The organism is Actimicrobium antarcticum, assembly GCF_039536745.1.
Taxonomy (GTDB): domain Bacteria; phylum Pseudomonadota; class Gammaproteobacteria; order Burkholderiales; family Burkholderiaceae_D; genus Actimicrobium; species Actimicrobium antarcticum.
Window position 1 is genome coordinate 56,151 of the sequence record NZ_BAAAZE010000014.1, and the last position, 57,671, is coordinate 113,821.

The following is a 57,671-nucleotide window of genomic DNA, read 5'->3' on the forward strand; positions in this document are numbered from 1 at the left end:
GACACCCGGCAGTGCCGCCAGCGCCGACCCGAGCAGGTGGCGTTGCGCGCGTAACGCCGCGGCCTGTTCGGCCAGCACGTCGGCATGTTCCAGTACAAATTCGGCGGCGGCCTGGGTCAGCACATTGATGTTGTAGGGTGGTCGTACCTTGTCGAATTCCGCCAGCAAGGCGGCACTGGCCGACATGTAGCCGAGGCGAATGCCGGCCAGTCCCAGCTTGGAGACGGTGCGCATGACCAGCAGATTGTCGAACTCGGCCAGCCGTGACATGAAGCTCGCTGGCGCAAACGGCTGGTAGGCTTCATCGACGATGACGATGCCGCTGTCACCGACAGCCCGGATGATCTCGACCATGTCGTCGGCGTCGAACAGCGTGCCGGTCGGATTGTTCGGATAGGCCAGATAAGTGATCGCCGGACGGTGTTCGGCAATCGCCGCCAGCATCGCGGCCTTGTCCAGCGTCAGGTCGGCCTGCAGGGGTACACCGATGAATTCGAGGCCGGCAAAACGCGCCGACATCGCATACATGACGAAGCCCGGCAACGGCGCGAGCACCTTTGCACCGGGACGCGCGCAGGCTACCGAGACCATCGCGATCAGTTCATCCGAGCCATTGCCCAGCACGACATCGAACCCCGCCGGCACGCCGAAGTGGGCGCACAGGCTGGCCTTCAGGCTGGCGTAGGTCGGCACCGGATAGCGGTTCATCGCGACCTCGGCCAAACGTGCGCCGAGTTGCATGCGCAGTTTGGGTGACAGCTGGTACGGATTTTCCATGGCGTCGAGTTTCACGAAACCATCGGCGTCCTGCACGTGATACGCCGACAGGGCCCGGATCTCTGGGCGAATGATGTTTTCAATCAGTGACATGGTGTGGTTTCCGGTTATGCAATTTAAACATCAGGCTGGTGCTGGAGCCGGGACCGGGTCATCCGACATGTGTGCGACAACGCCCTGCTGCGCCAGTCGCTGCGCAATCATCGCGCAGTAATCCGGATTCAGCTCGAACCCGACAAACTGGCGGCCGCAACGTTTTGCCGCCACTGCCGTGGTGCCGCTACCCATGAAAGGATCGAGCACCACGCCACCGGGCGGACAGGACGCCTTGACCATGCGCTCGATGATTTCGAGCGGCTTTTGCGTCGGATGATCGGCCCGTTCGCGATGCTCGCGATGCAGGCGCGAAACGCTCCAGACATCCTTCGGGTTGTAACCCAGTTCCAGCCATTTGGCGCCAACGAAAATCGACCGCGAGCGCGCCTTCTTGGTCACCGCGTCGTACGGCACGCGGATGGCATCGAGGTCGAAGTGGTAATCCCTGGCCATCACGAAAAAACCGATCGTGTCATGCACTGACGAGTACTTGCGCACCGACCCGCCCATCGACGGCACGCGGCGATCCCAGACGATTTCGTTGACCATCGTCATGCGCTGTTTCAGCATCACGAAGACTTCCGGCGAATAGCGCCAGGTCAGGAAAATGTACAGACTGCCGTTGGCCTTGAGCTTGGGTAGCGCCGCATCGATCCAGCGTTCCATCCACTGCAGATAGTCGGCGGTGGCCAGCTTGTCCGAGTCGTTGCCGTAATCCTTGCCCAGGCCATACGGCGGATCAGCCAGGATCAGGTCGATCGCGCCATCGGGAATCCGCGCCAGCCCTGCCAGCGCATCTTCGCAAAAGACCTGGTTCAGCCAGTCAGCCACGGCCGGATCCCGGCTTCACCGGAAACGCATTTCCGCCGAACGGGCATGGGCCTGCAAGCCTTCGCCATAGGCCAGTTCGGCAGCGATCTTGCCCAGCGTGTGCGCACCGGCGGCGCTGACATGGATGATCGACGAGCGCTTCTGGAAATCGTAGACGCCCAGCGGCGACGAAAAACGCGCCGTGCGCGAGGTCGGCAACACATGGTTCGGACCGGCGCAATAGTCGCCCAGCGCTTCGGATGAAAACCGTCCGAGGAACATGGCGCCAGCGTGGCGGATCCGGTCGGCCCAGCGCTGCGGGTCTTGCGCAGAAATTTCCAGATGCTCGGCGGCGATCCGGTTGGCGATCGCGCAGGCTTCTTCCATGTCGCGCACCTTGACCAGCGCACCGCGATTGGTCAGCGAGGTGGCGATCACGTCCTTGCGTGGCATGTCGGCGAGCAGGCGGTTGATGCTGGCTTCGACCGCGACCAGATACGCCGCGTCAGGGCACAGCAGGATCGATTGCGCCAGCTCGTCATGTTCGGCCTGCGAAAACAGGTCCATCGCGATCCAGTCCGGATCGGTGCTGCCGTCACAGATCACCAGAATCTCGGAAGGCCCGGCAATCATGTCGATACCGACGGTGCCGAACACGCGACGCTTGGCAGCGGCCACGTAGGCATTGCCGGGCCCGACGATCTTGTCGACTTGCGGAATGGTCGCAGTCCCGTAGGCCAGCGCACCGACAGCTTGCGCACCACCGATCGTGAACACGCGATCGACGCCGGCAATCGCGGCTGCGGCCAGTACCAGCTGGTTTTTGACGCCGGCAGGGGTTGGCACCACCATGATGATTTCAGAGACGCCCGCCACCCTGGCCGGAATCGCGTTCATCAGCACCGACGACGGATAGGCCGCCTTGCCGCCCGGGACATAGATACCGACGCGGTCCAGCGGCGTGACTTTCTGGCCCAGCACGGACCCGTCGGCTTCGGTGTAGGTGAAGCCGGCCGAACCGCATTCCTGCTTTTGCCGCTCGTGATAACTGCGCACGCGATCCGCGGCCTGCTGCAACGCATCGCGGCGGACCGGCGAGAGGTTCTCCAGCGCGGCATGCAATTCGGCCTGCGCGATTTCGAGCGTGCTGACGCGGTCGGCTGCGAGGCGGTCGAACTGATTGGTGAACTCCAGCACGGCGTCGTCGCCACGCCGCTTCACTTCCGCCAGGATATGCGCGGCAGCCTGGTCGATGGCCGCGTCTTCCACGGTGTCGAAGGCCAGCACGGCATCGAGCTGCGCCAGGAAATCGGGTTCGGTCGAATCAAGTTTGCGGATCGGGAGTGTCATCGCGAGGTTGCTTTCTGTATCTACGTTGATTGTGCGATCCGGGTGGCTCTTTCGAACGCTTCCAGAATCGGCTGCAGGCGCTCACGCTTGAGTTTCAGGGCGGCCTGATTCACCACCAGCCGCGCCGAAATTTCCATGATGTGCTCGACTTCGACGAGGTTGTTGGCGCGCAGCGTATTGCCGGTGCTGACCATGTCGACAATCGCATCCGACAACCCGACCAGCGGCGCCAGCTCCATCGACCCGTACAGCTTGATCAGGTCGACGTGCACCCCTTTCGAGGCAAAGTGTTCGCGGGCGGTTTGCACATACTTGGTCGCCACGCGCAGTCGCGCGCCATGCCGTACCGCCGTTGCGTAATCAAACCCGGCCTGCACCGCCACCGACATGCGGCAATTGGCGATATTCAGGTCGATCGGCTGGTACAGGCCTTCGCCACCATGTTCTTTCAGGACATCCTTGCCGGCGACACCGAAGTCAGCCGCGCCGTACTGCACGTAGGTCGGCACATCCGAGGCGCGCACGATGATCACGCGGACATACGGGTCATTGGTCGGCAGGATCAGTTTGCGCGAGGTTTCCGGATCTTCGGTGACCATGATGCCGGCAGCTTCGAGCAACGGGATGGTTTCTTCGAAGATGCGGCCCTTCGACAGGGCCAGGGTGAGTTGCTGTTCCATGGGGATGGTTGTTGGTCCTGATGTGGGCATGTGCATTATTTGACCCGCTCGATCTGGGCGCCGACGGCCGACAGTTTGACTTCCATCCGGTCATAGCCGCGATCCAGGTGGTAAATCCGTTCGATCAGGGTCTGGCCTTGCGCGGCCAGACCGGCAATCACCAGAGACGCCGAGGCGCGCAGATCGGTCGCCATGACCGGTGCGCCGACGAACTTGTCGACACCCTTGATGATCGCAATATTGCCTTCGATATCAATCGCCGCGCCGAGGCGGTTCATTTCCTGAACGTGCATGAAGCGGTTCTCGAAAATCGTTTCGGTGACGTGGCTGGTGCCGTCGGCGATACAGTTGACCGCCATGAACTGGGCCTGCATGTCGGTCGGGAAGCCCGGATATTCGGTGGTGCGGAAGCTGATTGCTTTCGGACGCGCGGCCATCTGGACGCGAATCCAGTCCGGCCCGGCAGTCAGGATCACGCCGGCTTCGCGCAGCTTGTCGAGCGCCACGTCGAGGATGTCGCTGCGGGTGTTTTTCAGGATCACGTCACCACCGGCGGCAGCGACAGCGCACAGGAAGGTGCCGGTCTCGATACGGTCGGCAATCACCGTGTGTTCGGCGCCGTGCAGTGCTGCCACGCCCTGGATCACCAGCCGGTCGGTGCCGATGCCGTCGATCTTTGCGCCCATCTTCACGAGCAAATTGGCGAGGTCGGCCACTTCGGGCTCACGGGCGGCATTTTCCAGTACGGTTTCGCCGTCGGCCAAAGTCGCGGCCATCAGCAGATTTTCGGTGCCGGTGACGGTGATCATGTCGGTGACGATGCGGGTGCCGCGCAGCTTCTTGGCACGCGCCAGTATGTAGCCGGCCTCGATGCTGATCTCGGCACCCATCGCCTGCAAACCCTTGATGTGCTGGTCGACCGGACGCGAACCGATCGCGCAGCCACCCGGCAGCGATACCTTGGCCTCGCCGAAACGTGCCAGCAGCGGACCGAGCACCAGGATCGAGGCACGCATGGTCTTGACCATTTCGTACGGCGCTTCAAGGCTGTCGATGGCGGCACCATTGAGCATGACCCGGTTGCCTTCCTGCTCGGCGCGCAAACCTAGCTGGCGCAGCAGTTTGAGCATCGTGGCGACATCCTGCAATTGCGGCACGTTCGACAGTTGCACGCTCTCGGCGGTCAGCAGACCGGCGCACAGGATCGGCAGCGCGGCGTTCTTCGCGCCGGAAATGAGGATCTCACCGGACAGGCGGTTGCCGCCGGTAATCAGCAGTTTATCCATTATTGGGCGAATTCTTCGGGTGTCAGGGTCTTCATGGAGAGCGCGTGGATTTCTTCGCGCATGCGGTCGCCCAGCGCGGCGTAGACAATCTGATGGCGCTGGATCAGGCGCTTGCCGGCGAAGGCTTCCGAGACGATGACCGCCTTGAAATGCTGGCCATCGCCTTCGACGTCGACGTGGGTGCAGTCGAGACCGGCTGCGATGTAATTCTTGACGAGTTCTGGCGTAGGAAACATGGTGTTGTATCTTTAAAATGGGTCGCTAAAAAAAGGCGCCAGGCGGCACCCTCAGTAACGAAGTTTGTAGCCGCTCTTGAGCATGCCTATGGCAATGGCACCAAGCAGCACGGAAAACCCCGCAACGATCGACAGACTCAGCAGCGGGTCGACATCGGACTGGCCGAAAAAGCCATACCGGAAGCCGTCAATCATGTAGAAAAACGGGTTGAAATGCGACACCGTCTGCCACACCGGCGGCAACGACTTGATCGAATAAAACACGCCGGACAGGAACGTCGCCGGCATGATGAAGAAGTTCTGGAACGCCGCCAGCTGGTCGAATTTCTCGGCCCAGATTCCTGCGATCAGCCCCATCGTACCAAGCATCGCCGCACCCAGCACCGCAAAAATGGCGATCCACCATGGCGCAACGAACGACAGGTGCGCGAACCAGGCGGTGATCACGAAGACGCCGGCGCCGACCGCCACACCGCGCACGATCGCCGCCAGCACGTAGGCGCCAAACAGCTCCCAGTGCGACAGCGGTGGCAGCAACACAAACACCAGGTTGCCGGTAATCTTGGACTGGATCAGCGATGACGACGAATTGGCAAACGCATTTTGCAGTACGCTCATCATCACCAGGCCGGGAATCAGAAACGCCGTGTAGCCCACCCCCGGATACACCTGCACATGGGCTTCCAGCACATGGCCAAAAATCAGCAGGTACAACATGGCAGTGACGATGGGCGCGGTCAGGGTCTGGGTCGCGACTTTCCAGAAACGCAGGACTTCCTTGTAAAACAACGTCTGGAAACCGATCATTTTTCACCATCCATAATTTGCAGGAAGACATCTTCCAGATCGGCTTGCTGGAGCTGCATGTCTTCAATCACCGCACCGCCTTCACGTAATCGTGCCAGGATCGGCTCGACATCGTTGTAGTCGGCCACGCGCAGCGTGAATTGGGTCCCGCCCAGTAGCTGATCCGGAATCGCCACCAGCGGCTTGAGACTGTCGGGCAACTGACCACTGGCCAGCCGCACCACCAGTTGCGAACCCGAAATTCGCTGAATCAGCTTGGCAGTGGTGTCGAGCGCGACCACCCGGCCGGCCTTGAGCATCGCCACTCGGTTACACAGTGCCTGCGCTTCTTCCAGATAGTGGGTCGTCAGCACCACAGTGTGTCCTTCGCGGTTCAGGCGCGCGACGAATTTCCAGAGCGTCTGGCGCAGTTCGACATCGACCCCGGCGGTCGGCTCGTCGAGCACGATCACCGGTGGCTTGTGCACCAGCGCCTGGGCGACCAGCACGCGACGCTTCATGCCGCCCGACAGCGAGCGCATGTTGGCATCAGCCTTGTTGGTCAGATCCAGGTGATGCATGATTTCGTCGATCCACTTGTCATTGTTCTTCAGGCCGAAATAACCGGACTGCATGCGCAAGGTTTCGCGCACCGAGAAAAACGGATCGAACACCAGCTCCTGCGGCACCACACCGAGGCGCGAACGCGCTGCGCGGTAATCGGTGACGACATCATGGCCCTCGATCGTCACGGTGCCGGCGTCGGCCCGGTTCAATCCGGCGATGATCGAGATAAGCGTGGTTTTGCCGGCACCGTTCGGTCCGAGCAAGCCAAAAAATTCGCCCTGTTCGATCGACAGCGATACCCGGTCCAGTGCCCGCAGGGACTGGTAATTTTTTTCAACGTTGGTGATCTGGATGGCGGCCATGGCGGCGAATGTGCAATTCTTGAAGTGAACCGAAAACGGTAACCCTAAAGGCGGTTCGTCATCTGGCGAAAGCCTTGGATTATAGGGGATTTCTGATGGCGACTGCCCGACTGTGCGTCGGAATCAGTGATGCGGCAGATCGGTTCGACCGCTACCGGCAGCATCGAACCCGAGCAGATCGGCGACGCCGTAGAGTGTCGCCAGGCTCACCAGACTGGCTGAGGCGTTGACGAATGTCAGCGATGCTGGTGCTGGTGCGGCCAGCGCGGCGCGTTGCCACGCCAGCAGGACCGCGATGGCGCTGGAATCAACTTGCGCGACCTTGCCAAGATCAATGACCTGCCGTCCCGTTGCGATCGCCTTCAAGCCCTCTGCCAGTGCAGACGTGGCATGCGCGAAGGTGAGGGGCAGCGACAAGGACAAGACGGACTCGATCATGGCAGGGATCAGGATGCTGCTTTGGCTTTGGCGGTGGAATCAGCCAGCTTGCGGTTTTTATCGGACAGCGCCTTGATCAGACCGTCGACACCACCACGACCGATTTCGGCAGCGAAGGTGCTCTTGTAGGTTTCGACCAGCCAGGCGCCGAGCACGTTGACGTCATAGATTCTCCAGCCGGCGCCAGTTTTTTCGAGGCGGTAATTGATCTGGATCGGCTCGCCACGGGACTGCAGTACCTGCGAGCGCACTTCGACATCGGTGTCTGCAGGATCGGAACGCATCGGCCGGAATTCGACCTTCTGGTCGCGCACTTGTGAAATGGCGCCCGAGTAGGTGTAGACCAGCAGGCTGCGGAATTCGGTGGTCAGCTTTTTTTGCTGTTCCGGTGTCGCAGTGCGCCAGAAGCGGCCGGCTGCCAGCGCGGTCATTTTCTGGAAGTCAACGAACGGCAGGATTTTTTCCTCGACGACTTGCAGAACACGGGTCTGGTTACCACCCTGAATATCCTTGTCACCCTTGGCGATGTCCAGGACTTCCTGGCTGATGCGCTTGACCAGCGCATCCGGCGCTTCCAGGTCAGCGGCATAGACCGGAGTGATCGTTGTGGTGAGCGCCATTGCACCAAGAGTGACGACTGCAGCAAATAACTTTTTAAATTTTTCCATGATTTTCCGTTTGGATGGTTGGGCGGTTTGGCTCAATCCGCCTGGACCAATAACTGTTTAGCGGGTGTGTCGGATGACAGCGTCGATGACAATGCGTCCGAAAGCAGCGTTTGCGTGGCGATCTCCGCCGGACCGGCGTCATTGCCGATAGCGGCCTGCGCTGCTGGCGTCGTGACGATCAATGCCTCCGACTTAGCTGCGGGCAACATCGGCGCATTCAAGTCCTCGCTGACTTCCATGCCCACTTTGCGTGCGCGGCCATGCGGAATATCGCCATCATAAATCCGGCTCTGACGCCGCTGGAGATAGGCATCGCGGATGAATTCGTAGCGGTCCAGCGCGGCATCTTCGATCAGGCTGGACGCATCCAGCACGCTGGCGCGCAGGTCGACGACACGGGTGACCGTACCGGCGTAACGTGCGCTACGCGGGTCCTTGTAACTCCACGGGTCACCCGCGAAATCGACTGGCGTGGCAATCGTATCGCGCAAGGTTGACGATCCCAGCAGCGGCAGCACCACATACGGACCGGATTTGACACCCCAGACACCCAACGTCTGGCCAAAGTCTTCGCGATGCTTCTGCAAACCGGCTTCCGAACCGATGTCGAGCAAGCCGCCAAGGCCGAGCGTGCTGTTGACCGCCACACGCATGAAGTCATTCAGGCCGTCTTCCACTTTGCCCTGCAGCAGATTGTTGACCGCTGTCCAGACGTCGCCGAGATTACCAAAAAAGTTGCCCACGCCAGTCTGCACGAATTGCGGCAGCACATCGCGGTACACGGTCGCAGCCGGCTTCAAGGCAACCCGGTCGACGCCGTCATTGAACTTGAACATGGCGCGGTTGTAGCCTTCGAACGGATCTTGCGGATTGCGGGTGCTGGCGCAGCCGGTAATGGCCACGGCCAGTACAAGAATGGCGATACGTTTCAGAGCGGGGTTCATTTTGGTGGTTCCTTTCCTTCGGCTGCCTTGCTGAACAAGAACTGACTGATCAGGTTCTCAAGCACGATGGCCGATTGCGTCATTTTTATTTTGTCCCCGGCGGCCAACAAGTTGGTATCTCCACCAGGCTCAAGGCCGATGTATTGCTCGCCCAGCAAACCGGACGTCAGAATTTTTGCCGAACTGTCTTTCGGAAACTTGTATTTGCTTTCCATGTCCAGCGTCACCACTGCCTGGAAGCGTCCGTCATCGAACGAGATGTCCGACACCCGACCGACCACGACACCGGCACTTTTGACTGGTGCACGTGGTTTCAGACCACCGATGTTGTCAAAGAGGGTCTTGACCTGGTACGTTTTTGCGAAGGACAGCGAGCTCATGTTACCTGCCTTCATGGCCAGGAAAAATAGCGCCGCAGCACCGAGCAGCACGAACAGGCCAACCCACAGATCCAATGATTTTCGTTGCATGAACCGATACCTCAACTCAGGGTGAACCCTGTTAGTAAACCACTATTATTGTCAGTGCAGGGCAAGCAACCGATCAAGCGATCGGCCATGCCCTGCGCTTGCTGCGCTGCAGGTCAATTGAACATCAACGCCGTCATCAGAAAGTCCAGCCACAACACCGTCAGCGAGGCAATCACCACAGTCCGGGTGGTTGCCCGCGCCACGCCCTCTGGCGTCGGCTGCGCTTCATACCCCTGATACAACGCAATGAACGTCACTGCCACACCGAACACGACACTTTTCAGCACACCATTCGCGATGTCCTGCCAGATATCGACGCCACCCTGCATCTGCGACCAGAATGCGCCCTCATCGACACCGATCATTTTCACGCCGACCACATAGCCACCCATGATGCCGACCGCACTGAAAATCGCTGCCAGTACCGGCATCGCAATCACCCCCGCCCAGAAACGCGGCGCCAGCACGCGCTGGACCGGATCGACTGCCATCATTTCCATGGCCGACAGTTGCTCGCCAGCTTTCATCAATCCGATCTCGGCCGTCAGCGAGGTTCCAGCCCGTCCGGCAAATAGCAGTGCCGTAATTACCGGCCCCAGTTCACGCGTCAGCGACAGCGCCACCAGCAAACCCAGCGCCTGTTCGGAGCCGTATCGGCTCAACGTGTAATAGCCCTGCAAGCCCAGCACGAAACCGACAAACAGACCAGACACCGAAATGATGACCAGAGAATAGTTACCGACAAAATGAATCTGGTCACTGATTAACCGGGGCCGGCGCAACAGGCTGCCCGAAGCGCGCAGAATGGCCAGGAATGCACGCGTCGCGTAACCGGCATTTTCGGCGAACTCGCGCAGTGAGCGGCCCAGTGCGGTGATCCAGAGCACCATCATGACTGCCGCTCCAGGCCAAGATCAATCGCCAGCGATTTACCAGGATAATGAAACGGCACCGGCCCGTCCGCCTCGGCATGGACGAATTGTTTGACATACGGATCAGCCGACACACGCATTTCGGCGGGCGTACCCTCGGCCACGATTTTTCCGCTTGACAGGAAATAGACGTAATCGGCGATCAAAAAAGATTCATTCACGTCATGCGACACCAGAATCGAGGTCGATCCGAGCACATCATTGAGCTGGCGAATCAGGTTCGCTGTCACGCCCATCGAAATCGGATCCAGGCCGGCGAATGGTTCGTCGTACATGATCAGCTGCGGGTCCAGTGCGATCGCCCGTGCCACGGCAACCCGTCTTGCCATTCCGCCCGACACTTCCGCCGGCTTTAATTGCGCCGCATTGCGCAGACCCACCGCCTCCAGTTTCAGTAATACCAGATCACGCAACAGGTCTTCCGGCAAATCGGTATGTTCGCGTAGCGGAAATGCCACGTTTTCAAACACGGTCAGGTCGGTAAACAACGCGCCATGCTGAAACAACATGCCCATTTTGCGGCGCATCGCAAACAACCCTTGTTGCGACAACTCATGCACTACCGCACCGTCGACCGTAACCGCGCCCGATTGCGGGGTTAGCTGACCTCCGACGAGCCTGAGTACCGTGGTCTTGCCGGAACCCGAGCCACCCATGACTGCAATGACCTTCCCGCGTGGAAAATCCATACGGACACCCGACAGGATCGGACGTTCTCCATAAGCAAAATGCAGATCGCGGATTTCGACGAGATTGGACACAAGGGAATTGGGCTGTTGCAAAACCGTGATTGTAGAACAGATCGGAGGAACGCTCAGTGCAATGCACAATAAGACGTGCGCGACCCCACATAGGGGGCCGCGCAGGCGGGACGAACAGGCTTTAGTGCAGAATTATCGTGGCAAAACCGACTCACCCATCAGGAATTCATCGACAGCGCGCGCGCACTGACGACCTTCGCGTATCGCCCAGACCACCAGCGACTGGCCGCGACGCATGTCACCTGCCGCAAAGACCTTGTCGACCGAAGTCTGATAGCAACCTGCGCCATCGGTGGTGGCCTTGGCATTGCCGCGGCTGTCTTTCTCGACACCGAAGGCTTCCAGCACCTGCGACACCGGCGACACGAAGCCCATGGCCAGCAGGACCAGGTCAGCTTTCATTTCGAATTCGGAATCCGGCACTTCCTGCATGCGGCCATCTTTCCACTCGACCCGGGCAGCGATGAGCTTGTCGACCTTGCCGTTCTTTCCTTCCAGGCGTTTGGTAGCAACGGCCCAGTCGCGCTCACAACCTTCTTCGTGCGAGGACGAGGTGCGCAATTTGGTCGGCCAGTAAGGCCAGACCAGCGGGCCGTTTTCCTGCTCCGGCGGTTGCGGCATCAGTTCGAACTGGACCACCGATTGCGCGCCCTGCCGATTCGAGGTGCCGACACAGTCCGAACCGGTGTCACCACCGCCAATGACGACCACGTGCTTGGCCGTGGCCATGATCTGGTCCCTGACCTTGTCACCGGCATCGACCTTGTTTTGGAACGGCAGGAAGTCCATCGCGAAGTGAACACCCTTGAGTTCGCGGCCCGGCACCGGCAGGTCACGCGGATACTCCGCACCACCGGCGATGATGACTGCGTCGAAGTCCTTTTCGAGCTGCTCCGGGAAAATGGTTTCCTTGGCCCAGTTATTCACGTTCAACGGAAAGTCCTTGCCGATCAGCACGCCGGTGCGGAAGGTCACGCCTTCGGCCTCAAGCTGCTCGACACGGCGGTCGATATGGGTTTTTTCCATCTTGAAGTCAGGAATGCCGTAGCGCAGCAGGCCGCCGACGCGATCGCTCTTCTCGAACACGGTGACATCGTGACCGACGCGGGCCAGCTGCTGGGCAGCGGCCATGCCGGCAGGACCGGAACCGACGATGGCGATTTTTTTACCGGTGCGGGTGGCCGATGGTTGCGGCACGACCCAGCCGTTTTCCCAGCCCTTGTCGATGATGAAATGTTCGATCGACTTGATGCCGACGGCGTCGCTGTTGATGCCCAGCGTACAGGCGCTTTCGCACGGTGCCGGACAGATCCGTCCGGTAAATTCCGGAAAGTTGTTGGTCGAATGCAGGGTTTCCAGCGCTTCGCGATAGCTGCCGCGATACACCATGTCATTCCAGTCCGGAATGATGTTGTTGACCGGGCAACCGGTATTGCAGAACGGAATACCGCAATCCATGCAGCGCGAAGCCTGCACCTTGGCTTCACTGTCGGCCAGGTGGAGCGTGAATTCCTTGTAATGCTTGGTGCGCAACTTCGGGTCTTGGCTTGCCTCTTTCAGGCGCTGAAATTCCATGAAGCCGGTAATTTTTCCCATGATCGATCCAGGTTGTACGACGTATTATTCTAAGAAACTCGGGCAATAACGCGATCCCGGCGGGCGGCGCTTGCGCAGCCGCCCTGCCGCTTCGCGCCGTTATGCCGGAACTTTTTCCTTGGCGGCCTTGGCGTTGCGCGCCGCATCCATTTCGCCCAGCGCCCGCTTGTACTCGGTCGGGAACACCTTGACGAACTTACTGCGCGACACGGTCCAGTCATCCAGCAAATTACGCGCACGCGTGCTGCCGGTGTACTTGAAGTGACGCTCGATCAAGGCTTTCAGGATCGCTTCGTCGGTCTGACCGGCACCACCGCGCAACAGGCTGTGCCAGCCGGCACGGTCGCCGATGGCTTCCTGCTCGGCGTGCGGTGCCACCACATCGAGTACCACCATGGCCATGTTGCAGCGTGATTCGAAGTCACCGTCAGGATCGTAGACGTAGGCGATCCCGCCCGACATGCCGGCAGCAAAATTACGCCCGGTCTCGCCCAGCACGACCACGGTACCGCCGGTCATGTATTCGCAACCATGGTCGCCGGTGCCCTCGACGACGGCCGTGGCGCCCGAATTACGCACCGCGAAGCGTTCACCGACGACGCCGTTGAGGAAAGCTTCACCCGAAATCGCGCCGTACAGGACGGTATTGCCGGCAATGATGTTGTCGACCGCGCGGCCACGGAACTCGGTATTGGGACGAACGATGATGCGCCCGCCCGAGAGGCCCTTGCCGACGTAGTCGTTACCTTCGCCGACCAGATCGATCGTGATGCCGTGCGCCAGGAACGCCGCAGCCGATTGGCCTGCCGTGCCTTGCAACTGGATATGAATGGTGTCGTCCGGCAAACCTTCATGGCCGTATTTCTTGGCCACTTCGCCCGACAGCATCGTGCCGACCGTACGGTTGACGTTGCGCACTGGCGAAATGAACGAGACTTTCTCGCCTTTTTCGAGTGCAGCCCGGGCTTGCGTGATCAGCTTGTGATCCAGCGCCTTGGCCAGTCCGTGATCCTGCTCTTCGACCTGGTAACGTGGTTCGTCGGCAGGCATCTCCGGCAGATGGAAAATCCGGCTGAAGTCGAGGCCCTTGGCTTTCCAGTGGGTGACCGCTTTCGACTTGTCGAGCAGGTCGGCGCGGCCAATAAGTTCATTGAACGTGGCGATACCGAGCTGGGCCATGATCTGGCGCGCTTCTTCGGCGACAAAGAAGAAGAAGTTCACGACATGTTCCGGCTTGCCCGAAAATTTTTCGCGCAGGACCGGGTCTTGCGTAGCGACGCCGACCGGGCAAGTATTCAGATGGCACTTGCGCATCATGATGCAGCCTTCGACCACCAGCGGTGCCGTCGCAAAACCGACTTCGTCTGCGCCCAGCAAGGCCGCAATCACAACGTCGCGACCGGTCTTGATCTGGCCATCGGCCTGCACGCGGATACGGCTGCGCAGGCGGTTCAGCACCAGGGTCTGCTGGGTTTCGGCCAGACCGAGTTCCCATGGCGAGCCGGCATGCTTGATCGACGACAACGGTGAGGCACCGGTGCCGCCATCATGGCCGGCGATCACGACGTGATCCGACTTCGCTTTGGCGACACCGGCAGCAATCGTGCCGACACCGACTTCGGAGACCAGCTTGACCGAGATCGAGGCTTTCGGATTGACGTTTTTCAGGTCATGGATCAGCTGCGCCAGATCTTCGATCGAATAAATATCGTGATGCGGCGGCGGTGAAATCAGGCCCACACCCGGCACCGAGAAGCGCAGCTTGGCGATGTATTCCGAGACCTTGTGGCCCGGCAGTTGTCCGCCTTCGCCCGGCTTGGCGCCCTGCGCCATCTTGATCTGGATCTGGTCGGCCGAAACCAGATATTCGGTGGTGACACCGAAACGTCCGGACGCCACCTGCTTGATCTTCGAGCGCAGCGAATCGCCTGCCAGCAGCGGGATATCGACCACGACGTTTTCGGCGCCGATGATCGACGCCATCGAATCGCCCTGCTTGATCGGAATGCCTTTCAGCTCCTGCTGGTAGCGATGGGCGTCTTCGCCGCCTTCGCCGGTATTGGATTTGCCGCCGATACGGTTCATGGCGATGGCCAGCGTGGCGTGTGCTTCGGTCGAAATCGACCCGAGTGACATCGCGCCGGTGGCAAAGCGCTTGACGATTTCCTTGGCCGGCTCGACCTGATCGAGCGGGATGGCCTTGGCAGGATCAATCTTGAACTCGAACAACCCGCGCAACGTCATGTGGCGCTGCGACTGGTCGTTGATGATCTGCGCGTATTCCTTGTACGTGTTGAAGTTGTTGGCGCGGGTCGAATGCTGCAGTTTCGCAATCGCGTCCGGCGTCCACATGTGGTCTTCGCCGCGCACGCGGAACGCGTATTCGCCACCGGCATCGAGCGCATTGGTCAGGACCGGGTCCTTGCTGAAGGCGGCGTGATGCAGGCGCAGTGCTTCCTCGGCGACTTCGAATACGCCGATACCTTCGACGTTCGATGCGGTGCCCTTGAAGTACTTGTTGACCAGCCCCTTGTTCAGACCGATCGCTTCGAAAATCTGCGCGCCGCAGTACGACATGTAGGTCGAAATACCCATCTTCGACATCACTTTCAGCAAGCCCTTGCCGACGGCTTTCTGGAAGTTGTAGATGGCTTTCTCGGGCGACAGTTCACCCGGCAAACCGGCCGCCATGGAGGCCAGCGTATCCATCGCGAGGTACGGATGGATGGCTTCGGCGCCGTAACCTGCCAGTAGCGCAAAGTGATGCGTTTCACGGGCTGAACCGGTTTCGACCACCAGCCCGGTCGAGGTGCGCAAGCCCTTGCTGACCAGGTGCAAGTGGATGGCGGAGGTGGCCAGCAATGCCGGAATCGCGACCTGTTCGCCATCGACCTTGCGGTCCGAAATGATCAGGATGTTGTGGCCCGAATGGACCGCATCGACTGCTTTGGCGCAGAGCGAGGCCAGGCGTGCTTCGATGCCTTCCTTGCCCCAGGCAATCGGGTAACAGATATTGAGTTCGTGCGACTTGAATTTGCCGCTGGTGTGAGCGCTGATGTTGCGCAGCTTGGCGATGTCGTCATAGTCGAGCACCGGTTGCGCGACTTCGAGGCGCATTGGCGGGTTGATGTTGTTGGTGTCCAGCAGGTTCGGTTTCGGACCAATGAACGACACCAGCGACATAACCATGGCTTCCCGGATCGGATCGATCGGCGGGTTGGTCACTTGTGCAAACAGCTGCTTGAAGTAGTGGTACAGCGTCTTGTTCTTGTTGGACATGACGGCCAGTGGCGAGTCATTGCCCATCGAACCGGTAGCTTCTTCGCCATTCGCGGCCATCGGCGACATCAGGAATTTCAGGTCTTCCTGGGTGTAGCCAAACAATTGCTGGCGGTCGATCAGCGGCAAGGTGGAGGTCGGCTCGGCCGGCTCGGATTTCAGTGCGTTCAGGCGTATCCGTACCGAAGCAATCCATTGTTTGTACGGCTTGGCATTGGCGTAGGTATCTTTCAATTCCTTGTCGCCAATGATGCGACCGGCGTCGAGGTCGATCAGGAACATCTTGCCCGGTTGCAGACGCCATTTCTGGATGATCTTCGACTCCGGAATCGGCAGCACGCCGGATTCGGACGCCATCACCACCAGGTCGTCATCGGTGACGATATAGCGCGCCGGACGCAGACCGTTACGGTCGAGCGTGCCGCCAATATGACGACCGTCGGTGAATGCCATCGCTGCAGGACCGTCCCATGGCTCCATCATCGCCGCGTGGTATTCGTAGAAAGCGCGCCGGTTGTCATCCATCAGCGTGTGATTTTCCCAGGCTTCCGGGATCATCATCATCATCGCCTGGGCAATCGGATAGCCGGCCATGATCAGCAGCTCAAGCGCATTGTCAAAGCTGGCGGTATCGGACTGGCCTTCGTAAATCAGCGGGAACAGCTTCTTCAGGTCATCGCCCAGCACCGACGATTTCATCACGCCTTCGCGGGCGCGCATCCAGTTGAAGTTACCCTTGACGGTATTGATCTCGCCGTTATGGGCGATCAGGCGATACGGGTGCGCCAGCGGCCATTCCGGGAAGGTATTGGTCGAGAAGCGCTGATGCACCAGTGCCAGCGCGGAGATGCAACGCGGGTCCTGCAAGTCCTTGTAGTAGACACCGACCTGATCGGCCAGCAACAAGCCCTTGTAGACCACGGTACGGGCGGACATCGATGGCACGAAAAACTCCTTGCCATGCAACAGGTCCAGCGCCTGAATCGCGTGACCGGACGATTTGCGGATCACATACAACTTACGCTCAAGCGCATCGGTGACCATGATGTCCTGGCCGCGGCCAATGAAAATCTGGCGGATCACCGGCTCTTTGTCGCGCACGGTCGGTGACATCGGCATCGTGATATCGACCGGTACATCGCGCCACCCCAGCACGACCTGGCCTTCGGCCAATACGGCCCGTTCGATTTCCTGCTCGCAGGCGATGCGCGAGGCATGCTCTTTCGGCAGGAACACCATGCCCACGCCGAATTCGCCAGGCGGCGGCAGCTCGACACCCAGCAGCGCCATCTCTTCGCGGTAATACTGGTCCGGCACCTGAATCAGAATACCTGCGCCATCACCCATCAATTTGTCCGCACCCACCGCGCCCCGGTGATCCAGATTTTTCAGGATCAGCAGTCCCTGCTCGACGATCGAGTGGCTCTTGTTACCCTTGATGTGGGCGATAAAGCCGACGCCACAGGCATCGTGCTCATTGGATGGGTCATACAAACCTTGCGCATGCATTATTTTTCTCCCGACCGGACGAATTCGAACGTGCAGGATAGTGCAGCGCAAACCATACTGCAACTTCTTTAATTAGGGTCAGAGTCAATTAAATTCTCCGAAATCCGGATTTTTTATTAAATGGGGACAGAGTCAATTTGCTTGAATTGTCGCGATGACGAAATGGCCTTGCGCGATCAGGCTTCTTCGACCACCTTTAACTTCGGCGGTCGGCCGCGCCGTACCGGTCCGACACGGCGCTGCAGCCGCTTTTCCATCTGGGTCCGGAATTGCGGCGACCCCAGGGCCCAGCCTTTGAGGACGGCATCGGTCAGTGCCGTCATTTCCTCTGAACTCAGTCCTTGCTGCACCAGCGCCCGATAGGCGGCCTCGCGCTGGAATGGTGTATTTCCCAGAGACCAATACAAGGCATGGTCCGTGATCAGCGGATTCGACTGGGTACCTACGTGATGCGCATAACTCGACCACGGGAAATCCGCCGGATCGGCGACCATTCCGGCACGCACCGGATTGAGTTCGATATACCGGCAGCAGCTCATGAAATACGGCTCGGCATCGATCAGCGTGGCCTTGAAACGCCCCTGATAGAGGCCGCCGACGCGCTCGTACTTGCGATTAAAGTACGGTACGTAATGCCGCCCTATCCATTGCATCATGCCACTCAGACCATCCTTGTCGGATGGCGATGCCAGCAAATGCAGGTGGTTCGGCATCAGCACGTATGCGTGGATGGCGACCTTGAACTGTTTGGCGGCCTCGTACAACCAGCTCAGGAAAATCCGGTGGTCATCGTCATCCCGAAAAATTACGCGCCGGTCGTTGCCGCGCTGAATGAGGTGATGTGGTTGATCCGGGATAACGAGACGAGGTAAACGGGCCATGGTGGTTGCGCTGTGCAGAGGTCGGTAGGAAGGTGATTCTAGATGACGGCTGGTCGTTTTAATTGACTCTGACCCTAATTATTTCCACAACAGGATACTGAATTAATTGACTCTGACCCTAATTAAAATCTAGTCACGGAAAAATTTCAATCGGGATTGCAAGGCCTCGGCGCTGAACAGGTGTTCGGTCGTGTGCCTTGCACAGTCACCGATCGCGGCGCGCAGCGCGGGATCAGCGTGGAGGCGCTGCAGGATGGCGTGGGCTTGTTCGGTGGTGTCGAACAGGAAGCCGTTTTCGCCGTGGATGATGTGGTCGGCATAGCCACCATGGGCGTGACAGACCACCGGTAAACCGCACGCCATGGCTTCGACAACGACACGGCCGAAGGTTTCCACATGCGTGCCTGACCGGTAATAGAACACGTCGAGTCCCTGCAGAAACTGGTCTGGCGGAACAGTGCCTTCCGGTGTAATCAGGCAGCGTGGATGCGCTGGCAATGTATTCTGCAGGATGGTCGCGCCCTGCAGCCGGAGTTGCCAGCCTTCGTCGAGCAGGTGGCGATACAGGGTCGGGTCGTCCGGATGATGCTTGTCTGCGGTGTCGCGGCTGAGGCGGCCTACGACCAGTCTTGACGAACCGGCTCCGCGACCGGCTCCGCCCTCGCCCGGCAGCCTTGGCGCGGGATGAAAGCGCGCAATATCAATCGGCGACGGGTGCACCACGCCCTCGATCTGCAGGATTTTTTTCTGGAATTCCGAGATCAGCACGTACTCGGTGCGTGGCCATCGCAGCAGCGCTCGATGCTGCGATGTCAATGCCAGTATTTTCGGATGGAATGTATTGAATACGTAGATCAGCCGGCGCGGCCGCGCCACCAGAAAAGGCCAGACCCGATTGCGCCAGTGCGCGCCAAAAAAAACATAGTTGCCGCCGTCAGGCACCTGCCTGCGCAAGACCGATACATGCCGGATCGGATAACGCGCCAGCAATGCCGGCGAGGCTTTTGATGACGTAGCCCAGAGCTGCACCGGAATCTGCTGCCTGGACAGCATCTCGAAGACCGAGAGCGTTTCGAGTTCGCTGCCGCCAAACGGATTGCGGAATCCATTGAACAGATGCAGTGGTGGCGGGCGCGTCAAACCGGCCACTCCTGACGCAATAGTGCATAGCAATTCAGATCATGGAATTGACCACCCCAGCGCGCCTGCTCGCGGTGCACCCCCTCGAACCGGAAGCCGAGTCGGGTCAATAATGCAATCGAGGCCGCATTGTCGGGATGGCTTTCGGCCTGGATCCGGTGCAAGTCCATGCTGCGGAACCCGTGGTCGAGGATCGCGCGGACGGCTTCCGTCATGTAGCCGCAGCCTTGCAACGGTGCGGACAGCTCGAAGCCGAGCAGGCAGCTGTGCCAGCTTTTGTTCCAGCGAAAAAATCCGCTGGTGCCGACCAGATCGTCACAGCCATGCCGGGCAAGTCCCCAGCGCAGTCCGGTGCCGGCGCCAAACCAGCTGGCGAACAGGGCAGCCAACTGGCTGGCCTGCATGTGGCTCGTGATCGGATCGACACCGAACCAGCGCATGGTATCGGCATCGGAATGCATCCGGAACAAGGCATCGGCATCCGCAGGGACGATTTCCCGCAGGGTCAGGCGTTCGGTGTTCAGTACCGGAAAAACCAGGGACATCGTGCAGCTCCGCTACCGTGTAAAGCGTTCACGATAACGGAAACCGTATCGCTGATCAATGCAGGCGCCACACCGATACTGACGCTGCGTGCGTGACCGATTCGGATTCATGGATGGGCAGTGGCACGTACTCCGCTCCGGCCATCCCGCAACACCCTGCGGCAATCGACATTCGTCCGGCGATGTCCGCACTCGGCGCGCTGCCCTCGTTGGCAACCTTGACAGCCCGATGGCGCGTGCTGTGGCTGAAGTTTTAATCGCGCTGGCGCTGCCGTTCGAGGGCCAGCACAAGCAAGGCGCGCATCTCGTTGAGCGGGATGATCTCGGCAGGATCGATTCTGGACGGTGTCACGGCACGATCCCAGTCGCCGTACAAAAAACCCACCGGTAAGCGATTGACGGTCAGTGGCATGACCACGAAGCTGCGCACGGAGGGAAAGGCATCTTTCCACCAACGCGGCAACTTGCTGATGAATGCCGGGTCACGGGCATTTTCGACAAAGATCATCTTGTCGTTGGCGAGTGCTGCATGAAAGACATCTGGCTGATACGCCACATCAAAATTGAGCCGCGGCGCCATGTCCTGCAGGTTAGCGCCCAGACACATGCGCGCCTGGTAGCGACCATCCTTGTGGATGCGCTGAAACAGAGCGGCATGGCTCAATCCCAAGCTGTTGAACAGCGTTTCGAGCGCCATCGACATCAGCTGACCCGTGGTCGATGATTTGCTGATGTCACCCAGATCGGCCACACCGCGCACCAGCAACGCGGTCGCATTGACGGGCTTGCCGGTAGTCACCGCCTTGTCAGCGGCGGAAAGCGGCGGCGTAACCTTGGCCAGGCGCGACGCCGGCGCACCTTCGTCGCGCGCTGCCTGCTGGGCGACCTCCACTGCGATCAGTAATTGTCGGGAGTCGACGCCCAGCATGCCCGCATAACCGTCTGCAATCCGGTCTAGCGCGAGCGCAAGCCCGGCACTGCCGGGTACTTCCGTCATTAGTACTTCGGCGCACGACAAGGACATGGTCGATACCGCCGCCAGCCATTGGCTGTGATCCAGCGGTTCATCGAGTGCGATCGGATGCACATCTTTGAGCGTGTCGACCAGGCTGTTTGGCAGGCCCCATTGCAGTGCCACCATCCGGCCAATATGGTCGAGTCCGAGGCCGAGAACATGGCGCGCATGTAAATCTTGCGGTGTACCCTCGACATTGGCCGCAGTCAGGATTTGCTGCCATAGCTCGGGCAAGTAAAAGGCCACCATCATGCGCCCCAGCCCGTGCAGCATCGAGCACACGACCGCTTCCTCAGCATCCCGGGTGCTCGCCGATGACGCTATCTGGCGTCCGATGTGGCCGGACAGCACCGCCTTTTCCATTTCGCACCGGGCGAGCGCGGAATCTGCCGATGCCACCGACAGGCCGTCGATCAGCTTGACGCCCAGTGCCAGATGGCCAATGGCGTCGGTACCCAGAACCACCACCGCCTTCGACACGGTATTGACGTCCCGACCGAACACCGCATACATCGGACTATTTGCCAAACGCAACACTTTTTGCGTCAATGCCGGGTCCGACAGCACCGTGCGCGCCATATTGAAATCACGGTCATCTTCGCCGCGCATGGCACCGAGGATCGCGCTGACCACTTTCGAAAAACCGGGCAGGTCGCCGCGCTGACGTACGCGCGTCCAGAGCAGTTGCAGGGTTTGTTCGGGGTCGGCGGCGTGTTCGATCATGGGGTCAGTTCTGCCCGACAGGAACCGGGGCAGCCGCGTTGGCGCCGGCCCGCAGCAGGGCAATCGCCGCGTCCGGCATCATCGGCCGGCCGGTGTAGTAACCCTGAATCAGATTGCATCCTTGTCGTGACAGAAACGCCAGTTGCTCGGCATTTTCGACCCCTTCGGCGACTGTCGTGAGATTCAGGTGACTGGCCAGACTCAGGACAACATTGCAGATTGCCGCATCCTTGACCGACGCCGGCAAGTCCTGCACGAAGGCGCGGTCAATTTTCAGGGTGGAGATCGGGAAACGCTTCAGGTACGCCAGCGAGGAATAGCCAGTACCGAAGTCATCGATCGCAATTTTCACGCCGCGGGCACTGATCTGATTAAGCATGGCCTCGGCATGCTCGGGGTCCGACATCAGGATGCCTTCGGTAATTTCGAGCAGCAGCTCGGCGCCAACGATGCCCGAACTCTTCAACGCATTATCGATCACGCCCAGAAAGTGCTCATTGCGAAATTGGCGCGGACTGACATTGACCGAGACATACAGAGGGCGCCCGGCAGCTTCCTGGAAGCGCTTGAGTTGCATGCACGCCGAGCGCAGCGCCCACGCACCCAGCAAATTGATCAGGCCATTGCTCTCTGCCATGGGAATGAATTGTGACGGCGAGACCGGCCCCAGTTCCGGACGCATCCAGCGCATCAGCGCTTCATAGCCGAGCACTTCGCAGGTTACCGCGTCGACGATCGGCTGGTAGTGCAGGAAAAATTCGCCGTTGCGCACCGCGTCAAACATCGCGGCTTCCATCGATACGTCGAATTCCTGCTGATTGAATTTTTGCGGGTTGTAGACGACGCAACGCGCCTTGCCCGTTTCCTTGGCGTGGCACATCGCGGTGTCGGCGTGACTGAGCAACTTGACGTCGTCGTCGCCGTGATCCGGATAGGTAGCCGCACCGATCGAGGCACCGACGTATAAGGTGTGTCCCTGGATTTCAAACGGTAGCTGCATGTGAGAAATCATGCGCTTGGCAACTGTCTGGATTTCGGCTTCGCTGACGGCACTGGGCAAGATGGCAACGAACTCGTCGCCACCAACGCGCGCCAACGTATCGACGTTACGCAGCGTCTCGCGCAGACGCTCACCGGCCATCCGCAACAGCGTGTCACCAACCATGTGCCCGAGCGCGTCATTGACCTTCTTGAACCGGTCCAGATCCAGCGCCAGCACCGAAAATCCGCGCCCGGTGCGCTTGGCTTGCGCAATCGCCATGTGCAAGCGGTCGGATAACAGGGAGCGATTCGGCAATCCGGTCAGCGCATCGTGCGTGGCCATATGGCGCAACCGCTCTTCGGTATCTTGCTGCACCGAGATATCACGGCCGATGGCCAGCAAGCCCGGCTTGCCATCCGGCGTTTGATAGTTGGTGATCTGTAATTCAAACCAGAGAGTCGACCTGCGCGTGTTCAGGCGTGCGTTGACTTTGCCGGGACGTCCGCTTTCGACTGCCTGTGTAATAGCAAGATTGATGACGAGGCGGTCGCTCAGCGGCGCGAGCTCGGACAAGGTCCAACCCACAATATTCCCGACGGCTCCGAGGGACTCCAATGCGCGACGACTCACGTGCAGAATCTTGCCTTTTTCATCCAGGCAAAACACGGCATCACCCGCAGCCTCAAGCAGGCTATCGAGCGATTCTTTAGAGCCAGCTAACGCAAAGCCATTGCTTCCTATAAACATCACACCATTCTAGGTTAGGCCAAACACGTTATCGTTTTCACCAGCATGCGCCAATGGAAATACCCGTCTCGAAAAGAGGAAATCAATACTATAAATACTTTTCAGCAATAGTCCACAACCTTCAGCATCTTGTCAAGTTGGCATCAACTTAATAGTTCATGTGCGATCTTAAGTGTTTTAACAAATGCTAGGTGGAAATTTAATAGGTAAATGTAAATATTAGATTCCCTCTCCTAAATACCGGGGCGTCAACGGCAAAATCGTTCACCGCTGCAGCCTGAACCGGGAGGAACGTCGCCCGGACGGGCATTTTTATTTGGCGAGAACAGAGACTCAGACATCGGTTCGCAGGCGCTTGGGTCACGGCCATGCCGGGCAAACCCTTGGGAATCGACATCAAAATCATTGGCGCGTCATCGCGTACCTGATTCCGCAGATCATCTGCCTACAGTCGGACCGGGCAATCAAAAGCCTGCTGAGTCAGTGACCGAGCAGGCTTTGATTACCAACATTACTTAGAGCGCTTCTTAGAACACTTCTTAGAACGGAATATCGTCATCCATATCCGAGAAATTCGGTGCAGGACGCGAGGCAGCCTGCTGGCGCGGGGCGCTGGCTGCCGGTGCTGCTGCGGCTGTCTGGCGCGGCGCAGGTGCGCTGCCGTACTCTTCATCCATACCACCGCCACCACCCATGCCTTGCCGGCTACCCAGCATCTGCATCGTATCGGCGATGATTTCGGTGGTGAAGCGTTCGACATTTTCCTTGTCGGTCCACTTGCGGGTCTGCAGCTTGCCTTCGATATAGACCTGAGAGCCTTTTTTGAGGTACTGGGCGGCGATTTCGGCGAGCTTGCGATAGAACGTGATGCGGTGCCATTCGGTGAGTTCTTTTTTCTCGCCAGTGTTCTTGTCTTTCCAGCTTTCGGTCGTCGCCACTGCGATGTTGGTGACCGCTTCGCCATTGGTCATGTAGCGGGTTTCCGGGTCGCGGCCGAGGTTGCCGATGATGATGACTTTGTTGATCGATGCCATGCTGATTTCTCCTGGAGGTACTGTGTCACGGCCGTCAGATCGTGCGCCGCTGAATCGTAGAATTGGCCGCAATTATAAGCTAGCCGGTGCACACAACCGCACCCAACCGCACGACAGCACGGCCAAGCCACAGCAGTGTGGTTTGGCTGCAGCCATCCTTCGCGGGCATGTCGTCTTGTTCGGACACGACAAAGCCCATGTGCCACCCGGCGGGTCGCGAGGCAACCGGCAGGGGCCCTGCCCGGCCTTGCAAAACCGGCTATAGTATCGGGTTGATTCGTCCTGCGGCGGCAGCCTACCTGGCCTGCACGCCGCGCGACCACCACGCAGAAAGCAGTTCATGGACGAAATTCGCATCCGAGGCGCGCGCACGCACAACCTCAAAAATATCAATCTGGATCTTCCCCGCAACAAGCTCATTGTCATTACCGGATTGTCCGGGTCCGGCAAGTCCTCGCTGGCATTCGACACGCTGTATGCAGAAGGCCAGCGGCGCTACGTCGAGTCGTTATCCTCGTATGCGCGCCAGTTCCTGCAACTGATGGAAAAGCCGGACGTCGACCTGATCGAAGGCTTGTCACCGGCCATCTCGATCGAACAAAAAGCCACTTCGCACAATCCGCGCTCGACGGTCGGCACCGTCACCGAAATCCATGACTATCTGCGCCTGCTGTATGCCCGCGTCGGTACGCCCTATTGCCCCGACCATCCCGAAAATCCGCTGGCGGCGCAATCGGTGTCGCAAATGGTCGATGCCGTGCTGGCCATGCCGGAAGACACCAAGCTGATGATCATGGCGCCGGTGGTCTCGAACCGCAAAGGCGAGCATGTGGATCTGTTCGAGCAGATGCAGGCGCAGGGATTCGTGCGCTTCCGGGTCCAGACCGGCACCCATCCGGCCAAGATTTATGAAGTCGATGATCTGCCAAAACTGAAAAAAACCGAGAAGCACACGATCGATGTCGTGATCGACCGCATCAAGGTCAAGGCCGATATCAAGCAGCGCCTGGCTGAAAGTTTCGAGACCGCGCTGCGACTGGCCGATGGCCGCGCGCTGGCGCTGGAAATGGACAGTGCGGTCGAGCACCTGTATTCAAACAAGTTCGCCTGCCCGACTTGCGGCTACTCGCTGCAGGAACTGGAGCCGCGGCTGTTCTCGTTCAACAATCCGATGGGTGCGTGCCCGGAGTGCGACGGCCTCGGTCATATCGAGTTCTTTGACCCGAAACGCATCGTGGCCTTTCCCAACCTGTCGCTGGCCAGCGGTGCGGTCAAGGGCTGGGATCGACGCAACCAGTTCTATTTCCAGATGCTGACCAACCTGGCGGCGTTCTATGAATTCGACCTCGATGCGCCGTTCGAAAAATTGACCGAGACCGCACAGCAAGCGGTGCTGTACGGCTCGGGCAAACAAGTCATCCCGTTCACCTACATCAACGAGCGCGGCCGTGCAGTGGTGCGCGAACATGCCTTCGAGGGCGTGGTCAACAACCTGCAGCGGCGCTACCGCGAAACCGATTCGAATGCGGTCAAGGAAGAGCTGGCCAAGTTCATCAACGAGAAAGAATGCCCGTCCTGCCATGGTGCGCGCCTGCGTATCGAAGCACGCTACGTCAAGGTCGGCAACGGCGCGCAACAGCGCGCGATTTATGAAGTCGCCGCGACGCCCTTGCGTGAAACGCTGGAGTTTTTCGAGACCCTGATCCTCACGGGTGCGAAGAAAGAAATCGCCGACCGCATCACCAAAGAAATCATTTCGCGCCTGCGTTTCCTGAACAATGTCGGGCTCGATTATCTGTCGCTGGAACGCAGCGCCGATACGCTGTCGGGCGGCGAAGCGCAGCGCATCCGGCTGGCCTCGCAGATCGGCTCCGGCCTGACCGGCGTGATGTATGTGCTCGATGAACCATCGATCGGATTGCACCAGCGCGACAATGACCGGCTGATCGCCACGCTGCGGCATTTGCGCGATATCGGCAACAGCGTGCTGGTGGTCGAACATGACGAAGACGCGATCCGTTGCGCCGATTATGTGGTCGACATGGGACCGGGCGCAGGCGTGCACGGTGGTGAAATCATTGCCGAAGGCACGCTCAAGGAAATCCTCAAGAACACCAATTCGCTGACCGCCAAATACCTCAACGGCACGCTGGAAATTGCCATTCCGGCCAAGCGCCATGCACCGGACCCGAAGCGCCAGTTCGTCATCACAGGCGCCTCCGGCAACAACCTGAAGAACGTCACGCTGGAGCTGCCAGTGGGTCTGCTGACGTGCGTGACCGGCGTCTCCGGTTCCGGCAAATCGACGCTGATCAACGAGACGCTGTATCACGCGGCGTCGCGTCATCTGTACGGCTCGCAAGCCGAACCGGCTGCGCATGACAGCATCAGCGGCTTCGAGCATTTTGATAAAGTCATCTCGGTCGACCAGGGCCCGATCGGGCGCACGCCGCGCTCGAATCCGGCCACCTATACCGGTCTGTTCACGCCGATCCGCGATCTGTTTGCGACCGTCAATGCGGCCAAGGAACGTGGTTACAGCGCCGGGCGTTTTTCGTTCAACGTCAAGGGCGGACGCTGCGAAGCCTGCCAGGGCGATGGCGTGATCAAGGTCGAGATGCACTTCCTGCCGGACGTGTACGTGCCGTGCGATGTCTGCCACGGCAAGCGCTACAACCGCGAAACACTGGAAGTTTTATACAAGGGCAAGAACATCACCGAGGTACTCGGGATGACGGTCGAGGAAGCCCATGTGTTCTTCCTGCCGGTGCCAGTGATCGCACGCAAATTGCATACGCTGCTCGATGTCGGTCTGGGTTACATCCGGCTCGGCCAGAGTGCCACCACGCTGTCCGGCGGCGAGGCGCAACGGGTCAAGCTGTCGCTCGAACTGTCCAAGCGCGACACGGGTCGTACGCTCTACATCCTCGATGAACCGACCACCGGCCTGCATTTCCATGACATCGATTTGCTGCTGAAAGTGATCCACCGGTTGCGCGACCAGGGCAATACGCTGGTGATCATCGAGCACAACCTGGATGTCATCAAGACTGCCGACTGGGTCATTGACCTGGGACCGGAAGGCGGCGCCGGTGGCGGTCAGATCATTGCGACCGGTACACCGGAACAAGTGGCCAAAAATCCGGACAGCTTTACCGGCAAATACCTCGCGCCACTGCTGAAAAAAAAGAAAGCCTGATCGCTCAGGCTCACTGCGATGGCGCGCTCGGTTCAGCGCGCCATTTTTTTATTCCGGCCACCATCGCTGTCGACGAACCCGACCACCGTATCGAGCACCGGCGCCAGGCCGCGCAACGGCCAGGCGAACGCGCCGATCAGCGAGACATGGCTGGTGTTGTCGAAGTAGATTTCCTCGACTGGCACGCCAGCGGCACGCAAGCTGGTCGACAGTCCGGTCGTGTTGCGCACGGCGTTGACCACCTTGTCGGCATGCGACGCGATCAGCAGTGCCGGTGGCGCGCCGGACGTCACGTGATTGATCGGCTGGGACTCGGTAGGCGTGTCGGGATAGAAGAACACCGGACGCACGTCGCGGTTATCGATCGGAATGAAATCATACGGCCCCGCCAGTCCGATCCAGCCCCGCAATGCAGTTGGCGATGCCCCCTGCGCCGCGAGCCAGCGGGTATCCAGCGCCACCATCGCCGCATTGTAGGCACCGGCGCTGTGCCCCATCACGAAGACCCGTTTCGGGTCGCCGCCGTACCGCTGGATTTCTTTCAGGGTCCACGCCACTGCCTGTGCGGAATCGTCGACAAATGCCGGATAGCGCACTTGCGGATAGAGCCGGTAATCGGCCAGCACGGCCACGATGCCGCGGGCAGCAAGTGCCTCGCCGACGAACGCGTAGTCGCTACGCGAACCCATGTTCCAGCTGCCGCCGTAAAAAAAGACCACGACCGGTGCCGCCGCCTTGGCGTCACGCGGACGATAGATATCGAGCTGGTTGCGCTGATCGCTGCCGTAGTGGATGTCGCGGCTTTTTTCGGACGCGTAACCGGGCGTCGCGGCGTTAATCAGCGTCAATGGAGAGCAAGCCGTCAGGCCGCCCAGCAGCAGCAATGGCGTCATGCCGATGGCCAGAATTTTCAGTGAAATGGTCATGCCGTGATCCTGTTGTGAAGGGCGCAAAAAAAGCATCGTATTGCCGACCCGATGCCTGGTTGATACGCATGCTAATCGCAAACGGATTCGTCCGTGCGCGTGAGGCTGGAGACGACCGCGCCGCCGGACCGGCACTGCGCTCCAGAATCGTCAGGCTTTCAGCAGACGCTTTTCTGCGCGCGCCACGCTCTCGGTGGTGCCGCGCAAGACGAGGATGTCGCCGCCCTGCAGGACGGTATCGGGCTTGACCTCGATGCGATTCTTGCTGCGCCGGATCGCGGTCACTTCAGCGCCGAACTCCTGCAGATTAATCGCGATCAGTGTCTTGCCAATCGCTTTCACATGATTGCCCAGCGTTACCGAATGCAGGCGCACATGCAGGTGATCAGGATCGTCTTCGGCGTCGCTGGTGCCGTGAAAATAACCCCGCAGCGAGGCATAGCGCTCGTCACGCGCAGTTTGCACCCGATGCACCACACGGCGCAGTGGCACACCCAGCATGACCAGCGCATGGGAGGCCAGCATCAGGCTACCTTCGATGGCTTCCGGCACCACTTCGGCAGCACCGGCGGCACGCAACTGGTCGAGGTCGGTATCGTCATAACTGCGCACGATGACGGGCAATGCCGGTGCCAGTTCATGCGCCAGATGCAGCAGCTTCAATGCCGACGGCGTACTGGCATACGTCACCACCAGTGCCGCCGCGCGATGGATACCTGCTGCCACCAGCGACTCGCGGCGCGCCGCATCGCCGTACGACACGTGGGCGCCGGATGCCTGCGCCTCCTGCACCCGGTCAGGATCGAGGTCGAGCGCGTGATACTGGATGCCTTCCTCTTCCAGCAAGCGCGCCAGGCTCTGGCCGCTGCGACCGAAGCCGGCGATGATCACGTGCTTCTGGGTCTTCATGGTACGGGCGGCGGTCTGGGTCAGCGCGACCGATTGCATCATCCATTCGTTGGCCGACAGCTTCATGACGATGGCGTCGGATTTGGCCAGGATGAACGGGGCAATCAGCATCGACAGCACCATCGACGCCAGGATCAGCTGCACGATGAACGGATCGATCAGTCCCAATCCGCCGACCTGATTGAGCAGCACGAAACCGAATTCCCCCGCCTGCGCCAGTGCCAATCCGGTGCGCAATGCCACGCCGGTCGAGGCACCGAACAGGCGGGCCAGCCCGGTGATGAGGACGAACTTCAACAGGACGGGCGCAGCCAGCAGGAGCAACACCAGCCACCAGTTTTCCAGCACCAGCCGGACATTGAGCAGCATGCCGATGGTGATGAAGAACAAGCCGAGCAGGACATCCCGGAACGGCTTGATGTCTTCTTCGACCTGGTGCTTGTATTCGGTTTCGGAAATCAGCATGCCGGCCACGAACGCGCCCAGGGCCAGCGACAGGCCGGCCTTTTCGGTGATCCAGGCCGCCCCCAACGTGATCAGCAGCAAGTTCAGCATGAACAATTCCTGCGAGCGTCGCTTGACCACGACCCGGAACCAGTTGCGCATCAGCTTCTGGCCGATGACCAGCAGCAGGACCAGCACACCGACCGCCTTGAGCGTGGCCCAGCCAAGCGTGACGGCGATATCTTCCGGTGCCTGCGCCAGCGCCGGCACGAGGATCAGCAAGGGCACCAGCGCCAGGTCCTGGAACAGCAGGATGCTGATGATGCGACGGCCATGTTCGCTTTCGAGTTCCAGCCGTTCGGTCAGCAGTTTCGAGACGATCGCCGTCGACGACATGGCCAGTGCGCCGCCCAGCGCAAAGGCGGCACCCCAGCTGATATCGGCCACCTGCGGCAGCAAGCGGGCGGTGCCCCAGCCGCACACCATCGTCGCCAGAATTGTCAGCAGCACCTGCGCCATGCCAAGGCCGAACACGGTACGCCGCATCGATACCAGCTTCGGCAAGGAAAACTCCAGCCCGATCGAGAACATCAGGAACACCACACCAAACTCGGCCAGTGTGTGCGTCGTGCTGGTGTCTTCGGCCCAGCCAAGGCCGTGCGGACCGATCACGATGCCGACCGCGAGGTAGCCCAGCATCGGCGGCAAATGCATCATGCGAAAGGCAACCACACCGAGGACGGCGGCGCCGAGTAGCAGCAAAGTGAGTTCTAGCGCGGAATGCATGGGGAGCGAAGATATCCTTTAAGCGAACGCAAGGCGATTTTTTAGTTACGGCTGGCAGATTTTTTGCTTTGGTAATTCGTTTATACTTTCGGGCATGAGTGTACCCCATCAAAAACCAGTTCCCGAGGCGTTGGACGCCGACCACGCCGCCCACGCAGCCCGCGCTGGGCGCGCATTGCAGCTCGGCCGCGAAACCCTGCAGATTGAAGCCGATGCGCTGCTTGCGCTGAAAGACCGACTCAACGGCGCCGCCGGTGTACGGTTTTCCGAGGCCGTCGAATTACTGCGCAATTGTACCGGCCGCGTGGTGATTTCCGGTATCGGAAAATCCGGTCACATCGCCCGCAAGATCGCCGCCACCCTCGCCTCGACCGGCACCCCGGCACTGTTTGTCCACCCGGCCGAAGCAGCCCATGGTGACCTCGGCATGGTGGCGCAGGATGATGCCTTCGTGGCCATTTCGAATTCCGGTGAAACCGCCGAACTGATGGCGATCGTGCCCATCATCAAGCGCATGGGCGCGACCTTGATTGCGATGACCGGCCACGACAATTCCAGCCTGGCACGCCTGGCGACCGTGCATCTGAACGTGGCGGTGGACAAGGAAGCCTGCCCGCTTAACCTCGCGCCGACCGCCAGCACGACGGCGGCACTGGCACTGGGCGATGCGCTGGCCGTGGCATTACTGGACGCACGCGGCTTTCGCGAGGAAGACTTTGCCCGCTCGCATCCGGGTGGCGCGCTGGGCCGCCGCCTGCTGACGCACGTGCATGATGTGATGCGCAGCGGCGAGCAGATTCCTGCGGTGCTGGCGAGCGTGTCGTTATCCCTCGCACTGGCCGAAATGACCCGCAAGGGCATGGCGATGACGGCGGTCGTCGATGCTGATTTCCGGCCGATCGGCGTCTTTACCGACGGCGACCTGCGCCGCCTGATCGCGCATGTGCAGGACTTCACCAGACTGTCGATTGCTGACGTCATGCATGCCGATCCGCGCACCATCGGCCCGGACCAGCTGGCGGTCGATGCAGTGCGCATCATGGAAGAGTCCCGCATCAATCAGCTGCTGGTAGCCGATGCCACCGGCGTCCTGGTCGGTGCCTTGCATATCCATGACCTGACCCGGGCCAAGGTGATCTGATGCCGTCGATCCTGACCGAAGCAAATGCAACCGCGAACGCGACCTCACGCGCAGCGCAAATCCGCCTGATGATTTTCGACGTCGACGGCATCCTGACCGATGGCAGCCTGCATTTCGGCGCCGACGGTGAACTGATCAAGACCTTCAATGTCCTGGATGGCCAGGGCATCAGGCTGTTGCAGCAATCGGGCGTCGCCACGGCCATCATCAGTGCGCGCAAGTCGGCACTGGTACAGCGGCGCGCGAGCGACCTCGGCATCACGCACGTGATCCAGGGTAGCCATGACAAGCGCGCGAGCTTCGAGCAGTTGCTGCTGACGACAGGATTCAGTGCCGGGCAGTGCGGCTTTATCGGTGACGATGTGATCGACTTGCCGGTCCTGCTACGTGTCGGCTTTGCCGCCAGCGTACCCAACGGTCACCACGAAGTACGCCAGCGCGTGCACCACGTGACCACGGCGCATGGCGGTGGCGGTGCGGCGCGCGAGCTGTGCGATTTCATTTTGCGCGCACAGGGCAACTATGAGGCGGCGCTAGCGCCGTATCTGGCGTGAGTAACAGCAGCAACGGCGCGAAGGCTGCCAACCGCTTCCGGCTGGGCCTGCTGATTGCGTTGAGCGTGACGCTGGTGCTGGGTAGTTTCTGGCTGATCGAAGTGCTGCGCAAGAGCGGCCTCGCAGGCATCACCGAACCGGCGCGAACAGCGCCCGACTATTACGTGACGCATTTCACGTTCGTCAAAATGGCGAAGTCACAGACCGGCCGCTACAATATTTCGGGTGACCGGCTCACCCACAGTCCGGTCGACGATTCGCACGAAATCACCCGTCCCGTCATCCACAACCTGACCACCGGTCGACCGCCGATGGTGATGACGTCCGACCGCGCGCTGGTCAGCAAGGACAATACGGAAGTGCAAATGATCGGCAACGTGGTGGTCGACCGGCCGCCCTCGCGTGACACCCAGCTGTTCCACATGACATCGCCCTATTTGCTGCTGCTGCCTGAAGACGATGTGATGAAGACCGACAAACCAGTCGACATGACGCTAGGCAAAACGCAGTTGCGAGGCACGGGAATGGTCGCCAATAATGCGACCCGACAGCTCGACTTGTCGCACCGCGTGCACGGGGTATTTCCACCCTCGGCTGCGCGCTGATTTCGTCGCTGCGCTTTCCTTAGAATGATTCAAACAGGACCCTCCATGAAATCGCTTTTTCCCCTCGTTATGCTCATGCTCAATATCGCCATCGTGCCGATCGTGCATGCTGAGAAGGCAGACTCCGGCAAACCCACCGTGGTCGACGCCGATCAGATGGCGTACGACGATGTCAAGCAAATCAATACCTTCACTGGCGCAGTGATTGTCACGCGCGGGACATTGCTGATGAAAGCCGCACGCGTCGTCGTCACCCAGGACGCTGCCGGTTACCAGTTCGCCACGCTGTACGCTGCGCCCGGCAGCCTGGCCAGTTTCCGCCAAAAACGCGATGGCGGACCCGACCTGTGGATCGAAGGTGAAGCCGAACGGATCGAATACGATGGCAAGACCGAGCTGGTCAAACTTTTTTCAAAGGCAAAGATGCGTCGACTCGACGGCACCAAGCCGACCGATGAAGTCGAAGGCGAATTCATTTCGTATGACAGCCGCAGCGAATTTTTTTCGGTCAACAACACTGCGACTGGCCCCGACAGCAAGGCCGGCGCGGGTCGCATCAAGGCCGTGATCCAGCCACGTACGCCGGGTGCCGCCAAATGACGGCCGAGATGACTGCCAGCAAACTGATCGTCAGCGGTCTGAAGAAAAGTTACGGCGTACGGCAGGTCGTCAGCGATGTCGCGCTGGAGGTAGGCAGCGGCGAAGTGGTCGGCCTGCTCGGCCCGAATGGTGCCGGCAAGACCACCTCCTTTTACATGATCGTTGGCCTGGTCCCATCGGACGCTGGCGAGATCCGGCTGGACGGCGTCGACATTTCGCGCCTGCCCATCCACCAGCGGGCGATGCTGGGTCTGTCGTACCTGCCGCAGGAAGCGTCGGTGTTTCGCAAGCTGAGCGTCGAGGACAATATTCGCGCGGTACTCGAATTACAGCGCGAGGCAGGCAAACCACTGAGCCGGCAAGTCATCGATCAGCGCCTTGACACCTTGCTGCAGGATCTGCAAATCGACAAGCTGCGTGACAACCAGGCTCTGTCCCTGTCCGGCGGTGAACGACGTCGCGTCGAAATTGCGCGTGCGCTGGCGACCAATCCGCGCTTCGTGCTGCTGGACGAACCGTTCGCCGGCGTCGACCCGATTGCCGTGATCGAAATCCAGCGCATCGTGCGGTTCCTGAAAGAACGCGGCATCGGCGTCCTGATCACCGACCACAACGTGCGCGAAACGCTGGGCATCTGTGACCGCGCCTACATCATCAACCAGGGTGCTGTCCTGGCCAGCGGACGCCCGGATGACATCATCGCCAACGAGTCGGTACGCCGGGTGTATCTCGGCGAACACTTCCGGATGTAGGCCCGGACCACGATGAAACAATCCCTCCAGCTCCGCACCTCACAGCATCTTGCGCTGACACCGCAACTGCAACAATCGATACGGCTATTGCAGTTATCCACGCTGGAACTGCATCAGGAACTGGAGCAGATGCTGACCGACAATCCGCTACTGGAACGGCTCGACGATCCGCTGGATCATTCGGTACGCCTGCTCGCCGATGGTGCCATCGGCGCCGACGGCATTCGCCAGCAAGGTGCCAGCGAGGATGCCAATGCCGCCCCTCCCAGCAGCGACGGCGAAGCGCCTGCCGAGGTCAGCAACGAGGCACCGGAAGGCGCCGCCAGCAGCGAATCGGACTGGACCTTCGACGACGTTGCGCGCACCTCCAAAGCGCCGGAAGACGACGATGCGCGACCCCAGCTGGAAGCCCATGAACTGACGCTGCGCGATCATTTGCTGGAGCAGATGCGGGTCACCGTACGCAATCCGCGCGACCGGGCACTGGTCGAACTGATGATCGATGCACTCAACGACAACGGCTATCTGGAAGACACGCTGGAGGCGATCCACGAGCGCTTGCCGGCCGAACTGGCGATCGACGCCGACGAGCTGACGATCGCCCTGAAACTGCTGCAGAGCTTCGATCCTGCCGGCGTCGGCGCACGCAATGCCGCCGAATGCCTGGCACTGCAGATCCGGCGTTTTCCCGGCATTGCCATGGTGACCCGGCGCATGGCGCTGGACATCGTCGAACACTATCTGACGCTGTTTGCGCAGCGTGATTTCAGCAAGCTCAAGAAGGCGCTGGACTGTGACGATGAAGACCTGCGCGAAGCACAATGCGTGATCCGGCAATGCAATCCGCACCCCGGCGCGATCTTTGGCAGCGGCACCTCGGACTACGTGGTGCCGGATGTCATCGTCAAGCATACCCGCGCCGGCTGGCAGGTCATGCTCAACCACGACGTGATGCCGCGCCTGCGCGTCAACGCCCTGTACGCGAACATCCTGAAGCAGAATAAAGGCGATGGTTCACTGACATCGCAGCTGCAGGAAGCGAAGTGGCTGATCAAGAATATGCGTCAGCGTTTCGATACGATCCTGCGCGTGGCACAGGCAATTGTTGAACGCCAAAGGAACTTTTTCTCGCATGGTGCGGTCGCCATGCGCCCTCTTGTCTTGCGCGAAATTGCTGATACACTGGGTTTACACGAGAGCACCATCTCCCGTGTGACAACCCAGAAATACATGCTGACCCCGCATGGCATGTTCGAGTTAAAGTACTTTTTTGGCAGCCATGTCGCCACTGAAGCCGGGGGCGAAGCGTCCTCAACGGCGATACGGGCACTCATCAAACAATTGATAGGAGCTGAAGACCCGAAGATTCCATTTTCTGACAGCAAAATCGCAGACATGCTGGGAGAACAGGGTATGGTGGTGGCACGACGCACCGTCGCAAAATATCGAGAAGCCCTGAAAATCCCATCCGTCAACCTGCGCAAGGCACTGTAATTTTCTTCCAAGTTTTTCCGTAGTTTCATTTGTCATGTTTTACCTGTCGTTGTGTTCGACAGTGCCCATCCGGGTACAAAACGAACCTCCAGCGGCACTATTCAAAGGAGCGCCGTATGAATCTCACAATCAGTGGACATCATCTCGAAGTGACCCCTGCCATCCGTGAATATGTGCAAAGCAAGTTGGAACGCATCAAACGTCATTTCGATCACGTCATTGATATCGCTGTCATCCTGACTGTAGATAAACTCCCCGAAAAAGAAAAACGGCAACGAGCAGAAATCAACCTGCACGTGCGCGGCAAGGACCTGCATGCAGAAAGCATTGCCGAGGACCTGTACGCCGCCATTGATGCGCTGATCGACAAGCTCGATCGCCAGGTCATCAAGTACAAAACCAAACTGCAGGACCATCAGCACGACGCCATCAAACACATCCCTGAACCGGTTGTCGAGATATCCTCCTCCTGACTGATCTGCTGCCGGACAAACCGGCATGAACGAACCTGGGGCGCATTGATTGCGCCCTTTTTAATCGCCTGCAATTGACTTGCCTGCAATTTAATGTAATCCGATGGACTCCAGAACATGACCGCACTCATCCAGACCCAAGTAACCAACGCTATCGGCAACATCACGCTTGACCGGCCCAAAGCCCTCAATTCTTTGTCGCTTGCAATGGTGCGCGAACTGACCGGGATCGTGCTGGGCTGGCGCGACGCGGCGACGGTGCGTGCGGTGGTCATTACCGGCAGTACCGGAAAAGCATTTTGTGCCGGTGGCGATATCCGGTTTTTTTACGAGGCTGGCCTGTCGACACCCCAAGGCGGCAGCGCGGCGCTGGACGATTTTTTTAGCGAAGAATATGCCCTCAACCATCTGATCCATTTTTTCCCGAAACCGTGGATCGCCGTGATGGACGGGATCGTCATGGGCGGCGGCATGGGGCTGGCGCAGAGCGGCGTACAGAACCGTCTGCGTATCGTCACCGAGCGGACCAGAATGGCCATGCCCGAAGTCAATATCGGTTTGTTTCCGGATGTCGGCGGGAGTTATTTTCTGTCACGTTCGGCAGACCAGCTGGGGACGTATCTGGGTGTCACCGGCGAGATGATCGGTGCCGCCGACGCGCTGTATGCGGGCTTGGCGGATGTCTTTATTCCGAGCAGCGAACTGCCGGCTTTACGCACCCTGCTGGAACACGACAACAGCGCCGATGTACGCCACGCCATCCGCGAATTTGCCAGCGCCTTCAGGGATCAGTGCGACCCCGCCGGCAGCACGCTGGCACGTCATCACGCCGCCATCCGGCAGCACTTCAGTCTGCCGTCGGTACCGGACATCGTCGCCTCGCTGTCGCAGGACGACAGCGACTTCGCGCAGACCACGCTGGCACTGATGCAAAAACGCTCGCCGCTGATGATGAGCGTCACGCTGCGTCAGGTGCGTCTGGGTGCCACGCTGGATCTGGCGGGATGTCTGCGCATGGAACGCACGATGGTACGGCGCGCGTTCGAGCGCGGCGAAGTGCTGGAAGGAATACGTGCGGTCGTGATCGACAAGGACAACCAGCCGCAATGGCAACCGGCGACGCTGGCCGAGGTGACCACCGAGATGGTCGACGCGTTCTTTGTTCCGGCCTGGCCGGCTCAGGCGCATCCGTTGCGCGATCTGGTGAGTTCGGTAGCATAGGCCGGCCAGTTGGCTGACTGACGTCACATGCTCAGACTTCATCCACCATGAAAATGCGCCGGTGTTCACGAATCGCATAGCGGTCCGTCATCCCGGCGATGTAGTCCGCCACCTTGCGCACCTGCGCTGCATCATCACCCTTCTGCGACTGGTAATCAGGCGGCAGCAGGCTGGGCTCGCCAATGAAGACGTTGAAGAGGTCGGTGATAGTGCGGCGGGCCTTGCTGGTCATCCGGTTGACCAGATAATGTCGATACAGATTCTCTCGCAGGAACTGTTTGAGCAGTGTGGCCTGATGCTGCATCGCCGGTGAGAAGGTAATCAGCGGCGGTGCATTGCGCACGTCATCGAGGCTGCGCAGGTCGGCCTGCCTGATGCGCTCTTGTGATGCGGCGATCAGGTCGACAATCAGCGCATTGATCATCCGCCGGATGGTCTCGCTAATCGCGCGACGACCGCTGATGCCGGGATAAATTACCTCCACATCATGCCGGTGCTGCGCATACAGATCCACCTCGTCGAGCTGGGCGACGCTCAACAATCCCGAGCGCAAACCGTCATCAATATCGTGATTGTTATACGCAATCTCGTCGGCCAGATTGGCCAGCTGGGCTTCCAGTGTCGGCTGCTTTTTGTCGAGGAAGCGCTGGCCTATCGCGCCCAGCGTGCGGGCATTGGTCGGCGAACAGTGCTTGAGGATGCCTTCCCGGGTTTCGAACATCAGGTTCAGGCCGTCGAAGGCGCCGTAGCGCTCTTCCAGCACGTCGACCACACGCAGGCTCTGGAGATTGTGTTCGAAGCCGCCGTGGTCTGCCATGCAGGCGTTGAGTGCATCCTGACCGGCATGACCGAATGGCGTGTGGCCCAGATCATGAGCCAGCGAGATGGCTTCGATCAGGTCTTCGTTGAGCTGCAGATTGCGCGCAATCGAACGGGCGATCTGCGCCACTTCGATGCTGTGCGTGAGCCGGGTGCGGAACAGGTCGCCTTCATGATTGACGAAGACCTGGGTCTTGTATTCCAGTCGGCGAAACGCCGCGCAATGAATGATGCGGTCGCGGTCGCGCTGGAATTCCGAACGCGATGCCGGCGCGGGTTCGGCAAACTGTCGCCCCGGCGACGTCGCAGATTGGGCGGCATAGGGTGCCAGCTTGGTGTCAGCAGCAGTGTCACGATGAATCATTGAGTGCCTTTTCAATCCCGGGGCCTGAACTGTATCCCGTTCAGGCAGTATGCACGCAGGCGTGCAGCGTCGCGGCCACCATCGCGTCGGCGGCGCCGGTAATGACGGCAGTTCCCAGCGGTTGCAACAGGATGAACTTGATCGCGCCACCCTCGTTTTTCTTGTCGACCTGCATCAGGTCAAACCAGGTGACCTGTCCGAGATCGGGTGCCACGGTCGGCAAACCGGCCGCCGCGACCAGGCGCGTCAGACGATCTTTCGCCGCCGCGTCGATGTAACCCAGTCGTTGCGACAGATCGGCGGCCATCACCATACCGCAACCCACCGCCTCGCCATGCAACCAGGTGCCGTAACCAAGACCGGCCTCGATGGCATGGGCAAAGGTATGACCAAAATTCAGGATCGCCCGGATGCCCGATTCGCGCTCGTCCTGCCGCACGATCTCGGCCTTGATTTCGCAGGAGCGCTGGATGGCCCAGGCGATTGCTGCCGGATCGCGCGACAGCAGTGCACCGATGTTGGCTTCGATCCAGTCAAAAAATACCGCATCGATGATCGCGCCATGCTTGATCACTTCGGCCAGGCCTGCTGACAATTCCCGCGCCGGCAAGGTGTCGAGCGTACCGGTGTCGGCGATTACGGCTTGCGGCTGGTAGAACGCGCCGATCATGTTCTTGCCGAGAGGATGATTGATGCCGGTCTTGCCACCCACCGACGAATCGACCTGCGACAGCAAGGTCGTCGGCACCTGGATCAGCGGCACGCCACGCATGTAGCTGGCGGCGGCAAAGCCGGTCATGTCGCCGACCACGCCGCCACCGAGTGCGATCAGGGTCGTTTTCCGGTCGCATTTTTCGGTCAGCAATCCATCGAAAATGGTCATCAGGTTGCGCCAGGTTTTTTCTTCTTCGCCATCGGGCAGGACGATGGTCGTGACCTGCTTGCCGGCGGCCGTCAGTGTGCGAGTCAGGCGCGCCAGATACAGCGGTGCGACCACGGTGTTGGTCACGATGGCTGCGCGATCGCCGTGCACGTGGCGGGCCAGCAGGTCGGCGTCATCAAGCACACCGTGGCCGATCGTGATCGGATAGCTGCGCACGCCGAGGTCCACCTGCAGTGCGATCGGTGACAATACAGGCACAGGCTGTGCCGGCAGGCAAGGCAGCGCATCGGTCAGTACAGGTTCAGTCGGCATGGAGGCAGCAGTCAGGGGTAAGGCAATATCAAGTTGGGAAAGGATATGGTTCACCAGAAACTGTACATTGGGGCGGCCAGTATCGATGACGATATCCGCAATTTCGGCGTACATCGGGTCCCGCTGGCGAGAAATATCTTCGAGGCGGCGACGCGGATCGGCGGTTTGCAGCAGCGGCCGGTTTTTGTCATGTCGGGTGCGTTGCAGGATGCTGTTGACGCTGGCACGCAAGTAGATCACGGTGCCATGCGCGGCGAGCAAGGCACGGTTATCGGGATTGAGCACGACGCCGCCGCCGGTGGCCAGCACGATGTCGTCGAGTTGCGTCAGGTCGCGGATCACTTCCGCTTCGCGCTGGCGAAACGACGCCTCGCCTTCGATTTCAAAAATCAGCGGAATCGAAGCGCCGGTGCGCGCCTCGATTTCGTGATCCGAATCGATGAATCGCTTGTTGAGTTTTTTGGCAAGGGCGCGGCCGACCGTGGTCTTGCCGGAGCCCATCAGGCCGATGAGAAAAATGTTTCGTGTCACGTTGTGTCAGTCTTTAAAGCGACCTGGCAGGTGGCAGGTGCCGGTCGTGTATGCGTTCGTGCGCCCATCATAAAGCAGTGTTCGGCAAAGCCGGATTTTGGGCTTGTCCGCTGACCGGAAAAACCGATGGCCGGGTATGCAAACCCCGGCCATCGATGGCACTGCAGCGAGCCGAATTATGGCGTCAGCTGCAGTGTTCTGGAAGTCACAAGTCCGCGGGGCGACTTCACGGTAATGTCGACAAAATCGCCGGTGACGCAGGTCGGCGCTGCGATCACCGCAGCTATTATCGGGCCGACCGTGTTCGGGATGATGCCTGGCGTAACTGTCGCGGAGCAAGCTCCCGTAGGACTGGCGGCGCGCCCGTCAACTGCTATGGTGGTTCCTGTCGGCATGCTGTTGCCATTCACGTCAGCCACCGTGAACCCGATGCCGCTCCCCCGCGACGTTGTCTCCAGACTGAAATAGGCTTGACCACTGGCGAATACCACCATCTGATGCCCCCTCACGTCAGCCGCACCCCAGACACCATCGCAGGTGTCGGTGCGTCCCTTGTAGCCGCCCACACACACGGTGGTGCCAGCGCGCGGAACAACGAACTCTCCCGTATCAAAGAGGTTACTGAAGTTATCGTCACGGTAGGCATTGCCCAGATCAGTGAATGTTTCGCCGGCGTCATAGACGTTGTTGCCATTGGCATCCACAAAATCTTCTTCGCCCGGCGTGTAGGCAAGGATGGCGACCCTGCCATTTGCCGGCCGCGTACCCTGCGAGCGGATCGAGGTTGTGCAGGACGACGCGGACGTGCCATCCGAGAGCGCCGGAACCACACAGGTTGCCGGCACCATCACGCCGGAACTGGCGACGAAGTTGACGGACGTACCAACCGGCACCGGATTGCCCTGGCGATCGGCAAGGGAGAGCGTGATGTTGGTAGACACGCCATCGGTAAACAGTCCTTCGATGCTCAATTTTTCAGCAGCAATGCTGGTTGCTGATTGCACTGGCACGCCCGAGGCGACCAATAGCGTATTGGATTTTGAACTGACCGACTGGTTCGAGGCGAGTACCGCATTGACTTGAAGCGACGTCGGTATCGAACCGGAAAAGACCGGGACCGATACCACGCCAGCGCTGTTGGTGGTTGCCGCCACGGTGGAAGTATTGCCGACCGTGCCCAGCGAAACGCCTGGTGCAGCGTTGGTCAGCGACAGATTCAGGGATTGATTTTGCAGCGGATTGCCGCTGGAATCGACCACCTTGAACGACACTTGCGACTGCGTCGCGCCAACCGAGCCGACCAGATAAATCAATTGCGGCGTGGCGCTGACGAACTGGATGTTGGTTGCCAGCGTAGGCTGTACCGCGATGGTTCCGCTCAACGACGACGCGCTGGCTGCGGCTGCCGTGACGTTCACATTCGCGCCGGCGCAGCCCGGGATCGTGGTGGAATTGGCGGTGTACGTCGACGATGCCTTGCCGGTGCCATCGGTGGTCACGGTCGCCGGTGTGACCGTTCCGCAGCTGGCGGTAAATGTAATCTGTACTGGCGTATTCGTGGCCGCTGCACTATTGATGTTGGCAGTGACCGATACGGCCCTGGTACCGTAGGCGGCCAGCGGCGTGCTGGTCTGGACATCCAGCGTCGACAGCGTCAGATTCGCGGGCGATAGCTGATAGTCGATCGACCCCGCGGTGAGGATGCCGGTACCACCGGTCGATGGCACGACCGTAGCGGAAGCACTCAACGTGCCACCACTGCCGGACGACAGGGAAGCAGGCGTGATCTGAATCGTGGCGATGCCGGTCACGGCATCTGTCAGTACCGCGCCGGAGAGTGGGCTGAACGTGATCAGGGTGGCGTCACCGGTAAAAGTGACCAGCTTGCCCTTCACGGGATTGTTTTTCTCGTCCACGACGGTCGCCTTCGCGGTGGTCACACCCGACGCATTGATCGACGACGTTGCGGTCGCACCGTTAAACAGTGTCAGCGTTATCTTTGGAACGGAGGCGGTGATCGTCGTGCCGCCCGTACCGCCCGCTGTGCCACCCGTGCCACCGTTGGTGGTTCCTGAACCCGTACCGCCGGTGGTACCCGGAGAGCCGCCGCCGCCGCCGCAGGCACCCATCAACAGTGCGCAGGCCAACACCATCAGTGTGCCGGTCGATTTATTGTTCATGTGATCTCTCGATATTGGTTGCATGTGATTGCGTGTCTTTGGGTGTCTCTGGTCTGTTTGCGTATCTGGCCTACTTCGGCGCGACCGCGTTTGCCGTGCTGCGTCAGCGAGTCGACAGTCTGTCCGCCACAATCTTGGGCGTAATAAAAATCAGCAGCTCCGTCTTGTCATTGGTCCGGCCAGTCGTCTTGAACAGATTGCCAACAATCGGAATGTCACCGAAAAATGGAATCTTGGTGACCGAGTCCAGCTCACGCTGCGTGAAGATACCACCGAGCACGACCGTACCGCCGTTTTCAACTTGTACGTTGGTCTTCACGTGTTTGGTATTGATCGCAAATCCGCCCGGAGCCGGTGCACCGCGACTGTCCTTGTTGACGTCGACGGTCAGGATGATATTGCCGTCCGGTGTAATCTGGGGCGTGACTTCCAGCTTCAGGTTGGCTTTCTTGAACTCGACCGAGGTGGCGCCGCTGCTGGTGGCTTTCTGGTACGGGATTTCTTCGCCTTGTTCGATCAATGCCTGTTGCTGGTCCGCAGTGACGACACGCGGACTGGAGATGACCTTGCCGCGACCGTCGGCTTCCAGTGCTGACAATTCCAGATTCAGGAAGCGATTGGCCGCTGCCGAAAACAGACTGACCGCCAGGCTACCGGCATTGAGTCCGTTGATACCGGCTGCCGGCAAGCTGACAAACTGCGAATTCGGAATGAAGCTGCCGTCGGTGATCGTGGCTTGCCCGGTCTGCTCGCCGACGCCAAGATAATTACCGGTCACGCCAACGCGGGTGTTGCCGGCAACCTGGTAGCCACTCTCACCACCACGCGTGGTGCGCAGGTCCGTGAAACCAAGCTTGGCACCGAGGTTTTTGCTGAACGTGTCGTCTGCCTCGACAATCCGCGCTTCAATAAGCACCTGACGCGTTGCCACGTCGGTGATCTGGATCAGCTTGCGTACTTCGTCGAGCTTGGAGGCGATATCGGTGACGAACAGCTTGTTGGTACGCGGGTCAATCGCGGCACTGCCGCGCTTGGACAGTATGCGATTCTTGCCGTCGCCGGACGAGCTGTCCAGGCCAAACACCATCTTGAAGGCTTCGGCTTTCTGATAATTGAGCTGGAAGGTCTCGGTCTTCAACGGCTCCAGATCGGCGATCTGGGCGCGCTGTTCCAGTTCGAGTTTTTCCTTGGTCAGCAATTCATCCTTGGGCGCGATCCAGAGCACGGTGCCGTTCTTGCGCATGTCCAGACCTTTGGCCTGCATCACGATGTCCAGCGCCTGATCCCACGGCACGTCTTTCAGACGCAAGGTTAGATTGCCAGAGACTGTGTCGCTGGTGATGATGTTGAGGCCGGTGAAGTCGGCGATGACCTGCAGGACCGAACGCACTTCGACATTCTGAAAGTTCAGCGACAGCTTTTCGCCGCGATATCCCTGGGTGCCCTGGGATAACTTGTTGGGCTCTTCCTTGATCGGCCGCACTTCGATGACCAACTGGGAATCGCTCTGGTAGGCACTGTGCTCCCACAATCCCTTGGGCTCGATGACCATCCTGACGTTCTCGCCCTGCGGTGACGTGGTGATGATTTTTACCGGCGTACCGAAATCCCCGACATCCATCCGCCGCCGTAACACGTCAGGCAATCCGGCCTTCAGAAAATCCACCACGATGGTTTGTCCTTGCTGCCGGACATCGATGCCCATCTGGTTCGATGGCAAGTCGATCACCACCCGACCTTCGCCGGAAACACCGCGACGGAAATCGATATCCCTGATCTGCAATTTGCCGGGCAAGGCCTTGATCGCGGGAACAACCGGCAAGCCGGCCGCGTTGACCGGTGTTGCCAACCCGCCAGAGCCATCGATCGTGACCACCACCGAATTGCCTTCGACCACGGTCGCGTAATTCAGGCTGCGGCTGAGATTGAATACCAGGCGGGAGCGCTCCCCGGCCTGGACCACATTGACGTTGCGCACGTCGCCCAGGCTAATATCCTGAGCAGATTTTCCGGTGGCATTGGTGGTACCGACAAAATCCAGCGCAATCCGGGCGGGACTGGCAATCGTGAAGCCGATAGGTGGTTTGCTGACCGGATTTTTCAGCAGAATCTTGACGATCACATTCGCACCTTGCTGGTTGGCGCTGATGGATTCGATGGCATTTTCCTGTGCCTGCGCCCAGCCCGCTGCGCCGACCAGTCCGACCACGCCGCAAAACTTCAACAACTTTTGTGCGATCGTGCCGACCATGCCGAACGTGATTGCTGAGTGTATTTTTAACGCGCTCATTTCTTGGTCTCCTGCAGCTCTAACTTGCCTTTGCGTTCGACCCATTCGCCGGACGCATCTTGAACGATTTCCCGCAGTTCGACAGCCGATTCAGTGATGCCTGAAACCATGCCGAAGTTCTGTCCGATGTAGCTACCTTTTTTTACCTGGAACAATGTTTTGTCCGCCAGGATCAGTGCAAAACTGGCGCCGGTCTTTTGCAGCGTACCGACCATCTTCAGCGTATCGAGCGGATAGGCTTCCAGCGGCTCCCGGCGACGCTCGAGGTCAGGCTTCATACCCGAACTGTTGGCCTGTAATTTTGCAAATGCCACCGCCAGCTTGGCCGGATTGTAGGGGTCGATCGCGCTTTTTCCGGCATAGGTGAATGGGGTGAATTTCTTGGGTGGCGAGAGCATTGGAATGGAGACTTTGGTTTGCTTGCGCACCTCGTCCATCCACGTCCTGACTTCTTGTACGCCACTGTCGCCGCAGCCGGACAGGATGCATAACAACACCACACTCGGCATGGCGGTTCCCAGCCGTGACAGGACGGTCATGGTTTCCCCTTCGTCTTCTCTGCCGCAACCTTGCGCTGCGCCAGAATTTCATCCTGATCGAGATACCGGAATGTCTTGGCGATTGCCTCCAGCGTGAGCACGCCCGAGGCGGCTGCAGACAGGCTCATGTTGTTGAGCGTGACGATGCGTGGCAGGTTGGCGATGTCGCTGGTGAATGCACCGACATCGTGATAATTCCCGGTGACCTTGATATCGATCGGCAGCTCTGCGTAGTAATCGCGGACGATGACCTGGCCAGGCCGGAACAGCTCGAATTGCAGACCACGTCCGACCCCGGCCTGGTTGATATCCGACAGCAGCGCATCCATTTCCGCCTTGCTTGGCAACTGCTTTTCCAGCGTGGCGACATACTCGCGCACCTGGTCTTTTTGCTTGCGCAATCCCTCGAGATTGATCGATTGCTGGATCTTGCTTTTGTACGCATCTCTTAACTGCAGCTCGGCCGCTTCGCCGGCGTTGAGCTCATCGATCTGGCCACTCCAGTACAGAAACCAGCCGAGTATCATCGCCACAGTCAGGACGCCGACGCTACACAACAAGCGTGGCGCCAGCGGCCATTGGCCAGGATGACGCCCACTCAAGCCCCGAAACTGACCCGCCAGCGATTCTCCGAAATTTTTCAAATCTGCCATCACGGATCTTTCGTTTATTGAGGTTTGCCAGGCACAACGATTGCGGGAACCGTTGCCTTGGCTGTTGCCGCATCGGCAGCAGGCTGGTCTTTATCACGTGGCCGCTTGATGCCGACGTTGATGATGAAATCGAAGACCCGTTTTGTGTCCTTGTTTTGTCCAATGGCGACCGCTTTGATTTCAATCAGGTCTGGTCGCTCGAGCCACGGCGAGTTATTGCTGAGGTTACGCAGCAGCTCGGAAACCCGTTCGTTGGATTGGGCATAGCCATTGAGGACGACACGCTGGCCTTCTTGCTTGAATGACTTCAGATACACGCCTTCGGGTACTTGCCGGACCAGTTCATCCATCAGATATACCGGCTGATTGCGGTCACCCTGCAAGTCTTCAACCGCTTGCTGACGCGCTTTCAGTGATTCAATTTCGGCTTTAAGCGTGGCAATTTCCTTGATTTCATTGTCGAGCTTGAGATTCTCGGCTTTGATGAAATCATTGCGCTGGTTCTGGCCCGAAATATTATTCGCAATAACGACGCCCACCAGCAACACGACCAATGCACCAATCAACGCGGTAACCACCATCATCGCGATAAAGGCATTTTTGCGTTGCTTGCGCCGCTCTTCGCGGTGTGGCAACAAATTAATCCGGATCATTAGTCAAACCTCCGCATCGCGAGACCACAGGCAACCAGATAGGCGGGTGCTTCATTGCGCAGTTGTTTTTCGCGGACATTCGCTGCGAGCTGCATGCCCTTGAAGGGACTAACGACCGATGTCGTCAGCTTGGTGCGCACGGCCACCGTATCCACCAGGCCGGGGATGATGGCGCAGCCACCCGCGAGGAATATCTGGTCGATGCGGGTGTAGGGTGTCGAGGTAAAAAAGAACTGGATTGCCCGCGTCACTTCGAGCGCGGCGCTATCGAGAAACGGTTCGAGGATCTCCTGTTCATAGCCCTCGGGAAGATCGCCGGTTTTTTTCTTGGCTTCGGCATCCTCGTAGGACAACCCGTAGGCACGCACAATATCCTGGGTCAATTGATGGCCACCGAAAGGTTGTTCACGCTCGTAAATTGTCTGACCATCGAGCAGCACCGAAATGTGCGTCACCTGGGTACCGATCTGAAACAGCGCGAAAATCTGCCCCGCGCCACCTTGGGGCAATTGCGATATCAGGCGGTCCAGGGCCGTCCTTGCGGAATAGGATTCGATATCCATGACGATGGGCTTGAGTCCGGCAGCCTCGGCGATCGCAACGCGGTCTTCGACTTTTTCCTTGCGCGTGGCGGCGATGAGGACCTCGACATCTTCGGGTGAATTCGTGACTGGTCCGACAACATCGAAGTCAAGGCTGACTTCGTCGAGAGCGAACGGAATATATTGGCTGGCTTCGGTTTCGACCTGGAACTCAAGGTCCTCTTCCGACAGGCCGCCGGGCAAGACAATTTTTTTGGTGATGACGGAGGCTGGTGGCATGCCCAGCGTGACGAGCTTGGCGCGGGTACCGCTTTTTTTCCAGACACGCCGGACTGCTTCGGCGACCTGTTCGATATTCTCGATGTTGCCGTCAACCACGGCACCCCTGGGCAGGGCTTCTGAGGCAAAGTGCTCAAGTCGTAATTCGCTTTTTCCTGCATCACTCAGCTCAACCAGACGTACACCGGATGTGCTGATATCGAGGCCTATCATCGGAGCATTTTTGCTGCCGAACAACGATCCGAGATCTAGAGCCAATGGAATTCCTCCGTGCCGACACTGCTACTGTGAGACCGGCTCAACAAGGCGTCTGCTGAACTGATCGAATCTTGTACGAATTACTAAAAATTCCGTTTAAAAACCGCTGCTTGCCTGCCCTTGTAGGAAGGTACGTTAAATCGTAGCAACAAGGCGCAGAAAGTGTAAAGCACTTTCCACAAAGTAATTTGCAATGCCGTTGTCAAAAGCCGACGAGAGTACAGCGTCCCGGATGAATTTGCACTTTTTAAGCGGCAAGCCGGTCTGCCGAAAAGCTGCCGCTATAATGCATCGAACCTTGACCTCACCTGCCCAGAATGACCACTAAAAATTCGCCTGCATCAGCGCCGTCTACTGCCCCATCTGCGCGTCGCGCCTCAAGTATGTTGAAAAAGATTTTATGGGGACTGACGGGTGTCTGTGCCGGCCTGGTTGTCGCTGTCATGCTCATCATTGGGTTCACGTTGGCACTGGCCTATCCGAAGCTTCCGCCACTGGATTCGCTGACCGACTACCGCCCCAAGATTCCACTGCGGATTTTTTCGGCAGACAATGTGCTGATCGGTGAATTTGGTGAAGAGCGCCGTAACCTGGTGCGCATCAAGGATATCCCGGAGATCATGAAAAAAGCCGTGTTGGCGATCGAGGATGACCGCTTTTACGAGCATGGCGGTGTCGACTACCTCGGGATTCTGCGGGCAACGTTGCACAACCTCGCTGGTGGTGCGCGACAAGGTGCCTCGACCATCACGCAACAAGTCGCGCGCAACTTCTTTTTATCGAGCGAGCAAACCCTCAAGCGCAAGGCCTACGAAATTTTGCTGGCATGGAAAATCGAGCAAAATTTAACCAAAGACCAGATTCTTGAGGTGTATCTGAACCAGATCTATCTTGGTCAACGCGCCTATGGATTTTCCTCTGCAGCACAAATTTATTTTGGCAAAAAGCTGCCTGAGCTGACGATTGCAGAAGCCGCCATGCTGGCAGGCTTGCCCAAAGCGCCATCGGCCTATAACCCCGTCGTGAACCCGAAACGCGCAAAGGCCCGCCAGCAATACATCTTGTTGCGCATGCACCAGCTCGGCTACATCACGGATGCCCAGTTCAAAGAGGCGCAACAGGAAGAATTGAAGATCAAGACAGACACCACGGAGTTCGGTCTGCATGCGGAGTATGTGGCGGAAATGACGCGCCAGCTGGTCTACGAACAATACAAGGAAGACACCTATACGCGTGGACTCAGCGTGTTCACTACCATTACCAAAGCGGATCAGGACGCGGCTTACATTGCACTACGGCGTGGTGTCATGGATTACGAAAAACGCCACGGCTATCGCGGTCCGGAAGGCTACATGGAGATCCCGGCTTCGAAGGACGAAGCGGAAGATGCGATTGAAGTCGAACTGGCCGACCATCCGGACAGTGACGACATCATTGCCGCAGTGGTTCTGGAAGCGTCACCCAAGGCAGTCAAGGCGGTGCTGGCATCCGGCGAGGAAATTGCCATCACCGGCACCGGGCTGTCATTTGCAACCAATTTACTGAGCGACAAGGCGCCGCCGAACCGGCGCGTCAAACGCGGTGCAATTATCCGCATCACCCAGGAGGGACGCGCCTGGAGCATCACCCAGATGCCCGAAGTCGAATCGGCATTTGTCGCCACCAGCACCGAAGACGGTGCGATCCGTGCGCTGATCGGCGGCTTTGATTTCAACCGGAACAAATTCAACCATGTCACGCAGGCGTGGCGTCAGCCGGGGTCGTCGTTCAAGCCCTTCATCTACTCGGCGTCGCTGGAAAAAGGTTTATCCCCGTCCACCATCATCAATGACGCGCCGATTAGCTTTGGTGCCGGGCAAACAGGTGGGCAAGCCTGGGAACCAAAAAACTATGATGGAAAGTATGAAGGCCCGATGACCATGCGCAAGGGATTGACGAAATCGAAGAACATGATTTCGATCCGCATCCTGAACAAGATCGGGGCAAAGTACGGTCAGGAATACACCAGTCGATTCGGCTTCGATTCGGCAAAAAATCCGCCCTATCTGACGCTCGCGCTCGGCGCGGGCGCGGTCACGCCATTGCAGATGGCAGGGGCTTACGCCGTATTTGCCAATGGCGGCTACAAGATCAGTCCGTATCTTATTTCACGGATTACCGACAGTGATGGCCGGGTGCTGTCACAGGTAACGCCGGACAAGGCAGGTAACGAGGCCAACCGGGTGATCGACAGCCGCAATGCGTTCATGATGGATAGCATGCTCAAGGATGTCGTGAAATACGGCACGGCAACCAAGGCGCTGGTGCTCAAGCGTAGCGATATCGCTGGCAAGACGGGTACGACGAACGATTCCTTCGATGCGTGGTTCGCGGGGTATCAGCAAAAACTGGTGGGCGTTGCATGGATCGGATTCGACCAACCCAAAAACCTGGGGAACCGTGAAACCGGCGGTGGCCTGGCACTGCCGATCTGGATTGGCTACATGCAAAAAGCACTGAAGGATGTGCCGATCGACGAACGTGACATCCCCGCTGGCATCATTCAGGCAAACAACGACTTTTACTACGCAGAGAATCCGCCCGGAATGGGCGTCGGCAGTCTGGGTGTCGGTGAGCACTCCGGTACCGGACCGGAGACCGAAAAAACCCGCGACGATGTCAAGAACGAGTTGTTTTAACGCGTCGCTGTTAAAGAGTGATCTTTAGAACGCGACTTCCGCGCCGCCCTGCTGGCTAACCATCGCCGACAGGGCAGCGAACAATTCGGAGTCATCGCGCGTATTGCGCCAGTGCTGTCCGTCATGCCTGTAATGAAAACCGCCGGACTTGGCAGCGACCCACATTTCGCGCATCGGGGCTTGGCTGTTGACGATGATCTTGGAACCGGTCTCGACGAATTCGATTTCCAGTACATTGCCACTGCGACTGCACTCCACGTCGACTGCATCGACAATGGCTGGCCGTTCCAATGCGGCCTCGATACCGCTCAATGCAGCTTCCGCCAGCACCAGGAATTCGGATTCTGTCATGTTAAACTCTCTTCAATAAATCAAACCGAGATTCTAAACGTGAAGCACACCCTGCCCCTGTCCAGCCTGCCTGTTTTGCTAAATATCCTGCTGGCAGGCGTGTTCCTTGGTGGCTGCGGACAACGTGGCCCCCTGACCCTTCCCGTCAGGCCGCCAGCGCCGATTAGCGCTACTGCTGCACCCGCATCTGCTCCTGTTCCTGTTCCTGCCACTGCCCCCACCGTCAAGTCAACCGTACCTACGGCTGACACCGCTCCTAAATAGTACGAAGTAGTACGCCTACAGCACTGATCCCATGTCCCATTTTTCTTGTCAGAACGGTGCCCTGTGCGCCGAAAATTTACCGCTTGCCGCCATCGCTGACCAGTTCGGTACGCCGACGTACGTGTATTCGAAGGCCGCCATTAGCGAAAATTACCTGTCGTATGCGCTGGCCTGCCGTCAGAACGGTCGTACCGCCGAGACAGCCCTGGTGTGCTATTCCGTCAAGTCCAACTCCAATCTCGCCGTATTGCATCTGCTGAGTCAGCTCGGATCAGGTTTTGACATCGTCTCGGGAGGCGAATTGTTGCGGGTACTTGCCGCTGGCGGCGATCCACGGAAAATCATTTTTTCGGGCGTAGGAAAAACGCGCGACGAGATGCGCCTGGCGCTGTCGCATGGCATTGCCTGCTTCAATGTCGAATCCGTGTCGGAACTGCATCGCCTGAGCAGCGTCGCCAGTGACATGGGCGTGAAGGCGTCGGTGTCACTGAGGGTCAATCCGAATGTCGATGCGAAAACCCATCCGTATATCTCCACGGGACTGAAGGAAAACAAGTTCGGTGTCGCGTTCGAGGATGCTCTGTCGATCTACCGCACCGCCGCCGCCTTGCCCGGCCTGACAGTGACCGGCATCGACTGCCATATCGGTTCCCAGTTGCTCGACGACGCACCGCTGCTGGAAGCGCTGGACAAACTGATCGAACTGATCGATGTGCTGGCCGCGGAGGGCATCATTATCCATCACCTCGATATCGGCGGTGGCCTTGGCATCGATTACGAATCCGAAGCACCGGTGGCGGTGAGCGATTATCTGGCAAGACTGTTCGCGAAAATCGACGCTTGGCGCGTCGCAAAACATCAGGGTGCTCCGATCAAGGTGTTGTTCGAGCCCGGCCGTTCGATTGTCGGCAATGCCGGCGTCTTGCTGACCAGGATCGAGTACCTGAAACCGGGTAGCGAAAAGAATTTCGCGATTGTGGACGCTGCCATGAATGACCTGATGCGTCCGGCGATGTATCAGGCATGGCATGGCGTGCAAGCTGTGGCACCGCGCGCTGGCACGCCTACCGTCTGGGATGTCGTTGGTCCGGTATGCGAATCCGGTGACTGGCTCGCCCGCGCCCGTGCGCTGTGCGTCGAAGAAGGTGACCTGCTTGCCATCATGTCGGCCGGCGCGTATGGCATGACCATGTCATCGAACTACAATACCCGCGGGCGCGCCGCCGAGGTCATGGTCGATGGTGATACCAGCCATCTGATCCGTCAGCGCGAAACCCCTGAACAGCTGTTCGCGCTCGAAAAAATCATCCCGTAATTCAGCAATCCTGACGGTGCAGGGTGCCCGGCACGTTTATGGCCGGACCGCCTCGTTCGCTAGGCCGTTCGGATGGCTGTTTGTCTGACCGCACCCCGACGCCACCAGTAGATTCGCATCCCCAGCAAGGCCGCCACCAGTAGCGCAAACAGCATCGGCTGCAGCAGATTATTCTTGGCCGCCTTCATCCACCAGAAGTGCAGCACGCCGAGCGGAACGATCAGGTAGATCAGGCGATGCAGCCACTGCCAGCGCTTCCCTCCCATCAACCTCACCATCGCATTGGTGCTCGTCACCGCCAGCGGAATCAGCAGAACAAATGCGCTGAAGCCAACCGTGATGAAGGGACGCTTAAGTACATCCTTCCACATCTCGGCGACATCGAATGCGTGATCGAACCAGAGGAATGTCAGGAAGTGCAATGCGACGTAGAAAAAGGCGAACAGTCCGAGCATGCGCCGCAATTTCACCAGCCAGTTCCAGCCAGTCAGCTTGCGTAACGGTGTCACCGCCAGCGCAATACACAGCATGTAGAGGGTCCAGTCGCCGGTGTTGCGGGTGATGAATTCAACCGGATTGGCGCCCAATTGATCCGTGAAGGTCGCTATCACCAGGCGCAGGAATGGCAGTGTCGCCAGCAGAAACAGGCTCAATTTCAGCCACCTGATTTGTGTCGGGCTTAGGTTTTTGAATAACATCGGAATGATCGCATCACGTCAGGTCGCGCAGCCGCCCGGAAAGGTTGGGCGTTAAAAACGGGCCTCAGAAAAACTTTTTGAGATCCATGCCTTTGTACAGGGAGGCAACATCGCTGTAGCCGTTGTACATCAGCGTTTTGCGCTTCCTGGCAAACAAGCCGTCTTCACCGATGCGCCGCTCGCTACTTTGCGACCAGCGCGGATGATCCACCTCGGGATTGACGTTGGAGTAGAAACCGTACTCGCTCGGTGCTGCGATGTTCCATGCCGTGCGCGGCTGCTCGGACGTAAAACGAATCTTGACGATGGACTTGGCCGACTTGAAGCCGTATTTCCAGGGAACGACGACCCGCACTGGCGCACCGTTCTGGTTCGGCAGCACTTCGCCGTACATGCCAAAACTCAACAACGCCAATGGGTGGTTTGCTTCATCCAGCCGCAGCCCTTCGACGTAGGGCCATTCGAGCACCGGGCTGCCCAGCCCCGACATGCGGGTTTTGTCTGCGAGCGTGATGAATTCGATGTATTTCGCGTTGCTGTTCGGCTCGACTTTCTTGATCAACGCAGACAACGAATATCCCACCCACGGGATCACCATCGACCAGCCTTCAACGCAGCGCAGGCGGTACACGCGCTCTTCCAGCGGCGCCAGCTTCAGCAAGGTGTCCAGATCGAGCACCATCGGCTTCTTGACTTCGCCTTCGATGGCAACGGTCCATGGTCGCGGCTTGAGGGTACTGGCGTTGGTCGCCGGATCAGCCTTGTCGGTACCGAATTCGTAATAGTTGTTGTAGGTGGTCGCATCCTTGTACGACGTTGGCTTTTCCGTGGACAAGAAAGCCGGATTCGCTTTGCCCACCAGTTTTTGTGCAGAAGGCGATTGCGCGAAGGCTTCCCGGGATGCCATTTCGAGCAGTGCGCTACTGGCGATCGAACCAACCGCCAGTTGCTTGATGAAACTACGGCGCGATTCGAACACCTCGCGCGGTGTGATTTCAGAAGAAAACGGGAGATCGATCCCGTTCGGATTGCGTTTGATTATCATGGGAACTCGCTCTCTGGACAGTCAAGATGGGTATCAGTCGGTACAACCTGGTCCCACCTTACACGTATTTGGACGAGGTCGTTACCCGTGCTCCCCTGCCAGATCAGAGTTGACCGTAGCTATGCAGACCCGACAGAAACATGTTTACGCCCAGGAATGCGAAGGTCGTTACTACCAATCCGACCACGGCCCACCACGCGGCAAAGCGCCCGCGCAAGCCTTTCATCAGACGCATGTGCAACCAGGCCGCATAGTTCAGCCAGACAATTAGCGCCCAGGTTTCTTTCGGATCCCATGACCAGTAGCCGCCCCAGGCTTCGGCCGCCCACAGTCCACCCAGAATGGTCGCTATCGTGAAGAACGTGAAACCCACAGCGATCGACTTGTACATGACGTCGTCGAGCACTTCTAGCGCCGGCAAGCGGTCCGCGAGAATGCCATTCGATTTGAGCAGATAGGCAACGCCGACCATTGCCGCCAGCGAGAAGGTGCCGTAGCCAATGAAGTTGGCAGGAACATGGATCTTCATCCACCAGCTTTGCAACGCAGGTACCAATGGCTGGATTTCTGCGGCATCGCGGCTGACGGTGTACCACAACAGGAAACCAACGGCCGCCGAAATCACCAGCATGACAAATGGCCCCATCTGGCGAGTCTGGTAATGCTGCTCGTAGTACAGGTAAAACAGGGCCGTGATCATGCAGAACAGTACGAACACTTCATACAGGTTCGAGACCGGGATATGACCAACGTCGGTACCGATCAGGTAGGACTCATACCAGCGCACCAGCATGCCTGTAAATCCGAGCACCACCGCAGCCCAGCACAGCTTGCTGCCAATCGCGCTTCCGAAGTCCGAGCGCGTGATCAGGCCGCCCCAGTAAAACAGCGTCGACAAAAAGAACAATGTGCTCATCCAGAGGATGGCTGACTGGCTCGACAGCATGTATTTCAGAAAGAACTTCTTGTCCGCCATTTCCAGCGAGCCGCCGTACATCGCCATCGCCGACAGCGACAGTACTGCCAGCGCGAGCATCAATGGGCGGATCGGCTTCCATTGCCAGCCCAGCCAGGCAAACGTCGGTGCTGCGAGGACAAGAATCGCCTTTTCGTAATAATCCATGAAGCCGCCAAAGCGGTTCAGGGCATAAAGCGATCCCGCCACCAGTATCAACGCGAATAGCCAGTCGAGCACATTCAGCTTTTTGAAGAACCCCTCCGGGGCGGCATAAGGTCGGTCTTGTACGAGTTGCATTCTTTTCTCCGGTGTCGCTGCAGATTCAGCGAGGCTAGCTACCATCAATATTCGGGGCTGACAGTATCAGGATTGTTGCGGCAATTGCTGTTTCAACACGTCAAACTCCTTCTCAAAGTCCAGCGTAATGCGCTGGGAACTCATCGCCATCAGCGCCTGCGCCTTACCATCTTCAGCCGAAGTAATCCAGATCCAGAGTCTGCGCTCACGAATGTACAGCATTGAAAAAATTCCCATCACCAGCAGCAAGCACCCCAGATACACCACATTCTTGCCTGGTGCGCGAGTGACTTGCAATACCGATGCTTTTACTTCATCAAAACCTTTGAGTTGCAAGTATACCGGCGCGCCGTAAAAGAAGGTGTCGGCGTAAGCGTTGGTGGCAAGCTGCAGGAATCGCGCGTGCTTCTCGTCGGCAATCACCGGTGCCAGACCATCTTCCGCACGGGCGATTTGCCAAAGGTCCCACATGCTGCCGTTCAGGATCTTCATGAAAATATCAGCCGCCTTCTCTTGCTCGGCCTGCGGCACCCGTTCGAGGAACCTTGAGACGGCAACGTAGCCCGACTGCACACTGTCGCCAGCAAAAATCGACAGACCCTTGATGGCTGATTGCTCGAGCTGCTGTTGCAGCGCCTGCACGCCGTCCCGGTTGCCGGGCAAGGCACGTTCGGCGTAGCGGTGCGCCGCCTGGGCACGCAGCTTCGGACTCTGGATCGCAGCGCGCAAGCGCATCCATTCGTCGACCGAATCGTTATCGTCGGCGGGGATGCGCAGGTAGCGGAATGGCTCTGACGGAGATTCCCGCATACCGGCCAGGAATACATAACCGCCGTCCGACTGTACCGACTGCATGTAGTTCTGATATTCACGGGCCTGGCCGGTCTTGTCGCGTAGTTTGTATTGCACGCTAGGACCAACGTTTTTCAGTTCCTTGACGGTGGCGCTTTTTGCACCGGAGCCGAGATGCTTGTCGAGCCCTGCAGCAAACGACTTTGTGACTTTGACGGAGCGCAAATCCTGGCCACTTTGCGCCATGTTTTCCACATTGAATGGGCGAAAGCCGGACCATTCCACCGTGTATTCATTGTCTTTGCCGCCTTTCAGCGGCGTGGTGTTTCCGACTTCGCCAGAAACAGCAAACGTCGTATTACCTGCTCCGGTCATGGGGTAACCGGACAGTTTCAGCTTGCTGCCGCCATCTTCGAAACTGGATTGATAGACCGACAGCCCCTTGTAGACCAATGGCTGATTCACTTTAATGGTAGCGGGAAATTTCTTGCCTGTTTCATGGTCGGTAATCTCGACCTCACTGGCAAACAGCTTGGGCATGCCTGTCGAATAAAAGTCGATGATGAAACGATTGAGTTTGATGGTGAATGGCAAATCCTGAATAAATACGCCACCTTGCTGCGCGATGATGGCGGTATTGCTGCTGGCGCCTTCGGGAATCAACGTGTTACCGCGAAATGTAGGATTACCTAGCCCGAGTCGATGCTGTGCCGGTATGTCGGCGATGACACCGTTTCCGGCGAACGGCGTTTTTCCCTGGAACCAGCCTTGAAACCGCATGGGCAAATCCGAATCAAGCAAGCCACCGATACAAATGATGACGATGGCACTGTGGGCGAAGATATATCCCCACTTGTTCGCCGCACCTTGTTTGGCGGCCAGTAACGTGGCGTTTTCCTTGTCGACCTGTTTGACCTTGTAGCCGCGTGAAGCGATCCGATCGGTCAGCAGCGTTACAAGCTCGGCACGCGTCCCTGGAAAACTCCATTCGGCTTTGTGACGGAAGTTGCGCAAGGATTGTTCGCGGACATTCTCGCGCCAACTGCGCATGTCTTTGAGCATTTTTGGCGCGTTACGCGAAATGCACAGGGAGGTCGATGCGACCAAAAACGCCAGAATCAGCAAGAACCACCAGGAAGAATAGACCGCGTACAAGCCGATCTTGCCGAACACCTCAAACCAGAATGGACCGAACTGATTAACGTAATTCGGCATCGGCTCGTTTTGCTTCATCACCGTACCGATAATGGAA

49 protein-coding genes (2 of these 49 cut by a window edge) are annotated in these 57,671 nt (G+C 58.9%); 12 read left to right on the forward strand and 37 right to left on the reverse strand.

Translation table 11 applies throughout. The features are described 5' to 3' along the window. From hisC to ABD720_RS17085, 19 genes are all read right to left on the reverse strand, one after another. A protein-coding gene (gene hisC, locus ABD720_RS16995) for a histidinol-phosphate transaminase (RefSeq protein WP_344765110.1) crosses the window boundary here: on the reverse strand, positions 1 to 870 show its 5' portion. Its footprint begins 231 nt before the window's first position; 870 of the gene's 1,101 nt are visible here — the first part of the coding sequence; the start codon lies at positions 868 to 870; its stop codon lies off the left edge, out of view. A gap of 30 nt (positions 871 to 900) precedes the next feature. Continuing rightward, positions 901 to 1,704 carry a DNA-methyltransferase gene (locus ABD720_RS17000; protein ID WP_344765112.1) on the reverse strand — a complete coding sequence of 268 codons (804 nt, stop codon included), beginning with the start codon at positions 1,702 to 1,704 and terminating at the stop codon, positions 901 to 903. Positions 1,705 to 1,719: 15 nt separating this feature from the next. Next, positions 1,720 to 3,033 carry a histidinol dehydrogenase gene (gene hisD / locus ABD720_RS17005; RefSeq protein ID WP_344765114.1) on the reverse strand — a complete coding sequence of 438 codons (1,314 nt, stop codon included), beginning with the start codon at positions 3,031 to 3,033 and terminating at the stop codon, positions 1,720 to 1,722. Positions 3,034 to 3,053: 20 nt separating this feature from the next. Continuing rightward, on the reverse strand, positions 3,054 to 3,713 hold the full coding sequence (gene hisG, locus ABD720_RS17010) for an ATP phosphoribosyltransferase (protein WP_344765116.1): 660 nt from the start codon (positions 3,711 to 3,713) through the stop codon (positions 3,054 to 3,056). A gap of 35 nt (positions 3,714 to 3,748) precedes the next feature. Beyond that, positions 3,749 to 4,999, reverse strand: a complete 1,251-nt coding sequence (murA, locus tag ABD720_RS17015; RefSeq protein ID WP_344765118.1) for a UDP-N-acetylglucosamine 1-carboxyvinyltransferase — start codon at positions 4,997 to 4,999, stop codon at positions 3,749 to 3,751. Then, a complete protein-coding gene (locus ABD720_RS17020; RefSeq protein WP_344765120.1) occupies positions 4,999 to 5,235 on the reverse strand; it encodes a BolA family protein in 237 nt (78 codons plus the stop codon). The genes murA and ABD720_RS17020 overlap by 1 nt, the downstream gene beginning before the upstream one ends. A gap of 51 nt (positions 5,236 to 5,286) precedes the next feature. After that, positions 5,287 to 6,042 (reverse strand): ABC transporter permease, encoded by a 756-nt coding sequence (locus ABD720_RS17025; RefSeq protein WP_344765122.1) that lies wholly within the window; start codon positions 6,040 to 6,042, stop codon positions 5,287 to 5,289. Then, on the reverse strand, positions 6,039 to 6,950 hold the full coding sequence (locus tag ABD720_RS17030) for an ABC transporter ATP-binding protein (RefSeq protein WP_344765124.1): 912 nt from the start codon (positions 6,948 to 6,950) through the stop codon (positions 6,039 to 6,041). Before ABD720_RS17030 ends, ABD720_RS17025 begins: the two co-directional genes overlap by 4 nt. Before the next feature lie 123 nt (positions 6,951 to 7,073). Next, positions 7,074 to 7,388 (reverse strand): STAS domain-containing protein, encoded by a 315-nt coding sequence (locus tag ABD720_RS17035; RefSeq protein ID WP_344765126.1) that lies wholly within the window; start codon positions 7,386 to 7,388, stop codon positions 7,074 to 7,076. A gap of 8 nt (positions 7,389 to 7,396) precedes the next feature. Beyond that, positions 7,397 to 8,056: an MlaC/ttg2D family ABC transporter substrate-binding protein gene (locus ABD720_RS17040; protein ID WP_425547995.1), complete on the reverse strand. Its 660-nt coding sequence runs from the start codon at positions 8,054 to 8,056 to the stop codon at positions 7,397 to 7,399. Between the two features lie 32 nt (positions 8,057 to 8,088). Next, a complete protein-coding gene (locus ABD720_RS17045) occupies positions 8,089 to 9,000 on the reverse strand; it encodes an MlaA family lipoprotein (RefSeq protein WP_344765128.1) in 912 nt (303 codons plus the stop codon). Then, positions 8,997 to 9,470, reverse strand: coding sequence for an outer membrane lipid asymmetry maintenance protein MlaD (gene mlaD / locus ABD720_RS17050; RefSeq protein ID WP_344765130.1), 474 nt, complete (start codon positions 9,468 to 9,470; stop codon positions 8,997 to 8,999). The genes ABD720_RS17045 and mlaD overlap by 4 nt, the downstream gene beginning before the upstream one ends. Positions 9,471 to 9,583: 113 nt before the next feature. Further along, entirely contained in the window at positions 9,584 to 10,360 is a 777-nt protein-coding gene (mlaE, locus tag ABD720_RS17055) for a lipid asymmetry maintenance ABC transporter permease subunit MlaE (protein ID WP_425548005.1), read from the reverse strand. After that, entirely contained in the window at positions 10,360 to 11,163 is an 804-nt protein-coding gene (locus tag ABD720_RS17060; RefSeq protein ID WP_344765134.1) for an ABC transporter ATP-binding protein, read from the reverse strand. The genes mlaE and ABD720_RS17060 overlap by 1 nt, the downstream gene beginning before the upstream one ends. 132 nt (positions 11,164 to 11,295) lie before the next feature. Next, complete coding sequence (locus ABD720_RS17065) at positions 11,296 to 12,759, reverse strand: glutamate synthase subunit beta (RefSeq protein ID WP_344765136.1); 1,464 nt, start codon at positions 12,757 to 12,759, stop codon at positions 11,296 to 11,298. Positions 12,760 to 12,858: 99 nt separating this feature from the next. Next, complete coding sequence (locus ABD720_RS17070) at positions 12,859 to 17,547, reverse strand: glutamate synthase-related protein (protein WP_344765138.1); 4,689 nt, start codon at positions 17,545 to 17,547, stop codon at positions 12,859 to 12,861. A 176-nt stretch (positions 17,548 to 17,723) separates the two neighbouring features. Beyond that, complete coding sequence (locus tag ABD720_RS17075; protein ID WP_344765140.1) at positions 17,724 to 18,428, reverse strand: transposase; 705 nt, start codon at positions 18,426 to 18,428, stop codon at positions 17,724 to 17,726. A gap of 129 nt (positions 18,429 to 18,557) precedes the next feature. Then, on the reverse strand, positions 18,558 to 19,568 hold the full coding sequence (locus ABD720_RS17080; protein ID WP_425547996.1) for a glycosyltransferase family 4 protein: 1,011 nt from the start codon (positions 19,566 to 19,568) through the stop codon (positions 18,558 to 18,560). Next, positions 19,565 to 20,113, reverse strand: coding sequence for a GNAT family N-acetyltransferase (locus ABD720_RS17085; protein ID WP_344765144.1), 549 nt, complete (start codon positions 20,111 to 20,113; stop codon positions 19,565 to 19,567). Before ABD720_RS17085 ends, ABD720_RS17080 begins: the two co-directional genes overlap by 4 nt. Before the next feature lie 92 nt (positions 20,114 to 20,205). Between ABD720_RS17085 and ABD720_RS17090 the strand changes: the two genes are divergently transcribed. Then, the gene (locus ABD720_RS17090; protein ID WP_344765146.1) at positions 20,206 to 20,370 is read left to right on the forward strand and encodes a hypothetical protein; all 165 of its coding nucleotides are present in this window, start codon (positions 20,206 to 20,208) and stop codon (positions 20,368 to 20,370) included. Here the strand turns inward: ABD720_RS17090 and ABD720_RS17095 are convergent. The 3 genes from ABD720_RS17095 to ssb all read right to left on the reverse strand — a co-directional run bounded on the left by ABD720_RS17095 (position 20,367) and on the right by ssb (position 24,614). After that, a complete protein-coding gene (locus ABD720_RS17095) occupies positions 20,367 to 21,851 on the reverse strand; it encodes an HDOD domain-containing protein (RefSeq protein ID WP_344765148.1) in 1,485 nt (494 codons plus the stop codon). The genes ABD720_RS17090 and ABD720_RS17095 overlap by 4 nt on opposite strands. Positions 21,852 to 21,855: 4 nt before the next feature. Next, entirely contained in the window at positions 21,856 to 23,580 is a 1,725-nt protein-coding gene (locus ABD720_RS17100; protein ID WP_344765150.1) for a putative bifunctional diguanylate cyclase/phosphodiesterase, read from the reverse strand. 539 nt (positions 23,581 to 24,119) lie between these two features. Next, on the reverse strand, positions 24,120 to 24,614 hold the full coding sequence (gene ssb / locus ABD720_RS17105) for a single-stranded DNA-binding protein (protein ID WP_344765152.1): 495 nt from the start codon (positions 24,612 to 24,614) through the stop codon (positions 24,120 to 24,122). 340 nt (positions 24,615 to 24,954) lie between these two features. Here ssb and uvrA point away from each other — a divergent pair, with 340 nt between their 5' ends. After that, entirely contained in the window at positions 24,955 to 27,813 is a 2,859-nt protein-coding gene (gene uvrA, locus ABD720_RS17110) for an excinuclease ABC subunit UvrA (RefSeq protein WP_344765155.1), read from the forward strand. A gap of 32 nt (positions 27,814 to 27,845) precedes the next feature. Here uvrA and ABD720_RS17115 read toward each other — a convergent pair whose 3' ends face one another. Together ABD720_RS17115 and ABD720_RS17120 are read right to left on the reverse strand one after the other, a co-directional pair. Then, positions 27,846 to 28,739: an alpha/beta hydrolase gene (locus tag ABD720_RS17115; RefSeq protein WP_344765157.1), complete on the reverse strand. Its 894-nt coding sequence runs from the start codon at positions 28,737 to 28,739 to the stop codon at positions 27,846 to 27,848. Between the two features lie 150 nt (positions 28,740 to 28,889). Further along, positions 28,890 to 30,878, reverse strand: coding sequence for a monovalent cation:proton antiporter family protein (locus ABD720_RS17120; protein ID WP_344765159.1), 1,989 nt, complete (start codon positions 30,876 to 30,878; stop codon positions 28,890 to 28,892). Between the two features lie 94 nt (positions 30,879 to 30,972). Here ABD720_RS17120 and ABD720_RS17125 point away from each other — a divergent pair, with 94 nt between their 5' ends. The 8 genes from ABD720_RS17125 (at position 30,973) to ABD720_RS17160 (ending at position 37,718) form a co-directional block, all read left to right on the forward strand. Beyond that, a complete protein-coding gene (locus ABD720_RS17125; protein WP_344765161.1) occupies positions 30,973 to 32,019 on the forward strand; it encodes a KpsF/GutQ family sugar-phosphate isomerase in 1,047 nt (348 codons plus the stop codon). Further along, positions 32,019 to 32,573, forward strand: a complete 555-nt coding sequence (locus ABD720_RS17130; RefSeq protein WP_344765163.1) for a KdsC family phosphatase — start codon at positions 32,019 to 32,021, stop codon at positions 32,571 to 32,573. The genes ABD720_RS17125 and ABD720_RS17130 overlap by 1 nt, the downstream gene beginning before the upstream one ends. Beyond that, positions 32,570 to 33,178 carry an LPS export ABC transporter periplasmic protein LptC gene (gene lptC / locus ABD720_RS17135; protein ID WP_344765165.1) on the forward strand — a complete coding sequence of 203 codons (609 nt, stop codon included), beginning with the start codon at positions 32,570 to 32,572 and terminating at the stop codon, positions 33,176 to 33,178. Before ABD720_RS17130 ends, lptC begins: the two co-directional genes overlap by 4 nt. Positions 33,179 to 33,223: 45 nt before the next feature. Then, positions 33,224 to 33,778, forward strand: coding sequence for a lipopolysaccharide transport periplasmic protein LptA (gene lptA, locus ABD720_RS17140; protein WP_344765167.1), 555 nt, complete (start codon positions 33,224 to 33,226; stop codon positions 33,776 to 33,778). 8 nt (positions 33,779 to 33,786) lie between these two features. Continuing rightward, complete coding sequence (lptB, locus tag ABD720_RS17145) at positions 33,787 to 34,530, forward strand: LPS export ABC transporter ATP-binding protein (RefSeq protein WP_344765169.1); 744 nt, start codon at positions 33,787 to 33,789, stop codon at positions 34,528 to 34,530. A gap of 12 nt (positions 34,531 to 34,542) precedes the next feature. Beyond that, complete coding sequence (locus ABD720_RS17150; protein ID WP_344765171.1) at positions 34,543 to 36,024, forward strand: RNA polymerase factor sigma-54; 1,482 nt, start codon at positions 34,543 to 34,545, stop codon at positions 36,022 to 36,024. A gap of 116 nt (positions 36,025 to 36,140) precedes the next feature. Then, positions 36,141 to 36,497, forward strand: coding sequence for a ribosome hibernation-promoting factor, HPF/YfiA family (hpf, locus tag ABD720_RS17155; RefSeq protein WP_344765173.1), 357 nt, complete (start codon positions 36,141 to 36,143; stop codon positions 36,495 to 36,497). Positions 36,498 to 36,614: 117 nt separating this feature from the next. After that, entirely contained in the window at positions 36,615 to 37,718 is a 1,104-nt protein-coding gene (locus tag ABD720_RS17160; protein ID WP_344765175.1) for an enoyl-CoA hydratase/isomerase family protein, read from the forward strand. Between the two features lie 31 nt (positions 37,719 to 37,749). Here ABD720_RS17160 and ABD720_RS17165 read toward each other — a convergent pair whose 3' ends face one another. The 8 genes from ABD720_RS17165 to ABD720_RS17200 all read right to left on the reverse strand — a co-directional run bounded on the left by ABD720_RS17165 (position 37,750) and on the right by ABD720_RS17200 (position 48,021). Beyond that, positions 37,750 to 38,901: a deoxyguanosinetriphosphate triphosphohydrolase gene (locus ABD720_RS17165; RefSeq protein WP_344765177.1), complete on the reverse strand. Its 1,152-nt coding sequence runs from the start codon at positions 38,899 to 38,901 to the stop codon at positions 37,750 to 37,752. Between the two features lie 40 nt (positions 38,902 to 38,941). Further along, entirely contained in the window at positions 38,942 to 40,627 is a 1,686-nt protein-coding gene (aroKB, locus tag ABD720_RS17170) for a bifunctional shikimate kinase/3-dehydroquinate synthase AroKB (RefSeq protein WP_344765179.1), read from the reverse strand. Positions 40,628 to 40,803: 176 nt separating this feature from the next. Next, positions 40,804 to 42,807, reverse strand: coding sequence for a hypothetical protein (locus ABD720_RS17175; RefSeq protein ID WP_344765181.1), 2,004 nt, complete (start codon positions 42,805 to 42,807; stop codon positions 40,804 to 40,806). Positions 42,808 to 42,910: 103 nt separating this feature from the next. Next, entirely contained in the window at positions 42,911 to 45,097 is a 2,187-nt protein-coding gene (locus ABD720_RS17180; protein WP_344765183.1) for a type IV pilus secretin PilQ, read from the reverse strand. Then, complete coding sequence (locus tag ABD720_RS17185; protein ID WP_344765185.1) at positions 45,094 to 45,636, reverse strand: pilus assembly protein PilP; 543 nt, start codon at positions 45,634 to 45,636, stop codon at positions 45,094 to 45,096. Before ABD720_RS17185 ends, ABD720_RS17180 begins: the two co-directional genes overlap by 4 nt. Next, positions 45,633 to 46,289, reverse strand: a complete 657-nt coding sequence (locus ABD720_RS17190; RefSeq protein ID WP_344765187.1) for a type IV pilus inner membrane component PilO — start codon at positions 46,287 to 46,289, stop codon at positions 45,633 to 45,635. The genes ABD720_RS17185 and ABD720_RS17190 overlap by 4 nt, the downstream gene beginning before the upstream one ends. Positions 46,290 to 46,303: 14 nt before the next feature. Further along, positions 46,304 to 46,942, reverse strand: coding sequence for a PilN domain-containing protein (locus tag ABD720_RS17195; RefSeq protein ID WP_344765189.1), 639 nt, complete (start codon positions 46,940 to 46,942; stop codon positions 46,304 to 46,306). Next, positions 46,942 to 48,021 carry a pilus assembly protein PilM gene (locus tag ABD720_RS17200; RefSeq protein ID WP_344765191.1) on the reverse strand — a complete coding sequence of 360 codons (1,080 nt, stop codon included), beginning with the start codon at positions 48,019 to 48,021 and terminating at the stop codon, positions 46,942 to 46,944. The genes ABD720_RS17195 and ABD720_RS17200 overlap by 1 nt, the downstream gene beginning before the upstream one ends. Positions 48,022 to 48,404: 383 nt before the next feature. Between ABD720_RS17200 and ABD720_RS17205 the strand changes: the two genes are divergently transcribed. After that, positions 48,405 to 50,699, forward strand: a complete 2,295-nt coding sequence (locus ABD720_RS17205; protein WP_344765193.1) for a penicillin-binding protein 1A — start codon at positions 48,405 to 48,407, stop codon at positions 50,697 to 50,699. A gap of 24 nt (positions 50,700 to 50,723) precedes the next feature. Here the strand turns inward: ABD720_RS17205 and cyaY are convergent, their stop codons facing one another. Further along, entirely contained in the window at positions 50,724 to 51,050 is a 327-nt protein-coding gene (gene cyaY / locus ABD720_RS17210) for an iron donor protein CyaY (RefSeq protein ID WP_344765195.1), read from the reverse strand. A gap of 295 nt (positions 51,051 to 51,345) precedes the next feature. Between cyaY and lysA the strand changes: the two genes are divergently transcribed. Beyond that, entirely contained in the window at positions 51,346 to 52,629 is a 1,284-nt protein-coding gene (gene lysA, locus ABD720_RS17220; RefSeq protein ID WP_344765199.1) for a diaminopimelate decarboxylase, read from the forward strand. A 59-nt stretch (positions 52,630 to 52,688) separates the two neighbouring features. Here the strand turns inward: lysA and ABD720_RS17225 are convergent, their stop codons facing one another. From ABD720_RS17225 to ABD720_RS17240, 4 genes are all read right to left on the reverse strand, one after another. After that, the gene (locus tag ABD720_RS17225) at positions 52,689 to 53,327 is read right to left on the reverse strand and encodes a protein-methionine-sulfoxide reductase heme-binding subunit MsrQ (protein ID WP_344765201.1); all 639 of its coding nucleotides are present in this window, start codon (positions 53,325 to 53,327) and stop codon (positions 52,689 to 52,691) included. Positions 53,328 to 53,391: 64 nt separating this feature from the next. Next, a complete protein-coding gene (gene msrP / locus ABD720_RS17230) occupies positions 53,392 to 54,372 on the reverse strand; it encodes a protein-methionine-sulfoxide reductase catalytic subunit MsrP (protein WP_344765203.1) in 981 nt (326 codons plus the stop codon). Between the two features lie 103 nt (positions 54,373 to 54,475). Continuing rightward, the gene (ccsB, locus tag ABD720_RS17235; protein ID WP_344765205.1) at positions 54,476 to 55,627 is read right to left on the reverse strand and encodes a c-type cytochrome biogenesis protein CcsB; all 1,152 of its coding nucleotides are present in this window, start codon (positions 55,625 to 55,627) and stop codon (positions 54,476 to 54,478) included. Between the two features lie 66 nt (positions 55,628 to 55,693). After that, positions 55,694 to 57,671, reverse strand: the 3' portion of a protein-coding gene (locus ABD720_RS17240) for a cytochrome c biogenesis protein ResB (protein ID WP_344765207.1). Its footprint extends 119 nt past the window's final position; 1,978 of the gene's 2,097 nt are visible here — the last part of the coding sequence; the start codon falls outside the window, past its right edge; it ends in the stop codon at positions 55,694 to 55,696.

Bases quoted from the DNA above. Each gene is read 5' to 3' on its own strand.
- uvrA (WP_344765155.1), top strand. From the start codon at position 24,955: ATGGACGAAATTCGCATCCGAGGCGCGCGCACGCACAACCTCAAAAAT.
- mlaD (WP_344765130.1), bottom strand. From the start codon at position 9,470: ATGCAACGAAAATCATTGGATCTGTGGGTTGGCCTGTTCGTGCTGCTC.
- ABD720_RS17130 (WP_344765163.1), top strand. From the start codon at position 32,019: ATGCCGTCGATCCTGACCGAAGCAAATGCAACCGCGAACGCGACCTCA.
- ABD720_RS17020 (WP_344765120.1), bottom strand. From the start codon at position 5,235: ATGTTTCCTACGCCAGAACTCGTCAAGAATTACATCGCAGCCGGTCTC.
- ccsB (WP_344765205.1), bottom strand. From the start codon at position 55,627: ATGCAACTCGTACAAGACCGACCTTATGCCGCCCCGGAGGGGTTCTTC.
- murA (WP_344765118.1), bottom strand. From the start codon at position 4,999: ATGGATAAACTGCTGATTACCGGCGGCAACCGCCTGTCCGGTGAGATC.
- ABD720_RS17190 (WP_344765187.1), bottom strand. From the start codon at position 46,289: ATGGCAGATTTGAAAAATTTCGGAGAATCGCTGGCGGGTCAGTTTCGG.
- ABD720_RS17070 (WP_344765138.1), bottom strand. From the start codon at position 17,547: ATGCATGCGCAAGGTTTGTATGACCCATCCAATGAGCACGATGCCTGT.
- hpf (WP_344765173.1), top strand. From the start codon at position 36,141: ATGAATCTCACAATCAGTGGACATCATCTCGAAGTGACCCCTGCCATC.
- ABD720_RS17095 (WP_344765148.1), bottom strand. From the start codon at position 21,851: ATGATCGAACACGCCGCCGACCCCGAACAAACCCTGCAACTGCTCTGG.
- hisD (WP_344765114.1), bottom strand. From the start codon at position 3,033: ATGACACTCCCGATCCGCAAACTTGATTCGACCGAACCCGATTTCCTG.
- ABD720_RS17185 (WP_344765185.1), bottom strand. From the start codon at position 45,636: ATGACCGTCCTGTCACGGCTGGGAACCGCCATGCCGAGTGTGGTGTTG.
- ABD720_RS17205 (WP_344765193.1), top strand. From the start codon at position 48,405: ATGTTGAAAAAGATTTTATGGGGACTGACGGGTGTCTGTGCCGGCCTG.
- lptB (WP_344765169.1), top strand. From the start codon at position 33,787: ATGACTGCCAGCAAACTGATCGTCAGCGGTCTGAAGAAAAGTTACGGC.
- ABD720_RS17075 (WP_344765140.1), bottom strand. From the start codon at position 18,428: ATGGCCCGTTTACCTCGTCTCGTTATCCCGGATCAACCACATCACCTC.
- ABD720_RS17065 (WP_344765136.1), bottom strand. From the start codon at position 12,759: ATGGGAAAAATTACCGGCTTCATGGAATTTCAGCGCCTGAAAGAGGCA.
- ssb (WP_344765152.1), bottom strand. From the start codon at position 24,614: ATGGCATCGATCAACAAAGTCATCATCATCGGCAACCTCGGCCGCGAC.
- ABD720_RS17115 (WP_344765157.1), bottom strand. From the start codon at position 28,739: ATGACCATTTCACTGAAAATTCTGGCCATCGGCATGACGCCATTGCTG.
- ABD720_RS17150 (WP_344765171.1), top strand. From the start codon at position 34,543: ATGAAACAATCCCTCCAGCTCCGCACCTCACAGCATCTTGCGCTGACA.
- ABD720_RS17160 (WP_344765175.1), top strand. From the start codon at position 36,615: ATGACCGCACTCATCCAGACCCAAGTAACCAACGCTATCGGCAACATC.
- ABD720_RS17035 (WP_344765126.1), bottom strand. From the start codon at position 7,388: ATGATCGAGTCCGTCTTGTCCTTGTCGCTGCCCCTCACCTTCGCGCAT.
- ABD720_RS17085 (WP_344765144.1), bottom strand. From the start codon at position 20,113: ATGTCCCTGGTTTTTCCGGTACTGAACACCGAACGCCTGACCCTGCGG.
- ABD720_RS17025 (WP_344765122.1), bottom strand. From the start codon at position 6,042: ATGATCGGTTTCCAGACGTTGTTTTACAAGGAAGTCCTGCGTTTCTGG.
- ABD720_RS17045 (WP_344765128.1), bottom strand. From the start codon at position 9,000: ATGAACCCCGCTCTGAAACGTATCGCCATTCTTGTACTGGCCGTGGCC.
- hisG (WP_344765116.1), bottom strand. From the start codon at position 3,713: ATGGAACAGCAACTCACCCTGGCCCTGTCGAAGGGCCGCATCTTCGAA.
- lptA (WP_344765167.1), top strand. From the start codon at position 33,224: ATGAAATCGCTTTTTCCCCTCGTTATGCTCATGCTCAATATCGCCATC.
- ABD720_RS17125 (WP_344765161.1), top strand. From the start codon at position 30,973: ATGAGTGTACCCCATCAAAAACCAGTTCCCGAGGCGTTGGACGCCGAC.
- ABD720_RS17030 (WP_344765124.1), bottom strand. From the start codon at position 6,950: ATGGCCGCCATCCAGATCACCAACGTTGAAAAAAATTACCAGTCCCTG.
- ABD720_RS17175 (WP_344765181.1), bottom strand. From the start codon at position 42,807: ATGAACAATAAATCGACCGGCACACTGATGGTGTTGGCCTGCGCACTG.
- ABD720_RS17040 (WP_425547995.1), bottom strand. From the start codon at position 8,056: ATGGAAAAATTTAAAAAGTTATTTGCTGCAGTCGTCACTCTTGGTGCA.
- ABD720_RS17180 (WP_344765183.1), bottom strand. From the start codon at position 45,097: ATGAGCGCGTTAAAAATACACTCAGCAATCACGTTCGGCATGGTCGGC.
- ABD720_RS17195 (WP_344765189.1), bottom strand. From the start codon at position 46,942: ATGATCCGGATTAATTTGTTGCCACACCGCGAAGAGCGGCGCAAGCAA.
- cyaY (WP_344765195.1), bottom strand. From the start codon at position 51,050: ATGACAGAATCCGAATTCCTGGTGCTGGCGGAAGCTGCATTGAGCGGT.
- ABD720_RS17165 (WP_344765177.1), bottom strand. From the start codon at position 38,901: ATGATTCATCGTGACACTGCTGCTGACACCAAGCTGGCACCCTATGCC.
- ABD720_RS17120 (WP_344765159.1), bottom strand. From the start codon at position 30,878: ATGCATTCCGCGCTAGAACTCACTTTGCTGCTACTCGGCGCCGCCGTC.
- ABD720_RS17100 (WP_344765150.1), bottom strand. From the start codon at position 23,580: ATGTTTATAGGAAGCAATGGCTTTGCGTTAGCTGGCTCTAAAGAATCG.
- lysA (WP_344765199.1), top strand. From the start codon at position 51,346: ATGTCCCATTTTTCTTGTCAGAACGGTGCCCTGTGCGCCGAAAATTTA.
- msrP (WP_344765203.1), bottom strand. From the start codon at position 54,372: ATGATAATCAAACGCAATCCGAACGGGATCGATCTCCCGTTTTCTTCT.
- mlaE (WP_425548005.1), bottom strand. From the start codon at position 10,360: ATGGTGCTCTGGATCACCGCACTGGGCCGCTCACTGCGCGAGTTCGCC.
- ABD720_RS17225 (WP_344765201.1), bottom strand. From the start codon at position 53,327: ATGTTATTCAAAAACCTAAGCCCGACACAAATCAGGTGGCTGAAATTG.